General features: G+C 42.8%; 40 protein-coding genes (1 of these 40 only partly in view). 5 read left to right on the top strand and 35 right to left on the bottom strand.

Annotated elements, in window-relative coordinates; translation table 11 throughout:
* Nucleotides 1–73: 73 nt before the first annotated feature.
* The 11 genes from whiA to cdaA form a co-directional block, all read right to left on the bottom strand.
* On the bottom strand, nucleotides 74–991 hold the full coding sequence (gene whiA, locus HMPREF2893_RS01235; RefSeq protein WP_049474808.1) for a DNA-binding protein WhiA: 918 nt from the start codon (nucleotides 989–991) through the stop codon (nucleotides 74–76).
* Complete coding sequence (locus HMPREF2893_RS01230) at nucleotides 988–1,965, bottom strand: YvcK family protein (protein WP_070673851.1); 978 nt, start codon at nucleotides 1,963–1,965, stop codon at nucleotides 988–990. Before HMPREF2893_RS01230 ends, whiA begins: the two co-directional genes overlap by 4 nt.
* On the bottom strand, nucleotides 1,962–2,852 hold the full coding sequence (gene rapZ / locus HMPREF2893_RS01225) for an RNase adapter RapZ (RefSeq protein ID WP_009732574.1): 891 nt from the start codon (nucleotides 2,850–2,852) through the stop codon (nucleotides 1,962–1,964). The genes HMPREF2893_RS01230 and rapZ overlap by 4 nt, the downstream gene beginning before the upstream one ends.
* A 77-nt stretch (nucleotides 2,853–2,929) precedes the next feature.
* On the bottom strand, nucleotides 2,930–3,313 hold the full coding sequence (locus HMPREF2893_RS01220) for a RidA family protein (RefSeq protein WP_003006514.1): 384 nt from the start codon (nucleotides 3,311–3,313) through the stop codon (nucleotides 2,930–2,932).
* An 18-nt stretch (nucleotides 3,314–3,331) separates the two neighbouring features.
* Nucleotides 3,332–3,496: a hypothetical protein gene (locus tag HMPREF2893_RS10800; protein WP_003006512.1), complete on the bottom strand. Its 165-nt coding sequence runs from the start codon at nucleotides 3,494–3,496 to the stop codon at nucleotides 3,332–3,334.
* Between the two features lie 51 nt (nucleotides 3,497–3,547).
* A complete protein-coding gene (gene obgE / locus HMPREF2893_RS01215) occupies nucleotides 3,548–4,861 on the bottom strand; it encodes a GTPase ObgE (protein ID WP_023917726.1) in 1,314 nt (437 codons plus the stop codon).
* 33 nt (nucleotides 4,862–4,894) lie between these two features.
* Nucleotides 4,895–5,026 carry a DUF4044 domain-containing protein gene (locus HMPREF2893_RS01210; RefSeq protein WP_003011566.1) on the bottom strand — a complete coding sequence of 44 codons (132 nt, stop codon included), beginning with the start codon at nucleotides 5,024–5,026 and terminating at the stop codon, nucleotides 4,895–4,897.
* Nucleotides 5,027–5,143: 117 nt separating this feature from the next.
* Complete coding sequence (locus HMPREF2893_RS01205) at nucleotides 5,144–6,469, bottom strand: LPXTG cell wall anchor domain-containing protein (RefSeq protein WP_070673850.1); 1,326 nt, start codon at nucleotides 6,467–6,469, stop codon at nucleotides 5,144–5,146.
* Nucleotides 6,470–6,516: 47 nt separating this feature from the next.
* A complete protein-coding gene (glmM, locus tag HMPREF2893_RS01200) occupies nucleotides 6,517–7,866 on the bottom strand; it encodes a phosphoglucosamine mutase (RefSeq protein WP_070673849.1) in 1,350 nt (449 codons plus the stop codon).
* 22 nt (nucleotides 7,867–7,888) lie between these two features.
* Nucleotides 7,889–8,638, bottom strand: a complete 750-nt coding sequence (locus HMPREF2893_RS01195) for a CdaR family protein (RefSeq protein WP_009732570.1) — start codon at nucleotides 8,636–8,638, stop codon at nucleotides 7,889–7,891.
* Nucleotides 8,635–9,483 (bottom strand): diadenylate cyclase CdaA, encoded by an 849-nt coding sequence (gene cdaA / locus HMPREF2893_RS01190; RefSeq protein ID WP_070673848.1) that lies wholly within the window; start codon nucleotides 9,481–9,483, stop codon nucleotides 8,635–8,637. Before cdaA ends, HMPREF2893_RS01195 begins: the two co-directional genes overlap by 4 nt.
* A 103-nt stretch (nucleotides 9,484–9,586) precedes the next feature.
* Here cdaA and murT point away from each other — a divergent pair, with 103 nt between their 5' ends.
* The 3 genes from murT to HMPREF2893_RS01175 are packed head-to-tail and all read left to right on the top strand — an operon-like array spanning nucleotide 9,587 to nucleotide 12,013.
* The gene (gene murT / locus HMPREF2893_RS01185) at nucleotides 9,587–10,930 is read left to right on the top strand and encodes a lipid II isoglutaminyl synthase subunit MurT (protein ID WP_031573372.1); all 1,344 of its coding nucleotides are present in this window, start codon (nucleotides 9,587–9,589) and stop codon (nucleotides 10,928–10,930) included.
* The gene (gene gatD, locus HMPREF2893_RS01180; protein ID WP_070673847.1) at nucleotides 10,930–11,718 is read left to right on the top strand and encodes a lipid II isoglutaminyl synthase subunit GatD; all 789 of its coding nucleotides are present in this window, start codon (nucleotides 10,930–10,932) and stop codon (nucleotides 11,716–11,718) included. The genes murT and gatD overlap by 1 nt, the downstream gene beginning before the upstream one ends.
* A gap of 10 nt (nucleotides 11,719–11,728) precedes the next feature.
* Nucleotides 11,729–12,013 (top strand): lipopolysaccharide assembly protein LapA domain-containing protein, encoded by a 285-nt coding sequence (locus HMPREF2893_RS01175; RefSeq protein ID WP_024056107.1) that lies wholly within the window; start codon nucleotides 11,729–11,731, stop codon nucleotides 12,011–12,013.
* Between the two features lie 33 nt (nucleotides 12,014–12,046).
* Here HMPREF2893_RS01175 and HMPREF2893_RS01170 read toward each other — a convergent pair whose 3' ends face one another.
* The 24 genes from HMPREF2893_RS01170 to HMPREF2893_RS01055 all read right to left on the bottom strand — a co-directional run bounded on the left by HMPREF2893_RS01170 (nucleotide 12,047) and on the right by HMPREF2893_RS01055 (nucleotide 41,674).
* A complete protein-coding gene (locus HMPREF2893_RS01170) occupies nucleotides 12,047–13,225 on the bottom strand; it encodes an MFS transporter (protein WP_070673846.1) in 1,179 nt (392 codons plus the stop codon).
* 108 nt (nucleotides 13,226–13,333) lie between these two features.
* Nucleotides 13,334–14,455, bottom strand: coding sequence for an MFS transporter (locus HMPREF2893_RS01165; RefSeq protein ID WP_256318002.1), 1,122 nt, complete (start codon nucleotides 14,453–14,455; stop codon nucleotides 13,334–13,336).
* A 78-nt stretch (nucleotides 14,456–14,533) separates the two neighbouring features.
* Nucleotides 14,534–15,409, bottom strand: coding sequence for an XRE/MutR family transcriptional regulator (locus HMPREF2893_RS01160; RefSeq protein WP_070673845.1), 876 nt, complete (start codon nucleotides 15,407–15,409; stop codon nucleotides 14,534–14,536).
* Nucleotides 15,410–17,317 (bottom strand): ABC-F family ATP-binding cassette domain-containing protein, encoded by a 1,908-nt coding sequence (locus tag HMPREF2893_RS01155; protein WP_023917708.1) that lies wholly within the window; start codon nucleotides 17,315–17,317, stop codon nucleotides 15,410–15,412.
* Between the two features lie 103 nt (nucleotides 17,318–17,420).
* Nucleotides 17,421–18,143 carry a M57 family metalloprotease gene (locus HMPREF2893_RS01150; protein ID WP_070673844.1) on the bottom strand — a complete coding sequence of 241 codons (723 nt, stop codon included), beginning with the start codon at nucleotides 18,141–18,143 and terminating at the stop codon, nucleotides 17,421–17,423.
* 81 nt (nucleotides 18,144–18,224) lie between these two features.
* Nucleotides 18,225–19,064 carry a DNA/RNA non-specific endonuclease gene (locus HMPREF2893_RS01145; protein WP_049515169.1) on the bottom strand — a complete coding sequence of 280 codons (840 nt, stop codon included), beginning with the start codon at nucleotides 19,062–19,064 and terminating at the stop codon, nucleotides 18,225–18,227.
* Between the two features lie 83 nt (nucleotides 19,065–19,147).
* Nucleotides 19,148–19,336: a DNA-directed RNA polymerase subunit beta gene (locus HMPREF2893_RS01140; protein WP_003006464.1), complete on the bottom strand. Its 189-nt coding sequence runs from the start codon at nucleotides 19,334–19,336 to the stop codon at nucleotides 19,148–19,150.
* Complete coding sequence (gene murA / locus HMPREF2893_RS01135) at nucleotides 19,326–20,609, bottom strand: UDP-N-acetylglucosamine 1-carboxyvinyltransferase (protein WP_049515168.1); 1,284 nt, start codon at nucleotides 20,607–20,609, stop codon at nucleotides 19,326–19,328. The genes HMPREF2893_RS01140 and murA overlap by 11 nt, the downstream gene beginning before the upstream one ends.
* A 66-nt stretch (nucleotides 20,610–20,675) precedes the next feature.
* Nucleotides 20,676–20,906: a DUF1146 family protein gene (locus tag HMPREF2893_RS01130; RefSeq protein WP_049490545.1), complete on the bottom strand. Its 231-nt coding sequence runs from the start codon at nucleotides 20,904–20,906 to the stop codon at nucleotides 20,676–20,678.
* 96 nt (nucleotides 20,907–21,002) lie between these two features.
* Nucleotides 21,003–21,422, bottom strand: a complete 420-nt coding sequence (locus tag HMPREF2893_RS01125; protein ID WP_003002471.1) for a F0F1 ATP synthase subunit epsilon — start codon at nucleotides 21,420–21,422, stop codon at nucleotides 21,003–21,005.
* A gap of 13 nt (nucleotides 21,423–21,435) precedes the next feature.
* On the bottom strand, nucleotides 21,436–22,842 hold the full coding sequence (atpD, locus tag HMPREF2893_RS01120) for a F0F1 ATP synthase subunit beta (RefSeq protein ID WP_003011794.1): 1,407 nt from the start codon (nucleotides 22,840–22,842) through the stop codon (nucleotides 21,436–21,438).
* Between the two features lie 85 nt (nucleotides 22,843–22,927).
* Nucleotides 22,928–23,809, bottom strand: coding sequence for a F0F1 ATP synthase subunit gamma (locus tag HMPREF2893_RS01115; protein WP_070673843.1), 882 nt, complete (start codon nucleotides 23,807–23,809; stop codon nucleotides 22,928–22,930).
* Between the two features lie 15 nt (nucleotides 23,810–23,824).
* Nucleotides 23,825–25,330: a F0F1 ATP synthase subunit alpha gene (atpA, locus tag HMPREF2893_RS01110; protein WP_049496722.1), complete on the bottom strand. Its 1,506-nt coding sequence runs from the start codon at nucleotides 25,328–25,330 to the stop codon at nucleotides 23,825–23,827.
* A gap of 15 nt (nucleotides 25,331–25,345) precedes the next feature.
* Entirely contained in the window at nucleotides 25,346–25,882 is a 537-nt protein-coding gene (locus HMPREF2893_RS01105) for a F0F1 ATP synthase subunit delta (protein WP_024055549.1), read from the bottom strand.
* Nucleotides 25,882–26,376: a F0F1 ATP synthase subunit B gene (gene atpF / locus HMPREF2893_RS01100; RefSeq protein WP_004219970.1), complete on the bottom strand. Its 495-nt coding sequence runs from the start codon at nucleotides 26,374–26,376 to the stop codon at nucleotides 25,882–25,884. Before atpF ends, HMPREF2893_RS01105 begins: the two co-directional genes overlap by 1 nt.
* Before the next feature lie 19 nt (nucleotides 26,377–26,395).
* Entirely contained in the window at nucleotides 26,396–27,109 is a 714-nt protein-coding gene (gene atpB / locus HMPREF2893_RS01095; protein WP_024055550.1) for a F0F1 ATP synthase subunit A, read from the bottom strand.
* 33 nt (nucleotides 27,110–27,142) lie between these two features.
* Complete coding sequence (locus HMPREF2893_RS01090; protein ID WP_003006433.1) at nucleotides 27,143–27,343, bottom strand: F0F1 ATP synthase subunit C; 201 nt, start codon at nucleotides 27,341–27,343, stop codon at nucleotides 27,143–27,145.
* Nucleotides 27,344–27,571: 228 nt separating this feature from the next.
* Complete coding sequence (locus tag HMPREF2893_RS01085; protein WP_070673842.1) at nucleotides 27,572–33,445, bottom strand: ZmpA/ZmpB/ZmpC family metallo-endopeptidase; 5,874 nt, start codon at nucleotides 33,443–33,445, stop codon at nucleotides 27,572–27,574.
* Nucleotides 33,446–33,679: 234 nt separating this feature from the next.
* Nucleotides 33,680–35,107: a glycogen synthase GlgA gene (glgA, locus tag HMPREF2893_RS01080; protein ID WP_070589437.1), complete on the bottom strand. Its 1,428-nt coding sequence runs from the start codon at nucleotides 35,105–35,107 to the stop codon at nucleotides 33,680–33,682.
* On the bottom strand, nucleotides 35,107–36,243 hold the full coding sequence (gene glgD / locus HMPREF2893_RS01075; protein WP_031573430.1) for a glucose-1-phosphate adenylyltransferase subunit GlgD: 1,137 nt from the start codon (nucleotides 36,241–36,243) through the stop codon (nucleotides 35,107–35,109). The genes glgA and glgD overlap by 1 nt, the downstream gene beginning before the upstream one ends.
* Complete coding sequence (locus tag HMPREF2893_RS01070; protein ID WP_003002477.1) at nucleotides 36,233–37,375, bottom strand: glucose-1-phosphate adenylyltransferase; 1,143 nt, start codon at nucleotides 37,373–37,375, stop codon at nucleotides 36,233–36,235. Before HMPREF2893_RS01070 ends, glgD begins: the two co-directional genes overlap by 11 nt.
* A gap of 50 nt (nucleotides 37,376–37,425) precedes the next feature.
* Entirely contained in the window at nucleotides 37,426–39,333 is a 1,908-nt protein-coding gene (glgB, locus tag HMPREF2893_RS01065; RefSeq protein WP_070673841.1) for a 1,4-alpha-glucan branching protein GlgB, read from the bottom strand.
* Between the two features lie 339 nt (nucleotides 39,334–39,672).
* A complete protein-coding gene (gene ptsP, locus HMPREF2893_RS01060; RefSeq protein ID WP_003006414.1) occupies nucleotides 39,673–41,406 on the bottom strand; it encodes a phosphoenolpyruvate--protein phosphotransferase in 1,734 nt (577 codons plus the stop codon).
* Nucleotides 41,407–41,410: 4 nt separating this feature from the next.
* Entirely contained in the window at nucleotides 41,411–41,674 is a 264-nt protein-coding gene (locus tag HMPREF2893_RS01055) for a phosphocarrier protein HPr (protein WP_003006411.1), read from the bottom strand.
* A 475-nt stretch (nucleotides 41,675–42,149) separates the two neighbouring features.
* Between HMPREF2893_RS01055 and nrdH the strand changes: the two genes are divergently transcribed.
* Both nrdH and nrdE read left to right on the top strand, forming a co-directional pair.
* The gene (nrdH, locus tag HMPREF2893_RS01050) at nucleotides 42,150–42,368 is read left to right on the top strand and encodes a glutaredoxin-like protein NrdH (protein ID WP_003006408.1); all 219 of its coding nucleotides are present in this window, start codon (nucleotides 42,150–42,152) and stop codon (nucleotides 42,366–42,368) included.
* A gap of 114 nt (nucleotides 42,369–42,482) precedes the next feature.
* Nucleotides 42,483–44,192 carry the 5' portion of a class 1b ribonucleoside-diphosphate reductase subunit alpha gene (gene nrdE, locus HMPREF2893_RS01045; RefSeq protein WP_070673840.1) on the top strand. 450 nt of this gene lie beyond the right edge of the window, so 1,710 of the gene's 2,160 nt are visible here — the first part of the coding sequence; the start codon lies at nucleotides 42,483–42,485; the stop codon falls past the right edge of the window.

Below are 44,192 nucleotides of genomic sequence, written 5' to 3'. Positions count from 1 at the left end.
CTGACGTCCGTACTCACCTAAGGAAAGTTTTTAAAAAGACTTTAACCTCATTATGAAAGGCCTTTGGCCTTTTTTATTTGTCTAGATCGTCTGCGATCTTATTGATCTTACGCAAGCGGTGGTTAACGCCGCTTTTTGAAATAGGTTGTTGCAAGCTATCTGCGATTTGCTGGATGGAATAATCTGGATGGTTCATCCGGATATAGGCAACTTCTTGCAAGTCACTTGGTAAACTACCTAGGCCGACCGTATCCACAATTTTACTAATATTATTAATGGTTTTCATACTGGCTGTGACTGTGCGCTGGATATTGGCCATTTCGGCATTATTGGCCCGATTGAGGTCATTGCGCGTCTCTCTCATGACCTTGATAGACTCAAATTCCTGCATGGCTTGCATGGCCTCTACTACAATGAGAAAATCAATAATATCTTCCGCTCGTTGCAGATAGGTTACCACTCCTTTTTTCCGCTCGATGGTTTTCGCATCTAGTAAAAATCCTTGCATGAGAAGGGCAATTCCTTCCGCGTGGTCTGTATAAACAGAATGAATTTCCAGCTGGTACTTCCCTTTTTCAGGATCTTTTATCGAACCACTCGACAGAAAAGCTCCCCGAAGATAAGCACGGCTAGCTGCTTCATCTTCTAAAACACTAGCATCAATGCCTGTCTCAATCCCAAAAAAGGCATCTGCCAAATGCAAGTCAGCTAAAATCTCTTCTACCTTTTCATCCAAGAATACTGTGTAGACACGATTCTTTTTCAAATTGGTTTTTTGATGGTGGCGAATATCTGATTTGGCCTCATAAAAATGATGCAATAATTCATAGATATGGCGAGCGATCTTGGCATTTTCTGTCGTTACCGATAGCGTCAAGCCGCCCATTGATATGCCGAGGCTCCCAGACATCTTGATAATAGCAGCTAATTCACTCTTTTCAAATCGCTTGAGAGACAATAATTCTTCTTTGACACGAACCGTAAAACTCATTTTCTCACCTGCACGATCTGCATCAGTTCTTCGACTACTTTTTCGCCATCATGAAAGGCTCCTCCATTGACCAGCTTCAAGAAATCAGAAGAAATCACTTGGGGAACTTGCGAGTGCAGCCCTTTGAAATCGTGCTCTACCTGCACCAAGTATTCATCAAATTTATTGCTGTTCATATAAGCTGCGGGAACCTGATTGATATTGACAAGGACGGTGTCGATGAACTTTTCTCCCAAATGTTTATGGAGCACGGCAACGTGGTCACTATCTGTGAAATGCTCGGTTTCTCCTCTTTGGGTCATGATATTACAAACATAGGCTACTTGGGCCTTGGTTTCAAGGATGGCTTTCCCAATCTCATCGATCATCAAATTAGGAAGAATCGAGGTAAAGAGCGAACCAGGACCCAAGACGACCATGTCACTTTCAAGAATCGCTTCCACCACTTTCTTACTAGCCTTTGGACGCTCTTGATCAAAGGTATTGGTCACATAAACATGATCAATCATGCCAGTGTAGTTGGCAATGTGGCTTTCTCCTACTATTTCTTTTCCATCTTGAAAAACGGCATGAAGGGTCAAGGGACTATCACTGGACGGATAGATCTTGCCGGTTGTATGAAAGAACTTGGTCAACAACTGCATGGCATTATAGGTCGAGCCTTGCATCTCTGAAATCCCTGCAATAATCAAGTTTCCCAAAGGGTGCCCAGCCAAAGGCCCATCATCGTCCGCAAAGCGGTATTGAAAGACTTTCTCATAAAAACGAGGCATATCTGACATAGCAACCAAGACATTTCGAAGATCCCCAGGTGGTGTCAATTTTTGGATGTTCTTCCGCAATTCACCTGAGCTACCGCCATCATCTGCAACAGTTACAATGGCAGTGATCTCGACCGGTTTCTTTCTTAGACTATCGAGAATAACAGAAATCCCTGTCCCTCCTCCAATAACGGTTACTTTCGGTTTTCTCATGAGCGATTCACCGTTTCTTTCCGTCTGTCCTTGTCTCTATGACTGCAATTGACCTGCCAATTTTTTTCTAAATCATGCGCTAAGCGCTCTGCAAAGGCTACTGAACGGTGTTGACCTCCAGTACAGCCCATGGCGATGGTGAGAACGGATTTACCCTCCCGTTTATAGGACGGTAAAATAGGAACGATTAAGTCATGGAGATGACGGTAAAAGTCCTCTGATTCAGGGTGATCCATGACATAATCATAGACAGCTGGATCTTGACCGGTTAAATTCCGAAGTTCCAATTTGTAGTAGGGGTTTGGAAGGAAACGCACGTCAAAGACAAGGTCAGCATCGATCGGAAGGCCATATTTAAACCCAAATGACATGACCTCAACCCGAAAATCTGGCTGATTATCTTGACTGGCAAATTGTTCTGCGATCGTTTTTCTCAAATTACGAGGTGTCAACTCAGTCGTATCCACCACATTTTGACTGATATTTTTTAAAGGGGACAAGAGTTCGCGCTCTAGGGTAATCCCATCTAAGACACGGCCATCTGCCGCTAATGGATGGCTACGACGGGTTTCCTTGTATCGTGCTACCAACTCACTGTCAGTGGCATCCAAGAACAAGACCTTGAAATCCAGGTCTTCTTGATTGTCCAATTCATCCAAAATGGTGCGAATTTCATTGAAAAAAGAACGGCTCCGCATATCCACAACAACGGCTAATTTATTGTTATCGGGACTGTGGCGCATGAGCTCAATAAATTTCAGCAAGAGCGCCGGTGGCATATTATCGATGGTAAAGTAACCCAAATCCTCAAACGATTGGATGGCGACGGTCTTACCCGCACCGCTCATCCCTGTTACCATGACCAGTTGAATCTTACTTTCTGTCATTTTCTCCTCCCATAAATAAAACAGAGTGGCCTACAGTTTCCTGCTCTCCACTCTGTCTTTTTGTCTTTGAATGGTTATTAGGCCTTAATTTCCGCAATAACTTCAATTTCAACCTTCACATCACGTGGCAGGCGTGCTACTTCAACAGCAGATCGAGCTGGAAACTCTGTAGTAAAGACTGTTTTATAGACCTCATTAAAAGGTACAAAGTCATTCATATCACTTAAGAAACAAGTGGTTTTCACCACATGGTCGAAGTCTGTCCCAGCTTCTTCCAAAATAGCCCCAATGTTCTTTAAGACTTGTTCTGTTTGTTCTTGGATGGTTTCGCCAATGATTTCGCCAGTTTCAGGTGACAAGGGAACTTGTCCACTTGCAAAGAGAAGATTGCCTACGATTTTCCCTTGAACATAAGGTCCAATTGCTGCGGGTGCTTTATCTGTATGAATTGTTTTTGCCATAGTATTCTCCAAGTCTATTTACTTCTGCTGGTTTTCTTTTGCTAATTTTTCCCTTTGTAAGCGCAATTTCCGCTTAGGATTTAGCGTATTAAAAAGTTCTTCTAGTTTTTCAGCATTCCAAACATCGGCTGCTGAAACAAAATTTCCATTTTCATCTCGAAAAGATATTGGTTTATCTCCCACTGAAAAAGCCTCACTTCTTATTTGGAATCCTTGATCCTCTGGGGATCTATCCTAATCTACAAACTCAAATTCAAATTTACCGATCCGGACAATATCGCCATCTTTTGCCCCACGCGCACGGAGAGCTTCATCAACACCCATGCCACGCAATTGACGAGCAAATTTCATGACCGCTTCATCCCGATCGAAATTCGTCATATTAAAGAGTTTTTCAAGTTTTTCACCAGACAAGACCCAAGCGGCATCGTCATCCCGACTGATGTCAAAGGCTGGCTGGTCTTCATCAAAGCCATAGTAGACTTCTTCTTGAGCCATTTCGTCTTCTGAATACAAGAGGAATTCTGGCGTTTTATCTAACAATTCTGCCGTTGCTTCTAACAAGTTATCCAAACCTTGATGCGCCAAACTAGAGATCGGGAAGATCTGTGGCAGTTCATCAAACTCATCGTAATTGGCTGCCAATTTCTTCTTGAACTCTTTCAAGTTTTCTTGACTTTCTGGCATATCCATTTTATTTGCCACGATAATCTGAGGTCGCTCCATCAAACGAAGATTATAAGTTTCAAGCTCTTTATTGATTTGAACATAATCTTCGTAAGGATCGCGTCCTTCACTGGCTGACATATCAATAACATGCAAGATAACTCGTGTGCGCTCGATGTGGCGAAGGAACTGGGTTCCTAGTCCGACTCCTTGGCTAGCTCCTTCAATCAATCCAGGAAGGTCTGCGACTGCAAAGGATTCACCTGACGGCGTCCGAACCATTCCCAAATTTGGAACGATGGTAGTGAAATGATAAGCTCCAATCTTTGGTTTGGCTGAAGTGATGACACTAAGAAGGGTAGATTTCCCAACAGAAGGGAAGCCAACCAAACCAACGTCTGCCAAGACTTTGAGTTCTAATTCGAGTTCGCGCTCCTGGCCAGGTTCCCCGTTCTCAGAAATCTCTGGAGCTGGATTCTTTGGAGTAGCAAAACGAATATTTCCACGTCCGCCACGGCCACCGTGGGCGACAATGTACTCTTGTCCATTTTCAACTAGGTCTGTAATGACCTTGCCAGTCTCAGCATCTCGGACGGTCGTTCCTTGAGGGACTCGTACATAGAGATCTTCTGCTCCCCGTCCGTGCATCCCTTTGGTCATTCCTTTTTCCCCATTTTGGGCTTTGAAATGCCGATTATAACGGAAGTCCATCAAGGTGCGCAAGCCTTCGTCTACTACGAAGATGACATTGCCACCACGACCTCCATCACCACCCCAAGGTCCGCCATTAGGGACATATTTTTCGCGGCGAAAAGCCACCATGCCATCGCCGCCATTTCCAGCCTTGACCTTAATCTTGGCTGTATCTAAAAACATACTCATAAATAGATGATTTCCTTTATTTCTGTGTGCGTCTTAGTAAGAAAGAGCACCAATTGCGGTTGCAAAGATTGCACCAACCGTTACAATCAACATAATCACAATGACCACCATCGTGATCATTTCAAATGGTGTTTTTTTACGTTTTCCGTTATCTCCAAAAGCCACTTCTAATACCTCGATTACTATAAATTCATTAGCCCTATTTTACCACGAAATAGGGGATTTTTCAAATCGAGCCTACACAAAAAGACCAGACAGAAGTCTGATCTTTCATTGATCATATTAAGAATCTTTTCTTACACGTAAAACACCAACCGATAGAATTGCTAGGAAGACACCCATGATAAGAACCACCGGTGTCATCTTTTCACCTGTACTTGGAAGAACTTTTTTCTTACCAGGTTTTGGGGCTTCTTCTTTAACAGAAGATGAAGATGATTTCAATGAAGAACTTGATGTGGATGTTGAGTTCGATGTAGAACTGGAACTCGTTGAAGATGATGAACTTGATGAAGAACTAGAACTCGTTGAAGATGATGAGCTTGATGAAGAACTAGAACTTGATGAGGAGGTTGAGCTAGGTTTCGGTGGCGTTTGATCTTTCTCACCTAATCCTTCGCCAGATCCTGTTTCCAATCGCACTTCACGGGTTAAACTACGCGGTGCTGGGAAATTGGTTGCCGTCCATGTTAACGTATTATGGACAATATCGCCTACTTTCGTTCCAGGTGCCACTTTTGTAGAATATTCAATATACATTGGCCAATTGTAGTTATCACCAAATTCAATTGTAAAACCAGTGGTCTTTCCATCTGCATTCTTATTGAAAACAGCTTTTTTAGTAAAGTTATCTAGAACTGGGAGACTTAATATCTGAGCTTCGTTCTTAATCCCACCTTGTACAGGAGCATAACGAACAGCGCGTAAGCTACCTTCAACCAATGTTAAGCCATCTCCGAATTGGTCTTTAATGACCATTCCACGAAGCATATCTTGGCGAGCATTTAAGAGAATCCGCCATTTGATAATGGTTGGATCAGACTTATCTTGGTAGCCATATTTCATCTCATAGTCTCCAGCTTCCCCATCTGTCTTTTCATAATTCAATGAAAAATCCGTATTTCCAAGTTTAAATTGGATTGGGGAGGTTTTAGTGACCGCTTCGGAATCTACTTTTACATCAAAATGCAAGGCAACTCGTTTGTTGAGTGGATGAGATGCGAAATAATCATTAAAGGTAACGGTCACTGTTTTCTTAGCTGTATCAACGACAGCTTTCCCAACCGTCTGACCATTTGATTGACCTTCCTCAAGAACATTGAATTCCAATGCTGTGTAGAGGGCTAATTCTTTTGGCAAACTAAGAGTTAAGGTATCCCCAGCTTGAATAGTTTGCGAATCTGGAAAGGCAAAATAAATACTTGCTGACAATTTTTCATTTGTCAACACCTTGCTCCCATTTGTTAGCGTGTTACCATCTTTCGTTAGACGTGCTGTCTGTGTATATGATGAGACTTCTGCAGCATGAATTGTTTTAGTCAAACCAACTGTGAATAGAATCGTTAGCACTAAGGCAAGTGCCCATACAATTTGACGAACCTGTTTCATATATACCTCCTCTGCTCGCCTATTTGCGAGCCATGTTTTTTACAAGGTTAAAGTCCGATTTCTGCTTGGACAACTGTAGCAATGGTATCCACATAGTAGTCCACTTCTTCATGGGTTGGTGCTTCTGCCATCACACGAAGGAGGGGTTCCGTTCCACTTGGGCGCACGAGGATGCGACCATTTCCTGCCATTTCTGCCTCCATTTTTTCAATGATTTCACGAATGGCAGGCACTTCCATCGCCTTGTCTTTCATGCTATTTTCAACCCGGATATTGACGAGTTTTTGTGGATAAATGGTTACTTCAGCAGCCAATTCAGATAATTTCTTGCCAGTTTCTTGCATAATTTTAGTCAATTGAACGCCTGTTAATTGACCATCACCAGTTGTGTTGTAATCCATGATGACTACGTGACCAGATTGTTCACCACCAAGATTGTAACCAGACTTGCGCATTTCTTCGACCACATAACGGTCTCCAACAGCTGTGATTTCTTTTTGAATTCCCTTCGCATCTAATGCCTTGTGGAAGCCGAGATTGGACATGACGGTTGTGACGATCGTATTTTTTTCGAGCAAGCCCTTGCTTGAAAGATAAGAACCGATGATGTACATGATCTTATCGCCGTCTACGATCTCTCCATTTTCATCCACAGCAATCAAGCGATCGCTGTCTCCGTCAAAGGCAAGACCAATCGCTGCACCTACTTCTTTGACTTTCTCTTGCAAATGCTCTGGGTGAGTAGAACCAACCCCATCATTGATGTTCAAACCATCTGGGTTTTCACCGATGACAGTCAATTGAGCTCCCAAATCTGCAAAGATTTGGCGGGCACTAGTAGAGGCTGCACCATTTGCTGTATCTAAGACTACGTGCATGCCCTCGAGTTGAATGCCTGTCGATACAAGGAATTCTTGATACTTACGCAAGCCTTCTGGATATTCCATGACCGTTCCTAAACCTTGGGCACTTGGACGTGGAAGGGTATCTTCAGCAGCATCAAGCAAGGCTTCAATTTCAAGCTCGCGATCGTCATCCAATTTGAAGCCATCACCACCAAAGAATTTGATGCCATTGTCCAAGGCTGGATTGTGGCTAGCAGAAATCATAACGCCGGCGCTGGCTTTTCCCGTACGAACTAGATAAGCAACACCTGGCGTTGCAATCACACCCAACTTGTAGACGCGAATTCCAACAGATAAGAGCCCAGCAATTAAGGCATGCTCTAACATTTCACCAGAAATACGCGTATCACGTCCAACAAATACCAAGGGTGTTTCTTCTTCATGTTGGCTCAACACATAGCCACCGAAACGGCCTAGTTTAAAAGCCAATTCTGGCGTTAATTCTACATTTGCTTCTCCACGGACACCGTCCGTTCCAAAATATTTACCCATTCTTCATTACCTTTTTTACTTTCTAATTACTTGAACTGGAAGAGGTCGACGACGAACTGCTAGAGCTTGACGTAGACGAGCTAGTCTTTGTGGTTACTTTAATCCGTGTTTCACTCGGATTTACCAGACCTGGTAGAACATTTCCTTGGGCATCTACTGCATTTAAGGAAATGGTTCCGCTATAATTTCCACTAATGATTTCACTGGATGGGAAGACAGCTTCGACATGATCAATGCGACTCAAGGTTTCTTGATCGCTGGTCACTTCTACCTTGGTGGTTTCAAGAGTAATATCCGATACCGTTATTCCATCTACAATTTGATTGTCCGGGATCGTGGCCCTGACCGCAAACGATTTTTTGGCTTTCTTCCCGATTTTTACAGAAACTTTTTGAGGCTCTACGGTTGCGGTCAAACCAGCCGGAAGATCTTCCACAATCAACGGCACTTCAACGGTACCTTCCTTGGCCTTACGAAGATCTGCTACCACACGAAACTTCCGAGTGCCCGGTTGCATCTCACTAGCAAGAGCAACCCGGTTTGAACCTTTCAGAAAGACCGTTAGCTCTGATGTCAACCCACTGACAAAGTATGTCTTGTCATTATACTTGGCATCAATTGGAATATTGGTCAAGGTATTGGTGTAGGTCTCTGAGCTGACTTGTCTAGCGCTACTATTATTTTGAAAATTAAAGGAAGACGCATTGATAAACAAGATAAAGGACAATAAGACGGAGGCGAAAACATAAAGAAATTCTTTTTTCGATCTCATTTTGTCACCCTCCCAAATAGACGCTCTTTCCAACTAATCGTTTTATTCTCTTCAGGAACCAAGAAGGCTCTCAATTCTGATTCGAACTCTTCTAAAGTTAAATCGTGTCGGAAGGTTCCATTGTAGGTCACAGAGACCCCACCCGTTTCTTCTGATACCACAAAGGTAAAGGCATCCGAAACTTCAGATAAACCAATGGCTGCGCGGTGACGCGTTCCGAACTCTTTTGAAATTCCAGTATTTTCGGTCAAGGGCAGGTAGGCACAAGAAACAGCGATTTTATCATTGCGGACAATGACGGCTCCATCATGCAAGGGAGTATTAGGAATGAAGATATTAATCAGCAATTCTCCTGAAATTTCTGCATCTAGAGGAATCCCTGTGGAAATATATTCCTGAAGGGTTCTGGCTCCTTGAATGGCTACCAAGGCACCAATCTTACGTGGGCTCATATAAGCTACTGCCTTGACATAGGCCTGCACCATCTTCTCTTCCTGACTGACTTCACTCGTCGTAAAGAATTCTGTCGCTCGACCCAGACGTTCTAAACCAATCCGAATCTCAGGGGAGAAAATCACAACCAGGGCAATAACCCCATAGGTAATGACTTGATTGATCAGCCATGAAATAGTCGTGAGACCTAAGAAATTGGCTAAAAACTGCATCAAGAAAAAGATAATAACTCCACGAACCAAAATCATGATCTTGGTCCCAACGATGGCCTTGATCAAAAAATACAACAACCAAGCCACCAGGGCAATATCGATGATATTGATAATAATACTCCACCAATTCGGGAACAAACTGGTCCAAAATTGTGGATTTGTAAACTGTTGAATATTCATATTCTCATACCTACCACTTCTCTAAAAGACATCATCCTATTATAACACGTTTCAACAGATTTTTCTGTAACCTTCTGACGCTTTTTATGATAAAATATGATTTATGAAGATAAATACAACCTTGGGCCTTCTGGCAGGAAAGCTTTCCGGCTCTATTCTAGAAAAAATGGGGCGGGGATCAACCCTACCAGGTAAAGTAGCCCTCAAATTTGATAAAGATATTCTCAGTCAACTGGCAAAAAACTATGAGATTGTTGTGATTACAGGGACAAATGGGAAAACCCTGACCACTGCGCTGACCGTAGGTATTCTCCAAGAAGCTTTCGGACCGATTTTAACCAATCCAAGCGGGGCCAATATGATCTCTGGGATTACAACGACCTTCTTACGGGCTAAGCGTTCGAAATCAAATCGACCGATCGCGGTACTTGAAATTGACGAGGCCAGCCTCTCTCGGATTTGTGATTATATCCAGCCCAGCCTTTTTGTGGTCACCAATATTTTCCGGGATCAGATGGACCGCTATGGAGAGATCTATACGACCTACCAAATGATTTTGGATGCCATTCACAAGGTCCCAACTGCGACGGTTCTGTTAAATGGAGATAGTCCGCTATTTAATAGTCAGACCTTATCCAATCCGATCCAATATTATGGATTTGATACAGAAAAATCAGAGCCACAACTAGCCCATTACAATACGGAAGGAATCCTGTGCCCGCATTGCCACAACATCCTCAAGTACAAGCTCAATACCTATGCTAACCTGGGAGATTATATCTGTGAACACTGTGGTTTCCACCGGCCACCACTGACCTATGCCGTATCGGATCTCCTCTCTTTAACCCATCGATCTTCCAACTTCCGGATCCAAGGGCAAGACTACCACATCAATATCGGTGGTCTCTACAACATCTACAATGCCTTAGCAGCTGTCTCTGTTGCCGGATTCTTTGGAGTGCAACCTGAAGTCATTAAGCAAGGATTTGATCGCAGTCGCGCTGTCTTTGGTCGTCAGGAAACCTTTAAGATTGGGGATAAGGAATGTACCTTGGTCCTGATCAAAAATCCGGTTGGTGCGACCCAAGCCATTGAAATGATCAAACTAGCCCCTTATTCCTTTAGCTTGTCGGTCCTCCTCAATGCCAATTATGCAGACGGAATCGATACGAGCTGGATTTGGGATGCAGATTTCGAGCAAATCACCCAAATGGACATTCCAGAGATCAACGCTGGCGGAGTGCGCCACTCTGAGATTGCTCGACGACTTCGGGTCACTGGCTATCCTGCAGAAAAGATCACAGAAATGGCTGATTTAAAAGAGGTCTTCCAACGCATCAAGCAACAGGAAACCCCTCACGCTTACATTTTAGCTACCTATACAGCCATGCTTGAATTCCGTGAACTCTTGGCCCAAGAACACCTGATTGAAAAGGAGATGCACTAATGACTTATACTTCTCTAGAATCTTCTGATCAGGCACAGTATCCATACAGCCTGCGCATTGCCCATCTCTACGGCAACTTAATGAATACCTACGGAGACAATGGAAATATCCTCATGCTCAAGTACGTTGCTGAAAAACTTGGAGCCCATGTCACAGTGGATATCGTCTCTCTCAAAGACCGGTTCGACCCTGATGCCTATGATATCGCCTTTTTCGGTGGCGGCCAAGACTACGAACAGACCATTGTATCAGAAGATCTACCAGATAAAAAAGAAGATCTTGAACGCTTCATTCATGACGATGGTGTGGTCCTTGCTATCTGTGGTGGCTTTCAGCTTCTGGGTCAGTACTACATTGAAGCTTCTGGCAAACGCATTGAAGGGCTCGGTATTATGGGCCACTATACGCTCAACCAAGTCAACAACCGCTATATCGGTGATATCAAGATCCATAACGAAGAATTTAACGAAACCTATTATGGTTTTGAAAACCACCAAGGTCGGACCTTCTTGGCAGAGGATGAAAAACCGCTGGGCAAGGTTGTCTATGGAAATGGGAACAACAAAGAAGATGGGTGCGAAGGGGTTCATTACAAGAACGTCTTTGGAAGCTACTTCCACGGTCCTATCTTGTCCCGAAATGCCAATTTGGCCTATCGTCTAGTGAGCACTGCTTTAAAAAATAAATATGGCAAGGACCTTTCCCTACCGGCTTATGAGGATATTCTAAGCCTAGAGCAACCGGAAGAGTACGCTGATGTGAAAAGCAAGGCCCCTGCTGAACAATAAGGAGATAATGATGAACAAAAATAATCTACACTACATTGCTTTATTACTTTTAATTTTATTGATTGCTGGTATTTCCCTTGCAAACATGCAATCAGTCACTGTGAATTTCCTCTTGGTCCAATTTAAATTGCCCTTGATCATTCTGATCTTGCTCTGTGTCCTCTTGGGTGCATTTGTCATGACCTTGGTTAATTTTTCAAAGGGCTTCTCCCTAAAAAAAGAACTCAAGAGCACTCAAAAGCAACTGGAGGAAGAAAAGAAAGAAGTTAAAATAGAAGAAAAAAATAACAACTAAAAAAGCACCATTCGGTGCTTTTTTCATGTTGTTCTAATGATTTTTTGCTTGTAGGTGCTTGGCGACTACTTGAGCTATGAGTGAAAAGAGAATGACACCAGCTCCGATCAGGAGAAAGGATTCTACTCGGACGCTTGGTAACCAGGTCATCAAGCCTTTAGCCACAGGCATAAAGAGAATGGCCAAGGTAAAAATGGTGCTTAAGACCCTGCCCAGGTAGTCTCCTTCTACCTTGGTTTGCACTTGGGTAAAAAAGTGAATATTAAAAATCGTCATAAAGAGTTCACAGACTAAATTTCCAGAAAAGGAAAGAAGGTGAGGAAGAGGCAAGCCCATCATGAAGACTCCTACTCCTGTTAAAATCAATAAGAAGAGAAGCATCTCCATGCTTGATTTAAATTTATTAGCAATCAAGGCTCCGATGATGGAGCCAATAGCCCCCAAGGTTAAGATGGTTGCATAAGCGCCCTTGACCCCGTAAAGGCGATTGGAAAAGGGAAGTAAAAACTCAAAAGCTGCAAAAAAGAAATTGACGCTGGAAGCCACCAATAGAAGGAAGAAAATCTCTTTCTGATGCCAGATATAGTGCAGTCCATCCTTGATATCCGAAAAAATATCTTTTCCCGTAAACCGTTTCTTTTCTTGAACTTTGGCTTCTTCTTTGGGAAGGAATGCCACTAGGACAAAGGCGATGAAAAAGGTCAGTGCATCCAGTAAGAGGGTCGCATGGAGACTGGCAAATTGTAAAACAAGGAAAGAGAACACAGGTGAGCTAACACCAACAACCTGTAAGACCAGCTCCAAGCTGGCATTATAGGTCACAATCTCGTCCTTCTCTACGACCTCAGTGATAATGGCTTTGTTGGCCGTACGAGAAAATGCAAAGGCAATGGCCTGAACAATATTGGCAACAATCAGGGCTGCAATCATCCAACGATCGTTCCTGATAAAAGAAATGCCCAAACAAAGGAGACCACAAACCAAGTCGGTTGTCATCAAAATCTTGCGTCGGGAAAAACGGTCTGAGATCACGCCACCAAATGGATTGACTAGAATGGAGGTGACAAGTTCAGAAATCTGATAAATCCCTAATACCGTCTTTCCCACCGTCCCCATCGAGGCCAGCCAAACACTATTCCCATAATCATAGAGCATATTTCCCATTCGATTGATTGCCCCACGAGCAATCAGCTGGATAGCATGTCGATTCATAAAAAACCTCCTTCATTTTCTGAAACTATTGTATCAGTTCATGAAAGAGGTTTTCATTTTGTCCCCTATTTGGGAAAATTAATGCTTTACAAATTTATCGAAGGATGCCTACTGTTCTTTTGATTGAAGCTGCTTAGCTACTAGCTGAGCCAAGAGTGAAAAGAGAATAACCCCAGCTCCAATCAAGAGAAATGATTCCATACGGACGCTTGGCAACCAAGTCATCAACCCTTTGGCGATGGGCATAAAGAGAACAGCCAAGGTATAAATTGTGCTCAATACTCTCCCTAGATAATCATCTTCCACCTTGGTTTGTACTTGGGAAAAAACGTGGATGTCGAAAATGGTCACAAAAAATTCACAGACCAGATTTCCTGAAAAGGAAAGATAAGGTGGAAGGGGCAAGCCCATTATGAACACTCCTATCCCTGCCAAAAGCAGTAAAAACAGGAGAATTCTCATACTTGATTTCATTTTATTGGCAACAAGTGCTCCTAGAATAGATCCAATAGCTCCCAGCGTTAAAATGGTCGCATAAGCTCCTTTAACCCCGTATAGACGATTCGAGAAGGGAAGTAAAAACTCAAAAGCCGCAAAAAAGAAATTGACGCTAGAAGCCACTAATAAGAGAAAGAAAATCTCTTTCTGATGCCAGATATAGTCTAACCCATCCTTGATATCAGAAAAAATATCTTTCCCGGTAAACTGTTTCCTCTCTTGCACCTTAGCTTCTTCTTTCGGAAGGAAAGCCACTAGAACAAAGGCAATGAAAAAGGTCAGCGCATCCAGTAAGAGGGTCGCATGAAGACTGGCAAATTGTAGAACTAGGAAAGAAAAAACAGGTGAACTGACACTAACAACCTGTAAGACCAACTCCAAGTGAGCATTATAGGTCACAATCTCATCTTTCTCAACAACCTCTGTGATAATAGCTTTATTGGCAGGTCGAGAAAAACCAAAGGCAATGGCCTGAACAATATTGGCAAAAATAAGAGCCGCAATCATCAAGCTATCATTTGTGATAAAAGAAATCGCCAAACAAAGGAGTCCACAAACCAGGTCGGTCGTCATCAAAATCTTGCGACGAGAAAAACGGTCTGAAATCACTCCTCCAAAAGGATTCACGAGAATCCCTGTCACTAACTCAGAAATTTGATAGATCCCTAATACCGTCTTTCCTATAGTCCCCATCGAGGCTAGCCAGACACTATTTCCATAGTCATAGAGCATATTTCCAATTTTGTTAATAGCTCCACGACTAATTAATTAGACCGCATGTCGGTTCATAAAATCTCCTTTATCACTGTCCTATTTAGAACATTCATTTTTTACAAATTTATCAAAGTGTTCTTGATAATAGGCCACCTGCTCTGGCAGTCCCAGCACATCAAAAATGTGCATGGCTTCCTGCATTTGCTGCCGGCCTTCTTCTGTTTGCCCCTTTTGGTACCGAGCAAATCCCTTAAGATAATGAAAAACATTGCGTTCGTAGAGTTTGATGCTCTTCCCGATAATCTTTTCTACATAGGCTTCAAAATAGCTGGCATTTTCAAAAGAATAGTGTTCTAAACAATGCTGGTAGCAATTCAGGGCCAGAATTAAGACCAGTTTTCGATGGCGACCAATTTCTTTGTAGAAATCTTCACGCTCCATCACTTCTCTCCCAAGCCGTGTGACATAGTCCACATCATAAAAGCTGTAGAGATTGCCAAAGAGGATCAATTCATACATGGTCCACTCTTCCGTTTGAAAGAGGTAATCCGCCACCTTGTTTAGATCACGCTGCTTCATGGTATAACTAGCATCTCTCTGGCAAATCAGGCCTTGTAGCAGGATCCAGTTCAGCTCAAAATAGAGAGGATTGGTGGAATGTTTGGCTTTTTCAAGTTCCTCTTCTTGAAGCTTTTGAAAACCTGCAATATCATTTGAGTAGTAAAGCGGAATAATCTGAGCCATCAAAGCGACATGCTCATGGTGTTGAAAATTTCTGGCCTTATCCATAAAATTCTCAATCGTCACATGGATATTGTCCAAAATGTCAAAGAAGCGCGAAGCAGCCAAATCCGACTCCCCCAATTCAAAACGGGATAATTGGGAGGTCGAGCAAGCTTCTCCTGCAGCTTCTTTCAATGAATAATTTTTACTGATTCGAAATTCACGAAAAACTTTTCCAAGATCTTCCATCTATTCCACCTGCTCTGACAGTTCTGCCCATTCTTCCATAACCGCTTCCTGCTGGACAGTTAGTTGGTCCAGCTCGCTCTGGAGTTGTACCAAGTCAGCTGCATCGTTGGTGCTATGCATGGTTTCGGTGATGGCTTGGATTTTTTGATCCAGCTCTTCCATCTCTGCTTCCAATTGCTCAATGCGACGGGTGATTTTACGGAGTTCCTTCTGGTTTTGTTTCTGCAAGTGATAATCATTGCTGGTGACTTCTTCGGTCGAAGAAACAGGCATAGCTTCTGCTTGCGCTGCAGCAAGGGCTTCTAACTCAGCTTTTTTCTCCAGATAATAGTCATAGTCGCCTAGGTAAAGAGTTGAGCCCTCTTCTGACAGTTCCAAAACTTGTGTGGCCACCCGATTGATAAAGTAACGGTCGTGGCTGACAAAGAGCAGGGTGCCGTCAAAATCAATCAAGGCATTTTCTAGCACTTCCTTGCTATCGATGTCCAAGTGGTTGGTCGGCTCGTCGAGAATCAAAAAATTGTTATTTTCCATGGACAGCTTAGCTAGAAGCAAGCGGGCCCGCTCTCCACCCGACAGCATGCCGACGGTTTTCTTGACATCATCCCCAGAGAAAAGAAAGGCTCCCAGGCGATTGCGAATTTCCACTTCTGGCGTCAGTTTAAAATCATTCCAGAGCTCATCCAAGACACTGTTGTGAGGCGTTAGTTTACTTTGGGTCTGGTCATAGTAGCCCACCTCGACATTGGCTCCAAAACGAGCTTCACCCTTGATAAAAGGAATCTGCCCGACGATGGACTTGATAAGAGTAGATTTCCCGATCCCATTTGGTCCCACAATGGCGACTGCATTCATCTTGCGGATATCCAAATTAATAGGCTCTGAGAGGATTTGATCGTCATAGCCGACGGCTGCCTCTTCTACTGTCAGGACGACATTCCCAGATGTCTTATCGGAATGGAAGGTCATATGGGCAGACTTGGTCCCAGCTTCCGGCTTGTCTAGACGCTCCATTTTTTCCAACTGCTTACGCCGAGACTGAGCCCGCTTGGTAGTCGAAGCCCGCACCAAATTGCGATTAACAAAGTCTTCCAGAGCTGCTATTTCTTTTTGTTGCTTCTCGTAGTTTTTGGCTTCGGTCAGCAATTTTTGTTCTTTTTGCTCGACAAAGCTGGAGTAATTGCCGACATAGCGATCCAAGGAATGCTTGGTCAAGTCCAGTGTAATGGTGGCGACCTTGTCTAGGAAATACCGGTCGTGGCTGACAATGAGAAGAGCTCCGCTATAATTAACCAAGTAATTTTCCAACCAGGCGATGGTCTCAATATCCAAGTGGTTGGTTGGCTCGTCCAGTACCAAGAGATTTGGTTTTTCTAAGAGCATCTTGGCCAGAGCTAGACGGGTATTTTGCCCACCAGACAGCTCTTCAATCTTCATCTGCCACATGGACTCATCGAACTTGAAGCCGTTTAAAATCGCGCGGATATCTGCTTCATAGGTGAAGCCACCTGCCTGACGGAATTCTTCCGATAGACGGTCATAGTCCTGCATGAGTTTTTCTAGGTCAGCCCCAGTTTTTTCCCCCATCTCAAGCTCCATCTGCCGCAAAGTTTTCTCCGTTTTACGGAGGTCTTCAAAGACATGGAGCATCTCATCGTAGATGGTATTGGACGACTCAAATCGACTATCCTGGGCCAGATAGGAGAGAGAAAGATCCCGCTTTTTATTGATTTCACCTGAAGTTGGTTCTTCTTCCCCCACCAAGATTTTTAAGAGTGTTGACTTGCCGGCTCCGTTCTTTCCAACCAGGGCAATCCGGTCCCGTTCATCCACTTGCAGGCTGATATTATCAAAAAGAACCTCCCCTGCAAAAGAGCGTTCAATTTTGTTGGCTTGTAAAATAATCATGTCCCTATTTTACTATCTTTTTCCAGATTAAACAAGGAAAGACGAGCCATCAAAAAAATCCTGAGCCCCTTGAGGCTCAGAACTTTTGAAAGTATTTTAAAACTTATTCTTCTTTGTACAATTGCCGGACTGCTTCCACATCTGTATCCTGAATACTGTAAAAGGAACCAGCCGGTTGCATGACCGATTCTCCATCAGTGTGGTCCAGCCCTATCGCATGGCCTAGCTCATGCTCAGCTGTATTGACAATCCGATCATAACTATAGTTATAGACATAGTTTAAAAGATAATGGCGATTGAGACGAACTGTGATGTGGGTGAAGCGGTTGGTTAAGAGGTTGGTCTGAGAGGCAGTCTCTCCTGCAGCAGAAACCGATGCGTTATCCATTTCCGTCAAGACCACATTAGCCTCTTTTTCATTTGTAACCAGCTTGAAGGTAAAGGCGCCTGTTTGGTTCCAAGCCTCAATAGCATCCCGATAAGCTTTTATAAAGGTTTGATTGATATTGGGATCCAAATAGACCGTAGCTTCCGCTTTTTCCCAGCGAGCGCCACTATGCTCATGATTGTCCGTCTGCGTGGTCTGTGAGCTAGGTGTCATCCCGAAGCGCGATGCAAAACCCTGATCACCAAATAAATTGCCGACTTGATAGACAACCTTTTGGGCAGCTCGTCCAAACCCATCCATACCAGAACTAGGAGAATCTGTAAAATAGATGATCCCCACTAGGATGAGAAAACTGATGGCAATGGTCCAGAAAAATCCCCAAAAAAGACTCCAAGCCATACGAAGGATTCCTCTGAAAAATCGAAAAATGGTTCTCATACATTCTCCTTTCGCTTAAAGAAGGTATGCAATTGTAACACCCTATTCTTAAAAATAACTTAAATAACTACGCTTTCCAGCTTATTGATGAACGGTTACTTTTCCTGTCTGGTAATCCAGGCTAATCCCACTTTGAACATTGGGAACAAAGACATTGAACTCAAGGCTCCCATCACTCGATTTGGCTTCGATCTGTGATCCTAATGGAATCAGATCTTCTGGATGGTTGTAGATCAAGGTCACCCGATAGCGGATCCGCTTGTTCTTATCCAGTGCTTTTCGAACCAGGGTCTCATAGTAGTTTTGACCGGTGGAATGAGGATCATTGGCTTGATTGGACCAAGCCGTTTGCACAGCGATATTTTTGGGATTGCTAGTCGAGGCATCAAAACCTTTGAGATTGCCGATCAAGGCGTAGCCCAATAGGTGGCCCCGATCCACAGCATGGTCATACTCGCCTGACAGATTATGGACCTGATGCCAACCTGCTGGTTTCCAATCGGTTAGGCCACTACCTGTTGCATCCCGATCTCTGTACTGGCGAGTCGCCTTGGTCATAATAGCGTTCGCAACCGTCGGTACGGTCTTTCCATTCACTTCTTTTGTCTTGTTATCCGCATAGGGTTGACTAGCCACGCTGGCATCCAGATCTGTGCGATTTCCCTTAACTACAAAGGCTCCAGCACCGTTCCATTCCAAGTCATTCCCTAATTGTGAACGGGCAGATTTCGTTAGTACAGAGCTAGCTAACTCTTTACTAGGTGTTTCTTGTTGGCTACTAGTCACCACCGAAACAACCTGATCCGTCGCTTCTTTCACCGTCGGTTGATTAAAATAATAGCCCCCGATAGCTAGGGCCGTTGCGACCACAAAGCCCGCTAGGGTTTGTTTGGTTCGTTTGCTTACTGTTTGTTTTGCCATATCTCTCTCCAAAAAAGAGCAGCGCTAGATGGGTCATTGACTCGATTCGCTGCTCTCCTTTTTACTCAATTTTAGTTAAAAGCTTATTTGCCTGTTAGCTTTCCAATGATCTCTGACCAAGTGTCCGGAGAGAGAATGGACCATGGATTTTTCCCATCGCCAATCACTCCATAGCCAATGACCAAACCAACTGCAAAAATGATGATTCCAATCACAGCCAACAGGAGGACAATTCCTAGCTGTTTTCCAACATAGCGAAGATTAGTTTTCATCGTCTTCTTCCTCTACACGTTTCACGTCTGCACCTAGCGCCACCAATTTCTCATGGAATTGATAATAACCACGATCTAAGTGACTTAATTTGCTGACCTTTGTTTCTCCTTCTGCTACCAAGCCCATCAAGACCAAGGTTGCACTTGCTCGTAAATCGGTCGACATAACCTCTGCACCTTGGAAGCTTTCCCCTCCAACGATACGAGCTGTATCCCGCATAATATCCGAGTGAACGCCCATCCGACGCATTTCTTCCAAATGCTGGAAGCGATTCTCAAAGACCGTTTCAATCATGGTAGACTCACCTTTAGCCATGGCCATCAAGGCTGTGAATTGAGCCTGCATATCGGTTGGAAATCCTGGGTAGGGAAGAGTTTTAACGGTCACTGGACGGAGCTTACTGATATCCGATTGAATCCGAATTCCATTTTCTTCTTCGGTTACCGTTACACCCATCTCCTGCATCTTAGATAGAAGCGGACGGTTGTGTTCCCAAATGGCATCTTCGATTAAGACATCTCCACCAGTCATGGCTGCCCCAATCATAAAGGTTCCAGCCTCGATGCGGTCTTGCACAACATTGTGGTTTGCACCGTGCAAGCTCTCCACACCAACGATGGTCAAGGTCTCAGTTCCTGCTCCCTTAACATTAGCCCCCATTTTATTCAGCAAGAGAGCTAGGTCAACAATTTCAGGTTCCCGAGCTGCATTTTCAATCACAGTGACTCCATCTGCCAAGGTTGCGGCCATCATAATATTTTGTGTCGCACCTACTGATGGGAAGTCCATATAGACGTGTGCACCTTTGAGACGATCTGCTTTTGCTTCAATATAGCCGGCTGTTTGGGTAATTTCAGCTCCCATGGCTTCCAGACCTTTCAAGTGGAGGTCAATCGGACGACTACCGATCGTACATCCTCCAGGCATGGAAACTTTGGCATGGCCATTGCGTGCCAAGACAGGACCTAAGACAACGATAGAAGCCCGCATCTTACTCACATATTTATAAGGCGCTTCCTCTGATAATTTTGCTTGCGCATCTACGACAACTGTATTGTCTTCTTCATTGAAGGTTACTTGTGCATTCAACCCACGAACAACATTGTTCATTGTAAAGACATCTGATAAAACAGGTACATTTTTCAAGGTTGTCACGCCCTCGCTTGCTAGAACTGTTGCAGCAAGAAGAGGAAGGACAGCATTTTTTGCTCCTTCGATTTTGACGGTTCCAACCAGTCGATTATGACCACCATTAACGATTATTTTTTCCATACGGGATTGTTCTCCAATTTCTTAAAGTCACGCTTTCTATCATACCATATTTTTTATAAAATGTGGCTAGAATTGGCCAATAAAAATCTGCCGACTCATCTCATAGACACTAATAAAAAATGAGCTGGCTAGATAGCCGATTCCAACGCTGATCATCAAGATCAAAAAACGGATTTTAACCGCATTTTCAGCACTTACTTTTAAAAACTTTTCCCATTGAACCAGGTTTATCAATAGGTAATAGGCAAAAAAGATAAACAATAGATGGCTTGAAAGATTAAAAATCATTTGAATCATACAGCTATTATACCATATTTGGTCCGTACTTTCTTCTTTTGATTCTCTCCCAACAAAAATAAGGTGAGGACAAAACCTCCACCTTATTTGAATATCTTATAAACGATTTCCGACATTAATCCGGTTAATGGCGCGTTGAAGAGCAATTTTAGCACGACGTTCCATATCAACCGAATGCTGATCTTTGGCTTCTTCAATCGCTTTTTCAGCTCGCAGTTTGGCACGTTCTGCACGACTAATGTCGATATCTCGAGCACGTTCGGCAGAATCGGCAACAATGGTAATGACATTATCAGCTACTTCGATAATCCCCCCATTGACTGCAATCCAATCAATATGTTTGTCATCGTCGACACGACGAACCTTTACTTGGTCTACAGCCAAAACCGCAATGGTATTGATATGATGAGGTAAAATCCCTAATTCACCATCAATTGTCTTGACAGATACAAATGCGGCATGATGATCATAAACCAGTCCATCCGGTGTAACGATTTGGACGTTCATTTGACTCATCTTTCACCTCTTCTTAGAATCCCATTTTTTCAGCTTTGGCGATCACATCTTCGATCGATCCAACACCACGGAAGGCATCTTCAGGAAGATGGTCATATTTCCCATCCAAAATTTCTTTAAAGCCACGAACAGTTTCTCCAACTGGTACATAAGAACCAGGTTGACCTGTAAATTGTTCTGCAACGTTGAAGTTTTGTGACAAGAAGAATTGGATCCGGCGAGCACGAGCAACCAAGGTCTTTTCTTCGTCAGACAATTCATCCATCCCCAAGATAGCAATGATATCTTGCAATTCATGGTAACGTTGAAGGACGCGTTTGACCTCAGAAGCGACTGCATAGTGTTCTTCTCCTACGATTTCTGGAGAAAGGGCACGTGAGCTAGATGCCAATGGGTCCACCGCAGGGTAGATCCCCAATTGTACCAATTTACGTTCCAAGTTGGTGGTTGAATCCAAGTGGGCAAAAGCGGTTGCTGGCGCTGGGTCTGTGTAGTCATCGGCTGGCACATAGATGGCTTGGATGGATGTAACAGAACCTTTCTTCGTTGACGTAATCCGTTCTTGCAATTGCCCCATTTCTGTTGCCAAAGTAGGTTGGTAACCAACGGCTGATGGCATCCGTCCCAAAAGGGCTGATACTTCAGATCCGGCTTGGGTGAAACGGAAGATATTGTCGATAAACAAGAGAACGTCCTGACCTTCGACATCACGGAAGTATTCCGCAATGGTCAAACCAGTCAAAGCAACACGCATCCGTGCTCCAGGTGGCTCATTCATTTGTCCAAAGACCATGGCTGTTTTTTCAATAACGCCAGATTCTTTCATTTCCCAGTAAAGGTCATTCCCTTCACGTGTCCGTTCCCCAACACCGGTAAATACAGAAATCCCACCGTGTTCTTGGGCAATATTATGGATTAATTCTTGAATCAAGACGGTCTTCCCAACTCCGGCACCACCGAAGAGTCCGACCTTCCCACCTTTCAAATAAGGGGCTAAGAGGTCAATAACCTTGATCCCTGTTTCAAGAATTTCTTCTGAAGTAGAGAGCTCGTCAAAGGATGGAGCTTTTTTGTGGATGGAGTCACGAGGAGCATCCTCAGGAAAAGGTTGATCCAAGTCAATGGTATCTCCAAGAACATTGAAGACACGTCCCAAGGTTTCTTTTCCGACTGGAACAGAGATTGGACGACCTGTGTCCAAGACTTCCATTCCACGTGTTAAACCATCAGTTGATTCCATGGCGATGGTCCGTACGACCCCATCACCAAGTTCCAAAGCTACTTCAAGAACGACTTTCGATTTTTGTTGGTCATTTTTATAGACTACAAGCGCATTATTGATCTCAGGAAGTTTATCTCCAACGGAAAAGGCAACGTCTACGACGGGACCTACGACCTGAGAAATTTTGCCTAAACTCATGTCATTCTCCTATTCTAAGTAATTTCTACTGCTCAAAAGTTCTCTTTCAAGCATCTGTTTTTGTATTTAAAATTGTATCCGACAACTATTCAAGGGCGCTAGCACCCGCAACGATTTCGGTAATTTCTTGTGTAATCGCTGCTTGACGAGCACGGTTGTATTGAATCGTTAATTCATCAATTACTTTCTTGGCATTGTCTGTAGCAGTTTGCATGGCCATCATCCCAGCAGCATTTTCAGCTGTTTTAGCATCAATAATGGCACCATAGATCATGCTTTCAGCAAATTGAGGAAGCAATTGATCCAAAATGGCATCTCGACTAGATTCCAATTCTAGATTCAATACATAGTCCTCATCCGCTTCATTGGGGTCCAAATCAATAATTGGAAGCATTTGTTCCACCCGCATTTGACTCGTCAAACTGTTGACGTGGTGGTTGTAACAGACGTACAACTCATCAAACAAGCCTTCCTGATACATTTGGACTGTTTTCGAAATGATCTTGCGAACTTCCTTAAAGCTAGGCTGATCAGGCAAACCACGCAATTCATAAACCGGCTGAATCCCACGGGCACGGAAGAAATCCGCCCCGACACTTCCAATACAGATCACTTCAAAGTCATCTCCACTTGGATGGTATTCTGCCTTCATTTCCATCATGGTTTTAAGGATGGAGGCATTGTAGCCTCCGACCAAACCACGATCGGATGTAATGACGATATAAGCTGTCTTTTTCACCGGCCGACTCACCAACATAGGATGGGACTTGGCATTTTCTGTTTCATGTCCATGGAGCAAGTCTGTTAGTAACTTACGTACCTTAGCGGCATAAACCTGAAAATCCTTGGCTGCTTGCTCCGATTTTCCGAGTTTAGCAGCAGACACCATCTGCATGGCATTGGTAATTTGACTGGTATTTTTAGTGGATGCAATTTTATTTTTTATATCATTTAATGAAACTGCCATCTTCCACTCCTATTTCTATTTGAAATTTGACTGGTTGACAAATTCTGTAAGGGCTGCATCCAGTTCTTCTTCTGCTGGAAGATCATGTGTTGAACGAATCGTCTCAAAGATTTGATGATAATGTGCTTCAAAATAATCAAACAACTCTTCTTGGAAACGAAGAATGTCGTCTACTGGAACACTATCTAAGAAACCATGAGTCAAGGCGTACAAGATCACGACTTGTTTTTCAACTGTCAATGGTTCATGAACGGGTTGTTTCAAGACTTCAACTGTTCGGCGACCACGGTTCAATTTCGCTTGAGTCGCAGCATCCAAGTCACTACCAAATTTCGTGAAGGCTTCCAATTCACGATATGAAGCAAGGTCGATACGAAGGGTACCCGCAACTTTCTTCATAGCCTTGATTTGGGCAGCTCCCCCTACACGGGATACAGAAGAACCTGCATCAATGGCTGGACGAATACCAGCATTGAACAAACTATCTTGCAAGAAGATTTGTCCGTCTGTGATCGAAATCACGTTGGTTGCGATATAAGCAGAAATATCTCCTGCTTGGGTTTCAATAATTGGAAGGGCTGTAATAGAGCCACCACCCAATTCATCTGAAACTTTAGCTGAACGTTCCAACAAACGGCTGTGGAGATAGAAGACATCCCCTGGGAAGGCTTCACGTCCTGGTGGACGACGAAGAAGAAGGGACAATTCACGGTAAGCTACGGCTTGTTTTGACAAATCATCATAGACGATCAAAACGTGTTTACCGTTATACATGAACTCTTCAGCCATGGCAACCCCGGCATAAGGTGCCAAGTAGAGCAATGGAGACGGTTGGGAAGCCGAAGCGGTTACCACAATCGTATAATCCATGGCTCCGTATTTACGAAGAGTTTCTACCTGCGTACGAACTGTTGATTCTTTTTGACCAATCGCCACATAGATACAGATCATGTCTTGACCCTTTTGGTTCAAGATGGTATCAATGGCAATCGAAGTTTTCCCTGTTTGACGGTCCCCGATAATCAATTCCCGTTGGCCACGTCCGATTGGAACGAGGGCATCAATGGCTTTCAAACCAGTTTGTAGGGGTTCTGAGACAGATTTCCGTTGCATAACACCAGGAGCTGGTGTTTCGACTGGACGGAATTTATCTGTCACAATCTCACCCAAACCATCTACTGGTTGGCCAAGTGGGTTGACAACCCGACCAATCAAGGCATCCCCTGCAGGGACTTCCATGATTTTACCTGTACGACGGACAGAGTCTCCTTCACGAATATCCGTGAAATCACCCAAGATGATGATACCGACATCCGTTGTCTCTAAGTTTTGGGCCATCCCGTATGAGCCATTTTCAAAAATCAACAACTCACCACTCATGGCATTTTCAAGACCATGAGCACGGGCAATCCCGTCACCAATGTAGGTTACAACACCTGTCTCAGTGACGTCAAAGTTTGGCTTGAAATTTTCAATTTGTTGCTTAATTAAAGCGCTGATTTCTTGTGCGTTAATCGCCAAAATTCACACCACTTTCTATTTCAATTTAGATTTTATAACTTGCAATTGGTGTTTGAGACTGGTATCCAACGTTTTATGATTGGCTGTCACGACAAAGCCACCAATTAAATCTGGATCGATCTTTTGTTGGATCGAGCGAACTTGAATCCCAAATTTTCTTTCGATAATGGGGATTAGCTTTTGCTCTTGAACAGGATCCAAACCAGCAACCGTCGTAACAGTGACGACAAAAGCGTTGCTCAACAGTTGAATCTGATCCAAACAAATCGTTACAATGTCATAAAATAAGGCTTCACGATGATTGAGAATAACCACTTCAATCAAATGGTCGAGTAATTGTGAATCCGAGGGTTGAAAAAGTCTGAGACTTTTTGCTTTCTCTTCATCCTCTACACCGATATGAGCTAAGAAGTTAGCAAGTCCAGTCTCTTCAAAAATACCCTTGATTTGAGTCAATTTTTCAAAGACTAGGTCTTGTTCTCCTTTTTCAAAGACCAATTGAACAAAAGGCTGGGTATATTTCTCAATCACCATCAGTTGCTTTTTGTCCATTAGGCTTCTCCTAATTCATCAAGATAGCGATCGATCAGTTGGCGTTGACCTTCAGCATCCAGCTGTTGGCTCAACAATTTGCTGGCAAGATTGACAGTGAGATCTGCCACATCACCTTTGATACTGTTCAATGCTTCTTCTTTGTTATGCGCAATTTCTTGTTGCGCTTTTTCTTTCAAACGTACTGCTTCTTGAGTGGCTTCTGAAAGGATCTGAGATTTATTCTTTTCTGCAGTTTCCTTTGCATTTTCGACGATAGACGCAGCTTCTTTGCGGCTACCTGCCAACTCTTCTTCACGTTTACTTGCTAGTTCCTCAGCTTTTTGACGAGCTGATTCTGCTCCATCAATATCATCTGTAATCTTTTTGGCACGCGCTTCTAAAATTCCATTGATATTGTTCCATGCAAATTTCTTTATTAAAAAGATTAATAATAGGAAGGAACCAGCAATGAGAATAAAGTTACCAATAATTTCACTCATTGATACATGCATTCTTCTACTCCTCCTCTACTTACTCTTCGCCATTAATTTTCTTACCAATATAAATTGATGACAACATGGTAAACACATAGGCTTGGATACATGAAATGAAAATCGAAAACGCTGTCCACGCCATGCTTCCAATAAAGGCAAATGGATACCAATAAACAGCTTGATGCGACAAAGTCACAAGCAAGCTTGCTAGTACCTCACCCGCAAAGATATTTCCGAAGATCCGAAGTGCCAAGGAGGCAAAGTTCGTTAATTCTTCCAAAATATTCATGGGGGTCATAAATCCGGGTGTCACAAAAGCCTTTAAATATTCCTTCACACCACGTCTGCGAATTCCTTCTACATGGGCGATTAAGGTGATCAAAAATGAAAAGGCAAAGTCATAACCCAGGTTAGCGGTTGGTGATGTCCACAAATTGTAACCATTGGTCGTTTCGATTTTAGCCATCAATCCAATGTTATTGGCTACTAAAAGAAAGAGGAAAAGAACAAACAAGAACAAGGAATAGTCCTTTATGTAATGTTCCCCAATATTTCCTTTTGTAAAGCCTACGACAAAGTCATATGCGTATTCCAGCACATTTTGTTTGCCTTTTGGTCGGATCGACATTTTTCGACTGGCCCAATAAATGAAGCCAAAAACGGCGAAAACAGAAATCAGGGTCATAGCAAGTAGGGTCAAATTAAAAGATACAGGTCCAAGAGTAATCGTTGGATTGATACTTTCTTCCAAGGTTTGACACCTCCTTTTCTAAAATAGAAGCGTCTATTTGATAATAAAGGCCATAACCAAGGTTACGAAGAAAGTACCTTCGACAAAGGCAACACCAAGAATCAAGAGGCTACGCAATTGACCAATAATTTCTGGTTGACGAGACGCAGATTTCAATAGGCTGCTCATCATCAAACCTTCTGCCAGTGATACACCAAAGCAGGCTAAACAAAGACCTAAAAATGTTAAATTCATGATGAATTCTCCTTTTATAAATTTTACCTCCTTAGTTTACTCCTAAAAGATATAATAGTCAAATATTTCCTAGAAAAGAAAGCGTTTTTGTTAAATTACGTTATTTTTTTAATATGATAATTTTACCGATCTACGATTGATTACTTTTAATTTTTAGACACTTTGTCCACCTCTATTCATTTTTTCTTCTAAAAAACTCTCACCTGCTCAGCAGATGAGAGAATTCGATTATTTAAAGATAGACGTTTTGAAACTGTCTGTTTGTTGCAGCAATTTCTTAAAGACTTTTTCTTTCAGTGCAACCGTATTGTCAAATTTGACAGAACCGTTACTTAGAGTAGCCTTATCTTTATCCACTGCTTCAGCAAATGCACGTTTCAAGTCTTCATAGCTATTGTAGGTCTTCCCATCGATGTCAATAGCCTGCATTCCATTTTTGGCACTGGTTACCACTTCATTGAAGTAAGCTTTCTTCCAATCTTCAAGGGTACTGAATCTTCCATCAGAAATCTTCTGAATGACGAAGTCATCTCCTAGAGTGGCAAGTCCAGCTTGTTTAGACTCTTGTTTATACTTGTTTGAAGCATAACCCAGGAATCCTTTTTCATAGCCATAATAGCCCCAAATTCTGAAGGTATTGTGTTTGAAGGACATGGCTCCAGGAGCCCCTTCACTAGTGTTCCCACCATAGATACCTGTCATCATCGGCACAGTCACATAGGCTGAACCAAAGTCAGACGGATTATAGACGCCATTTCCAGGACCACGATTGGTCATGAAGTTGTTGGTGATGAGGTCATCTACTGTGTTTAAAGCAATCGCTTTTTCCTCATCACTCAAAGCTCGAACCTTATCGAATTGATTCTTGGTGTTAGCTCCTCGGTATTGTTTATCAACCTTCTTGAACCAAGCATTGTTTAAGTCCTTACTATGTTTGTCCAATACAGCTTCTCCTTCAAGATAATCCAGAAGCATGAGCGTATCGTTATAACCTTTCATGTAGCGATCAATCTCATCACGTGATCGAAGATCGTTTGGATTGGTATTGTACCATTGGTTGCCATCGTTAGGACGTTCATAGGCCATGTTGAGACCTAAGGCCTTGTATTCCCCATTTGGATTAGATACAGATGGTGTTTGGAGCATTCCTTGGGCAAAGGCTTCAATATCTGTTCCTTCGCGGTGTCTCCACCCACCTAAGTAAACCATACGGTCATTGACGTGCGTTGTTTCGTGGGTAAAGGCAGACACCCCAAAGTCACTGATCATATCCGTCACCATGAAGAAGACAGAATCGTCTTTATATGGATTTCCGTAAATTCGAGCTACAGCCCCCATGCGCCAATCTGTCGCATGGTAACGATCGGTAGGCCCGTATAATTCACGGATTGGAGCGACATCTTTGCCACTGTTGGTATGGCCATAGCGATCTGTACTAATACCCTTGTAGTTTTGATTATCAAGGACAGGGGTCGGCACCATATTATTGCTCTTCAAGAGTCGATTGCGAACCTTATCCGTTGCGAGACGTGACCAGAAATCTAGGTAATTCTGTTGCCCTTTAGCCACCTTGTCAATTTCCGCTTTAAAAGCAGTTCGTTCCGCTTCCGTGTTCTTACCATATTTCTCAAAGGAACTATAAGCCATGGTGTTGTAGGTTGAAATCAAGAACATATGGGCATCTTTTAAGTTCAAGAGTGGCAAGATCATTTTACCATGCACATCGTTATTTAAGCCTTCGTATGCTCGATGTTTCTTATCGGCAAACTCAGGAGTTGTTGTTTTTGGCTCCACAATATAGACATTGTCCTTGGTTGCTTTGATAAACCAATCATTCAAGTCTGTATCGCTTGTAAAGAGTTCCATATTGTACTTCAGGAAGTCATTTAGGTTGCCAGAAAGAGTCGATTTAGCCACGACTTCACGGAAGGCATCGTGGGTACGTGTTCCTTTGATGTAGTCTTCTTTTGAGCCAATTTCAATCAAGCGGTCTAAAACATCGACATTCTTCCCATAGAAGTCTGGCTTGAACAACATGAGCTGTTTGAGATGGACATCATCAAATTTCACTCCGTAATAGCGGTTGAGGTAAGAGAGCCCCAAAAGAACTGCCGCCTTGTTATCTTCAATTTTCTTGATGAGTGCCCGTTTGGCAGCCTCATCTATATTTAATTGATGGTCTTGGTTTTCAACCAGTTGTTTCACAAAGTGAGTCAGATTGTCCTTGACTGCTTGGAAACTTTCTTCAAGGTAAAGGTTCTTAATGGCATTGACTTTGTTAGGTCCTGTTCGACCTAAGTGAGTGTAGATTGGATCTGATTGTAATTCGACAGGGCTTAATTTTTCAACGATCGCACCAATGAGATCGCTCCGGTCTTTGTCCACCATATTTGGCGTATAGACCACTTCACCGAGCTCCGATACACTGTACTCTTTGATTTGTTTAACTTTAGAGTCTTTCGGCGTCATGCTAAAGATATCTTTTGTCTTATCGGCATAATGGATCAGGATGTGATCCGCATCCGCTAGTTCCGTGACAAAATCATTGCCCTTCATAGCGGTCACAGACAAGACTTCCTTGGTCAAGAGAGGACTCGTTGCAGCCAATTTATTCCCTTGGTCGACAATCCATTCTTTGTTGTAGAATGGTTGCAATTTAGCAATATTGCGGTAAGCTAACTCACGAGTCGCATCGTAAGCAGTGATGGCCTTGTATTGATCGTCTTTGCTAACAAGGTGATTGAGCGTATCTTCAATCGGTTTCGTGCTTTCAAATTTATCAGCAGTGATTCCCATTGCTTCGATCTTCTGTTCAGCTTCTGCCAGCGAGATGCTAGGGATTTTACGGGAGTTGTTAAAGGTTTTCTTCCCTTCACTCACGCCTTCCACACTGTAATTGCGCTTGGTTCTTGAATAGGTGAAATAATCATCTGCGTCAATATCTGAGTGACCAAAGACCATCTCACCAGTTTTGACTTTCATCATGGTGATGTTGTCTTCAATAGTCCCCAAGGCCCAGTTGGTCCCGAGTAATCCACCAGACTGAACAGCTTCTTTGAGTTCAATCGAACCTTTAGCAACTGAATTTCTGAGAACCCCTTCTTTACCTACTGTGTGGTTATTTCCACCATTTTGAGAGGAATAAACGAGACCTGCAGCTTTGGCTTTGTTCCCAGTGATTTCAGCATCAACGTAAGCTTTTTCAACGACACCTTTCCAGTTCTCACCAACAACACCCGCTAGATAGCCACCTTTGTTGCCCGCAGCATGCAGTTTACCGATAAAGGCAACATTGCTGACCTTCCCGCTACCATCAATTTTATTGACAATTCCTGCTACGTCATTGTTCCCGACAACACTTCCTGTTACTTTAACGTTCTCAACAGTTGCATTGTTTTTGATGACACCTGCGATTGGTGCTACTCGATCTGTCCCAGGTAGGTCAATATTGACATTTTCAAGCAAGAGATTCTTAATCGAGCCACCTTCGATGTTCCCAAACAGTGGTCGCGTGATATTATGGATGGCAAATGTATTTCCATCCGTACTTTCCAAAATTCCCTTGAAGGCATTGGTTACATAAGATTTTCCTGCTGGTTGGACATTGGCCGCATTCATATTGCTACCCAGTTTAAAGGTACCATTCGGATTGGCTTGCATGGCTTTTATAAGTTCGTTGAAATTGTAGTAGACATCACCTTCATGTGCTTTGGGTTTCGCAATATAGTGGACATAGTCCTCACTGAACTGGTTGTCCGCAGTCCGTTGAATGAGATCAGGAGCTTTGGCTGTTACTTTGTATAGGGTCACGCCATCTACCGTTACTTCTTCAATTTTATCAACGGCTAGTTTTGTAACCTTATTATCATGGGTGGTGACCTTTAAGTAGTAAGGCTTAACATTCGATGGTTTTTCAGACAAGAGACTACTATCGGTCTCATTTCCTTGGTCATCCACACTGATTAAGCTTGTTTCCTTAATATTTTTGACTTCGACTTTTTTAAGGTCGATTCTCAGTGGTTCTTCGTTAAGAACTTCTTCTTCGTCCCCATTTCCACGGTCATACACCATGGTCGTTGCGAGCGTATAATCCTTGTAGTAGTCCAAGTCCGCTAAAGCAGCTGCCAAGTCCGTCTCTGAAAGGGTCAGGGTTTTCACCACTTGATCACCCTTCTTCAATACAGCCTGGATGGACTTGATGGTCACACCGTCTGGTTTGTCCAAACGATAAGTAGCTTTAGCACTGCGCTTCAATTCTTCCTTATCGACCTGGGTCAAGGTCAAGGTTGGCTTGTCAAGTTCTTTGGCCCCTTGTTGAATGATCTGATCTTGCGCCTGTTCAACTACTTCTTCAGAAATCGTAGGAGCATCCGCCGTTTTACCCCCCTTGATGGTCTTGTAAACCTTGGTGATTTTCTTCTTCCCATTTTTACCGGCTTGAGAAACCCTTTCTGATCCTTTTAGCAAGGTGGCATCTTGTTCGGTTACCGTCTTAAATGGAATTTCCTCATACGAAACATCCTCTGTTTGGCCTTCAATCGCCTTAGTCCCACGACTAATTTTTTCTGTCACAGGAGCTTTTACCGTTTCAGTTGTCGTGCTCACGGGCTCGCCAATCTTCTCACCATTGACCGTCTTATAAACACGACGAATCTCCTGACTACCAGCCTCGCCTTTCTGAAGAAGGCTTTCTTCATCGGTGTAACGATTGGCATCCGTTACATACTCTGTTTCATATGGAAGGATTACCGTTTCTGTCTCTGTTACCGTCCCTTCCGTAACTTGATAGGTTGGATTATCCGGTTGAACGGGAGCTTCTCCCACATGGCCTTCTTCTTGTGTCCCTTTTGCTTCCACCACACCTGTATAGGCTGGAGTCTCCGGTTGAATAGGAGCTTCTCCGACATGGCCTTCTTCCTGCGTTCCCTTAGCTTCCACCACACCTGTATAGGCTGGAGTCTCTGGTTGAACAGGAGCTTCACCGACATGGCCTTCTTCCTGTGTTCCCTTGGCTTCTACCACGCCTGTATAGAATGGGTTCTCCGGTTGAACTGGGGCTTCGCCGACATGGCCTTCTTCTTGTGTCCCCTTAGCCGTTACAACTGGAGAAGGGCTGGGTTGAGGGGTTGGTTGGGCATCTTCTTTTGTCCCAACAGCAAGAATTTGTGAAACTGGTTCTTTAGTGACCTTGCTTTCAACTACTCTGCGAACTTCTTGTCCATCTACCACACTCACTTCCGTCAATAGGGTCCGCTCCCCATTTTGACCAGCAGTCAGCACCTTGGTTTGCCCTTTAGGTAATGTAGGATCAACTTGGTTGACAGTTTCAAATGGCACAGGCTCAGTATAGACTTCCAGGCTTGGTTTTTCAACTTGAGGAAAGGCTGGAGCGACTTCTGGGGTCACACGCGCTTGTGGTTCCACTTGTGGAATCCCTGTACTTGTTTTGATCGTTCCTTCTACAGAAGGTTTCGTTTCCTGCATAGCCTTTGGCTCTCGTAAGCTCGTCTTTTGGACTGACGGGTAGCGCAGATAACCAATATAGTCATAGCCGTCAATTTGAATCACGCCATTTGCAAGATCTTTGCTCGATGCGATCGCAAGATCCTGATTATAGGCGCGCAAGACTTGATTTTGTAGGGCTGCGACTTCAACTGGAAGTAGAAGACTTTGTCCCATGGCTCCAATCAAAAGGACGCCCATGATCTTCTTCCGGTGCTTTTTAGAGAGTAAGAGGACCGCAAAGGAAGCAGTGGCTAGACTTAGCCCAAAAAGGGCGATTTCCTGACTTCCTGTTTGAGGAAGAACCGACTGAGTTGCTTCCTTCTTCTTATAGACGAGATAGAAAGTATCTTCATTTTGATATGCTTCAGGGATTGCATGAATCACCTGTACTTTTTCTTCAGCAGTCAGCTCTTCTTCTGTCACATATCCTAAGTGCACATGAGCAGGTAGGGTCACCTGATCTGCTTGGACAGGACGAGCCCCTAACAGGCTTCCTCCTAATAAAAAGGCTCCAATGGCCACCGGACCAACACCGACAGATAATTTCCGAATCGAATATTTGGTCATTTTTTCAAACGTTTGTTTCGCTTTTTTCATCCTAAAATTCCTATATAGTAATATTTAACCCTCGAGCAGGGACCTGATTATTTTTAGAGAGGATGGGATCCTTTCCAGAAATAAGAACCTTCCCGGGATTTTTTACCTTTACCTATCTTATCTTTTTTCTTCTATTTTAGCAAGCTCTAAAACTCAAAAATATAAACCGTTTTCTTTATAGGAAGAAAGCAACACAAAAAAACGCCTCGAAAGGCGTTTGTATCATAGATCTATTTATAAGGATTGGTACAAATCATTGTATCGTTGACTAGCCGTATCCCATGAGAAGTCACGCGTCATAGCTTGCTCTTGGAGACCATACCAAGCCTGTTTGTCATTGTAGTAGACAGCCAAGGCTTCATCAACTGCCCAGTTAAACCAATAGCCAGACAAATTATTGAAACTAAAGCCTGTTCCACTTCCATCAACAGCATTATACGGTTGGACCGTATCTCGAAGTCCGCCGACTTCATGCACCAGAGGAAGGGTTCCATAACGCATGGCCATCATTTGAGAAAGGCCACATGGTTCAAAGCGGCTTGGCATCAAGAAGACATCCGACGCTGCATAGATTTCTTGGGCCAATTGGACATCAAATGTGATATTCGCTGAAAGTTTATCTGGGTAGGCTTGACCAAACCAAGCAAAGGCATTTTCAAATCCAGGGTCTCCTGTCCCCAGCAAAACAATCTGAATATCCTTTTGCAAGAGTTGATGCAACTCTTCTACCACCACATCAAAACCTTTTTGACGTGTCAAACGAGAGACGATCCCAAACAAAGGAACATCATCGCGAACAGGTAGACCAACACGTTCTTGAAGAGCTCGTTTGCTAGCTGCTTTACCTGAAAGATCTGAGAGACTGAAGTGATACGTCAAGAGTGGATCCGTTTCAGGATTATACAGATCTGCATCAATCCCGTTAACAATTCCGGTCACCTTGCCAGACTCCATCCGAAGGATCTGATCCAAGCCACAACCATATTCAGCAGTCATAATCTCATGCGCATAGCTAGGAGAAACCGTTGTTACACGGTCAGCATATAGAATGCCGGCTTTCATCCAGTTCAGGCAATCATTCCACCGAAGCGTTCCATCTGCATAGCGTTCAAATCCAACTCCGAATAGGTCCCACAACATTCCTGGGTCGAACTGACCTTGGAATTCCAAATTATGGATAGTCAATACTGTTTTAATTTCATGATAAGCTTGAATCCAACGGTATTTTTCCTTCAGCAAGAAAGGAATCATCGCCGTATGGTAATCATGGGCATGAAGAACATCTGGAATGAAGTCAACCCGTTCCATCGTTTCTAAAGCCGCGAGCTGGAAGAAGGCGAAGCGTTCTCCATCATCAAAGTCACCATAGACATGACCTCTAAAGAAATAATGTTGGTTATCAATAAAGTAAAAGGTGACTCCATCACGCACAATACGTTTCACACCAACATATTGACTTCTCCAGCCAACCTTGGTCTCAAAATGCAAAACATCTTCGATTTGATCTCCAAACTTAGTCTCTACCATATCATAGTAAGGGAGGATCACGCGCACATCATGACCACTTTTCGCTAAGGATTTAGGAAGAGCGCCAATAACGTCTCCCAATCCGCCTGTTTTAGAAAATGGTGCACCTTCAGCTGCAACAAATAATAGTTTCATTAGACAATATCCTCTGTAACAATCGTTCCTTTTTTAACCACGACAGGTGCTTCTTCTGTCCCACGAATCGTCACACCAGCAGCCACTTCGACACCCTTATCCAGGATGGCATATTCGACGATTGCATTTTCATGAATCACAACACCAGGGAAGAGAAGACTACTGCGGACTTCTGAACCTTCATGAAGGTGTACCCGCCGTGAAACAACGGAGCGTTCAACGGTTCCTTCTACAATACTACCCGAAGCAAATTGAGACGTTTTAATATGTGAAGTCTTGGAATAATACGTTGGTTCTTCATTCTTCACTTTCGTATACACCTTTTGGTTTGGTGAAAAGAGCTTCATGAATTTTTGGTTTTCCAACATATCCAAGTTTGCATGGTAGTAGGATTCAACTGAATGAATATTGGCTAGGTAACCTGTATATTCAAAAGCAAAAGCATTGTATTCCACCGCCAAATCACGCAAGATATAGCGCAATTTTTGTGGGTATTCTTTCTTGGCTTCTTCTTCAATTTTTTCAATCAACCAAGGAGTATCCACAATAAAGACATCTGTCGACATGTTGTAGACTTCGTCAGGATCCTTGCCATCGAAAAGTCTTTGCTCTGTAACATGGTCTGTTTCATCAATTTCCAAGATAGCATTGACTTCAGAGATATTTTGAAGATGCAACTTCTTATAAACCACTGTAATCGGACGGTCAACGCTATTATGCAAGTGGAAAACTTGATTGAGGTCAATATTCATCAAGACATCACAGTTCAAAGCAACTGTTTGGTTGGAACCAGACCGTTTCAAATAGGTCAATAATTGTTGGTAGTATTCTGGCCCTACATTTGTATTTTCAACAGGAGTGTTATAGATTCCGAGGTAATAGTGGCTCAATAAAGTAGACAAGCCCCACTCACGACCTGAACGAATATGGTCAAAGACCGAACTAATATTTTCTTGTTGGAAAATCCCAAAAACACTACGAATACCAGCATTCGCAAGACTAGACAATGGGAAGTCGATTAAGCGGTATTTCCCATCAAACGGTAGGGAGGCTACCGGACGATGGCTGGTCAAAGTGGACATATCATGATACCCAACTGTATTTCCTAAAATGGCTGAATATTTATCAATCTTCATCTGTTGCTACCCCCACTTTTTCATTGTAACCGACAACTTGTACTTCCTCTGTTCCATCAATCACGACACCTTCTGCAATGATTGCACCTTCTCCGATAATCGCGCGTTTCACGACAGCTCCTTTACCGATAATGGCATTGCTCATCACGACAGCATCTTCAACAACTGCTCCTTCACGAACTTGAGCTTCTGTTGATAAGATGGAGTGTTTGACTGTACCGTCTACCGAACAACCGTCGACGACAAGAGAATCTTCGATGTGACCATGTTCTCCAAAGAAGTTTGGTGGTGAAATAAGGTTGCGTGAATAGATTTTCCAGTGACGATCGCGACTATCCAAGGCATTATTTGGATCGATATATTCCATATTGGCTTCCCAAAGAGACTCAATCGTACCAACGTCTTTCCAATAACCATTGAATTCATAAGCATAAACACTTTCGCCTGATTCTAGATACGTTGGAATGACATTTTTACCGAAGTCTGACATATCGATATCACTCTTTTCAGCAGCAACCAACATATTGCGCAGACGAGCCCAGTCAAAGATGTAAATCCCCATGGAAGCCTTAGTTGATTTTGGTTCAGCTGGTTTTTCTTCAAATTCGACAATCCGATTATTGGCATCTGTATTCATGATTCCAAAACGGCTTGCTTCCTTCAAAGGTACATCTAGGACTGCAACGGTCAAACTTGCGTTATTATCCTTGTGCGCTTGAAGCATGTCATCGTAATCCATCTTGTAAATGTGGTCCCCAGATAGAATCAAGACATATTCCGGATTGATGCTATCGATATAGTCGATGTTTTGAAGAATAGCATGGCTAGTTCCTTCAAACCAACGATTTCCTTCACTAGCTGAATAAGGTTGGAGAATAGACACACCCGTATTGATTCCATCTAAACCCCAGCTGGAACCATTCCCAATATGGCTGTTAAGGGCAAGTGGTTGATACTGTGTAATCACACCAACATTGTGAATTCCTGAGTTGGCACAGTTTGAGAGAGCAAAATCGATAATCCGATAGCGCCCACCAAATTGAACCGCAGGTTTCGCGATGTTTTTGGTTAATTTTCCAAGACGTGTTCCTTGCCCACCGGCAAGAATTAAAGCGAGCATTTCATTCTTCATTGACTACTTCCTCTTTTTAAAGCTTGGACTCCCTTAGAGTCAACCGATCATCATTTTTTATCTGATGTTTTAGATTTCGTTTTGCGAACCTTCCGTTTCACCTTCCAAATGCTAGCCCCTAAAGCCGGCAAAGTAAAGGTCAAAGTTTGTTCATAATCCTTCCACAGTCCATCTTGAGACTGAACTGTCGGATTGTGCTCTTTCCAGACACCTCCCCATTCTTCTAATTCTGTATTCCAAATTTCTTCATAGATCGCTGATACAGGAACACCGATCGTAAAGTCCTTGCGTTCCACTGGCGCCATATTGAAGACACACACCAGAAGATCGCCTTTTCGATTTTTCCGGATCATGGACAAGACGCTCTGATCACGGTTATCCGCATCAATAATCTCTAAGCCATCAAAGCTATCATCAATCTCCCACAATTCTTTATGTTCTTTGTAGAAATGATTAAGCTGAGCTGTGAAACGACGCATCTTAGCATTCATTTCATCCTCTAGATTGCCCCATTCCAGTTGCTCTTCTGACTTCCATTCCAAAAATTGACCAAATTCTGAACCCATAAAGAGCAATTTCTTTCCTGGATGGCAGATCTGATAGGTTAAGAGATTGCGAAGACCAGCAAATTGATTGTAGCGATCTCCCCACATCTTGTGCATCAAACTCTTCTTACCGTGCACCACTTCATCGTGTGAAAATGGTAGTAAGAAATTTTCGGAAAATGCATACATGAAACTAAAGGTTACCAGATTGAAATCATATTTCCGATAGACGGGATCTTCCTCATAAAAGCGTAGAATATCATTCATCCAACCCATATTCCATTTATAGTCAAAGCCTAGGCCGCCTTCTTCTTCAGGACCTGTGATCTTTTGACCAGCAGAACTTTCTTCAGCAATCATCATGACATCTGGATGATCGTTTTTTATAATAGCATTCAAACGTCTAAGGAAATGAACGCCCTCATAATTGAGGTTTCCTCCATCAATATTCGGAGTCCATGGACCACTATCGTAATCAAGATAGAGCATATTGCTCACAGCATCGACCCGAATTCCATCTAAATGATAGGTTTCAATCCAAAACTTCAAACTAGAAATCAAGAATGACTGTACTTGATTCTTTCCTAAATCGAAGTTCAAGGCTCCCCATCCGTAGTTATGGGCCCGATGTTCATCCTGGTATTCAAAGGTTGGTGTTCCATCATAATACGCCAAGGCATCATCATTGATAATGAAATGTCCTGGTACCCAATCCACGATCACTCCGATATTGTTGAGGTGGCATTCTTCCACGAAGTCTTGAAACTCTTCTGGGCTACCATAAGTCTGCTCGAGTGCAAAATATCCCATAAGCTGATAGCCCCAACTCAAGCCCAATGGATGGGCCATCACCGGCATAAATTCCACGTGGGTGTAGTTCATCTCTACCAGATACGGAATGAGTTCATCTTTTAGTTGTTTGAAGGTGTAGGAACTGTGATCCTCATTTCGTTTCCAAGATCCTGCATGAACCTCGTAAATATTAACAGGTCGTTCCTTAAAACCAAGTTTTTTACGGCGTGCTCTCCAGAGACCATCTTTCCAGTTTTTCTCTGGAATGGTCTTAATAATAGATCCTGTATTGGGTCTCTTTTCCATCCATAACGCTAGAGGATCGATTTTTTGCACCTGATGACCATTTTGTCGAGTCACCAAATACTTGTATATATCTCCCTCTTTTGCATCGGAACAGAAGACTTCCCAGACGCCTCCTTCATTACGAACCATTGGAATCTTACGAGCTTCCCAATCAGTGAAATCACCAATCAGATCCACCGCCTGAGCATTGGGAGCCCAAACACGGAAGGTAAAGCCTTCTTGTTCTCCCCTTGTTTCCTTGTGAGCTCCTAAGTACTCTTGAAGATGGAAATTATCCCCTCTTCCAAATGTCCATAAGTCTGTGCTTCTATCCATATACTCACCTCTTTGCTTTTGAAAGCGTTTTCTATTTGATATTATTTTACTATAAAATCACTTAATTTTCAAGTTGATTCCTGTAAAATCATGTAAAAATATCAGGAAAAGTTTTTCCATTTTCTTTCCCGAACCTTTTCTATCCTTCCTTGGTCATCCCCCTTTTCTTACTTACGATTATACTATATATACGAGGAAATTTAAACAAAAAACCGAACATTTTAGTCAATGTTTTTATTACTAACTAGTTTATTACGAATGAAATGGACATTTTTATAAAAAAAGTAAAAAAATCAAAAAAAATACTAAGACAGATGTGTCTTAGTATTTGATTCATTCTTAGTCTACGTTCACGTATTCTTTAGAAAGTTCAAGCACTTCTTCCATGGTTGAACATTCAGTCAGAGCACGGTTAGCGTATTCTTGCATTTTAGCTGTGTCGAGTTTCTTCATCAAGCTACGTGTACGAAGGACAGATGTCGCTGACATAGAGAACTCATCCAAGCCCATTCCGACAAGAAGTGGAACAGCAGTTTGGTCACCGGCCATTTCACCACACATACCTGCCCATTTGCCTTCAGCGTGAGCTGCTTTGATCACGTTGTTGATCAAACGAAGGATTGATGGGTTATATGGTTGGTAAAGGTATGAAACTTGTTCGTTCATACGGTCAGCAGCCATTGTGTATTGGATCAAGTCATTTGTACCGATTGAGAAGAAATCAACTTCTTTAGCAAATTGGTCCGCAAGCATTGCAGCAGCTGGGATTTCAATCATGATCCCTACTTGGATATCATCTGCCACAGCAACACCTTCAGCAAGCAATTTAGCTTTTTCTTCTTCAAGAATACCTTTAGCCGTACGGAACTCTGTCAACAAAGCAACCATTGGGAACATGATCCGCAATTTACCGTGAACAGATGCACGAAGCAAGGCACGCAATTGTGTACGGAACATTTGGTTACCTGTCTCAGAGATAGAGATACGCAAAGCACGGAAACCTAAGAATGGGTTCATTTCTTTAGGAAGATCAAAGTAAGGGAGTTCTTTATCCCCACCGATATCCATTGTACGAACAACCACAGGTTTACCATTCATACCTTCAAGAACAGCTTTGTAAGCTTCGTATTGGTCATCTTCCGTTGGGAAGTCTTGAGAATCCATGTACAAGAATTCTGTACGATAGAGACCAACAGCTTCTGCACCGTTATCGTTCACACCTTCAACATCTTTAGGTGTACCGATGTTAGCAGCCAACTCGAAGTGTTTTCCATCAGCAGTCACTGTTTTCGCATCTTTAAGGAGAGCCCATTCAGCTTTTTGTTTAGCATAAGCTTCACCAGCTGCTTTGAACTCTGCGATTTGTTCTTCAGTAGGGTTGATCACCACTTCACCAGTGATCCCTGAAACAGCCAAAACATCGCCATCTTTGACAAGTTCTGTAATGTTATTTGTACCAAGAACAGCTGCGATTTCAAGTGTACGAGCCATGATAGCTGAGTGACTGGTACGTCCACCGATATTCGTGACAAAAGCTTTTACATACTTTTTGTTCAACTGTGCTGTATCAGATGGAGTCAAGTCATGCGCAACCACGATTGCTTCTTCATTGATAGAAGCAGGGTTTGGCAATTTCTTCCCAAGCAAGTTGGCAAGGACACGTTTGGTAACGTCACGAATATCTGCTGCACGTTCTTGCATGTAAGGATTGTCTTCCATTCCTTCAAAGATCGCAATGAACATGTCAGTGACTTCTTTCAAGCCAGCTTCTGCATTGATTTTTTTCGTACGAATCGTTTCTTTGATCTGACCAATCATTTCAGGGTCAGCAAGAACCATCATATGCGCATCAAAAACTTGCGCTGCTTCTTCACCAAGGCTTGCTACTGCATTCTCCCGAATAAGAGAAAGCTCGTTTTGTGAAGCTTCAAGAGCTGCATCCAAACGAGCTTCTTCTGCACTTGTATCTTCGACTGAAACAGTCTCAAATGATAAGTCTGGTTGAATGAGCAAATATGCCTTAGCAACGGCAACACCGTCAGATGCTGCAATTCCTTTTAGCATTTTTGTCATATTTTTAAGCCAATCCTTCTTTAGTCATTGTTTCTGAAATAGCTGCGATCGCATCATCAGCGTCAGCACCTTCTGCAGAGATTACAACGTCTGCTCCTTGACCAACACCAAGGCTCATAACACCCATGATTGATTTCAAGTTAACTGATTTACCTTTGTATTCAAGAGTAATATCTGAAGCAAATTTGCTAGCAGTTTGAACCAACAAAGTTGCTGGACGTGCGTGGATACCTGTTTCTGCCACGATGTGGAAATCTTTAGAAGCCATAGTTTGACTCTCCTTTTTAAAAATAGTTTTTGAGTTACCTTTTGATAACCCTTACAATTTGGTATTATATCATCTTTTGAAATTTTTTTCAAGATTTTTATCACTGACTTACAGAAAAAGACTGCGAAAAATCCCAATTTAGATACATTTTAAGAAGCAACTGAAGAACAGAGAAAATATCTTTTCAATTTTCTACTATATTATAAGTAACATTTTCCTCCGCTTTCAATGAAAAGAAGCTGTTTAACCACAGGATATTGATTCACCAAAAAATTATAACTAATTAAAGATGCTTTAAAGCCTATTCCTATCCCATTTCTTCGATTTTCACACTTTTCACTCACCACAATATATTGTGCTTTGAAAACTCCATTTCATCTCTTTGCACAATATTTAGTTTTATTTTGTTGACAAGTTGCTGGATTTTGTTTATACTGTTTACAGATTTATATTTCGATAGGAGAACGGAAAAGAAATGGTAACCATTTATTCAAAAAATAATTGTGTTCAATGCAAAATGACCAAGCGATTCCTCGATAGCAATCATGTGGAATACCGCGAAATTAACTTAGACGAACAGCCAGAATTTGTAGAGCATGTTAAGAACCTTGGCTTCAATGCTGCTCCAGTTATTCAAACACCGGATGAAGTATTTTCTGGTTTTCAACCAGCTAAGTTGAAGAAACTTTCATAATAAACACAGTATTTTGCTTAAATAGGGTCTAGCGTTAGCAACCTAACACTAGACTTTTTACTTGGGAAGAGAGGACTTCTCCTCTTCATTTTTTTGAACTAGAAAAGGATTATTATGGGATTAAAATCTCTTGAAGATGTGACGTATTTTCGTCTTAACAATGAAATCAACCGTCCAGTAAACGGCCAAATCATGCTTCATAAGGATAAAGAAGCTTTGGATGCATTCTTTAAAGAAAATGTTGTACCAAATACTAAAGCCTTTGACTCGATTACAGACAAGATTCAGTACCTTCTCGAGCACAATTACATTGAGAGAGCTTTTATCGAGAAATACCGTCCTGAATTTTTAGAGGAATTGGCCCAATTTATCAAAGACCAAAACTTCCAATTCAAGTCCTTCATGGCGGCCTACAAATTCTATAACCAATACGCTTTGAAAACAAATGATGGAGAATACTATCTTGAAAGCATGGAAGACCGTGTCTTCTTCAATGCTCTCTATTTTGCAGATGGAAATGAAGCTATCGCGCGAGACATCGCAAACGAAATTATCCACCAACGCTACCAACCAGCGACTCCTTCTTTCTTAAACGCTGGACGTGCCCGCCGTGGAGAATTGGTTTCATGTTTCTTGATCCAGGTAACCGATGATATGAACGCGATCGGACGTTCCATCAACTCTGCCCTTCAACTTTCACGTATCGGTGGTGGGGTTGGGATTTCCCTCAGCAACCTTCGTGAAGCTGGAGCACCGATCAAGGGGTATGAAGGAGCCGCTTCTGGGGTCGTACCTGTTATGAAACTCTTTGAAGATAGCTTCTCTTACTCTAACCAATTGGGACAACGCCAAGGGGCTGGGGTGGTTTACCTCAATGTCTTTCACCCAGACATCATCGCCTTCCTTTCTACTAAGAAAGAAAATGCTGATGAAAAAGTTCGGGTTAAGACTCTCTCACTTGGCGTCGTCGTACCAGACAAGTTCTATGAGTTGGCTCGTAAAAATGAAGAAATGTACCTCTTCAGCCCATACTCTGTGGAACGTGAATACGGAGTACCATTCAATTACATCGACATCACTGAAAAATACGATGAGTTGGTTGCTAATCCAAACATCCGCAAGACAAAAATTAAAGCACGTGATTTGGAAACTGAAATTTCTAAATTGCAACAAGAATCTGGCTATCCATATGTAGTCAACATCGATACTGCTAACCGGGCAAACCCTGTTGATGGGAAAATCATCATGAGTAACTTGTGTTCAGAAATCCTCCAGGTTCAAGAACCAAGCTTGATCAACGATGCCCAAGAATTTGTCCAAATGGGAACTGACGTCTCATGTAACCTTGGTTCAACCAACGTGGTTAACATGATGACTTCACCTGATTTTGGACGTTCGATTCGTGCCATGGTCCGTGCTTTGACCTTCGTTACCGATAGTTCTCATATCGTGGCCGTTCCAACTATCGACCACGGAAATAAACTGGCGCATTCGTTCGGACTTGGAGCTATGGGACTTCACAGCTACCTTGCGCAACAATTGATTGAATACGGATCCCCTGAGTCTGTTGAGTTCACAAGTATCTACTTCATGCTCATGAACTACTGGACTCTCGTAGAATCAAACAACATCGCGCGTGAACGTGGTGTTACATTCCACAACTTCGAAAAATCTGATTATGCCAACGGTAGATACTTTGATAAGTACACGACTGGAGAATTTGTACCAAAATCTGATCGCGTCAAAGAACTCTTTAAAGATATCTTTATCCCAAGTGCTGAGGATTGGGCAGAACTGCGTGCTAAAGTTCAAGCAGATGGTCTT

The sequence above is a fragment of the Streptococcus sp. HMSC072C09 genome (genome assembly GCF_001813105.1).
GTDB lineage: Bacteria > Bacillota > Bacilli > Lactobacillales > Streptococcaceae > Streptococcus.
This window is presented reverse-complemented; position numbering and strand designations above follow the sequence as displayed.

Bases quoted from the DNA above. Each gene is read 5' to 3' on its own strand.
- HMPREF2893_RS01140 (WP_003006464.1), bottom strand. From the start codon at position 19,336: ATGAAAACTAATCTTCGCTATGTTGGAAAACAGCTAGGAATTGTCCTC.
- HMPREF2893_RS01090 (WP_003006433.1), bottom strand. From the start codon at position 27,343: ATGAATTTAACATTTTTAGGTCTTTGTTTAGCCTGCTTTGGTGTATCA.
- HMPREF2893_RS01085 (WP_070673842.1), bottom strand. From the start codon at position 33,445: ATGAAAAAAGCGAAACAAACGTTTGAAAAAATGACCAAATATTCGATT.
- HMPREF2893_RS01195 (WP_009732570.1), bottom strand. From the start codon at position 8,638: ATGAGATCGAAAAAAGAATTTCTTTATGTTTTCGCCTCCGTCTTATTG.
- HMPREF2893_RS01175 (WP_024056107.1), top strand. From the start codon at position 11,729: ATGAACAAAAATAATCTACACTACATTGCTTTATTACTTTTAATTTTA.
- HMPREF2893_RS01070 (WP_003002477.1), bottom strand. From the start codon at position 37,375: ATGAAGAATGAAATGCTCGCTTTAATTCTTGCCGGTGGGCAAGGAACA.
- nrdH (WP_003006408.1), top strand. From the start codon at position 42,150: ATGGTAACCATTTATTCAAAAAATAATTGTGTTCAATGCAAAATGACC.
- glgD (WP_031573430.1), bottom strand. From the start codon at position 36,243: ATGAAGATTGATAAATATTCAGCCATTTTAGGAAATACAGTTGGGTAT.
- murA (WP_049515168.1), bottom strand. From the start codon at position 20,609: ATGGAAAAAATAATCGTTAATGGTGGTCATAATCGACTGGTTGGAACC.
- rapZ (WP_009732574.1), bottom strand. From the start codon at position 2,852: ATGACAGAAAGTAAGATTCAACTGGTCATGGTAACAGGGATGAGCGGT.
- HMPREF2893_RS01205 (WP_070673850.1), bottom strand. From the start codon at position 6,469: ATGAAACAGGTTCGTCAAATTGTATGGGCACTTGCCTTAGTGCTAACG.
- HMPREF2893_RS01125 (WP_003002471.1), bottom strand. From the start codon at position 21,422: ATGAGTCAAATGAACGTCCAAATCGTTACACCGGATGGACTGGTTTAT.
- HMPREF2893_RS01130 (WP_049490545.1), bottom strand. From the start codon at position 20,906: ATGATTCAAATGATTTTTAATCTTTCAAGCCATCTATTGTTTATCTTT.
- atpD (WP_003011794.1), bottom strand. From the start codon at position 22,842: ATGAGTTTAGGCAAAATTTCTCAGGTCGTAGGTCCCGTCGTAGACGTT.
- HMPREF2893_RS01105 (WP_024055549.1), bottom strand. From the start codon at position 25,882: ATGGACAAAAAGCAACTGATGGTGATTGAGAAATATACCCAGCCTTTT.
- HMPREF2893_RS01165 (WP_256318002.1), bottom strand. From the start codon at position 14,455: ATGCTCTATGACTATGGAAATAGTGTCTGGCTAGCCTCGATGGGGACT.
- HMPREF2893_RS01170 (WP_070673846.1), bottom strand. From the start codon at position 13,225: ATGAATCGACATGCTATCCAGCTGATTGCTCGTGGGGCAATCAATCGA.
- HMPREF2893_RS01150 (WP_070673844.1), bottom strand. From the start codon at position 18,143: ATGAGAACCATTTTTCGATTTTTCAGAGGAATCCTTCGTATGGCTTGG.
- HMPREF2893_RS01160 (WP_070673845.1), bottom strand. From the start codon at position 15,409: ATGGAAGATCTTGGAAAAGTTTTTCGTGAATTTCGAATCAGTAAAAAT.
- glgB (WP_070673841.1), bottom strand. From the start codon at position 39,333: ATGGATAGAAGCACAGACTTATGGACATTTGGAAGAGGGGATAATTTC.
- glgA (WP_070589437.1), bottom strand. From the start codon at position 35,107: ATGAAACTATTATTTGTTGCAGCTGAAGGTGCACCATTTTCTAAAACA.
- atpF (WP_004219970.1), bottom strand. From the start codon at position 26,376: ATGCATGTATCAATGAGTGAAATTATTGGTAACTTTATTCTCATTGCT.
- gatD (WP_070673847.1), top strand. From the start codon at position 10,930: ATGACTTATACTTCTCTAGAATCTTCTGATCAGGCACAGTATCCATAC.
- HMPREF2893_RS01055 (WP_003006411.1), bottom strand. From the start codon at position 41,674: ATGGCTTCTAAAGATTTCCACATCGTGGCAGAAACAGGTATCCACGCA.
- obgE (WP_023917726.1), bottom strand. From the start codon at position 4,861: ATGAGTATGTTTTTAGATACAGCCAAGATTAAGGTCAAGGCTGGAAAT.
- HMPREF2893_RS01230 (WP_070673851.1), bottom strand. From the start codon at position 1,965: ATGAGAAAACCGAAAGTAACCGTTATTGGAGGAGGGACAGGGATTTCT.
- ptsP (WP_003006414.1), bottom strand. From the start codon at position 41,406: ATGACAAAAATGCTAAAAGGAATTGCAGCATCTGACGGTGTTGCCGTT.
- whiA (WP_049474808.1), bottom strand. From the start codon at position 991: ATGAGTTTTACGGTTCGTGTCAAAGAAGAATTATTGTCTCTCAAGCGA.
- HMPREF2893_RS01220 (WP_003006514.1), bottom strand. From the start codon at position 3,313: ATGGCAAAAACAATTCATACAGATAAAGCACCCGCAGCAATTGGACCT.
- cdaA (WP_070673848.1), bottom strand. From the start codon at position 9,483: ATGAATATTCAACAGTTTACAAATCCACAATTTTGGACCAGTTTGTTC.
- HMPREF2893_RS01115 (WP_070673843.1), bottom strand. From the start codon at position 23,809: ATGGCAGTTTCATTAAATGATATAAAAAATAAAATTGCATCCACTAAA.
- HMPREF2893_RS01155 (WP_023917708.1), bottom strand. From the start codon at position 17,317: ATGATTATTTTACAAGCCAACAAAATTGAACGCTCTTTTGCAGGGGAG.
- HMPREF2893_RS01145 (WP_049515169.1), bottom strand. From the start codon at position 19,064: ATGGCAAAACAAACAGTAAGCAAACGAACCAAACAAACCCTAGCGGGC.
- glmM (WP_070673849.1), bottom strand. From the start codon at position 7,866: ATGGGTAAATATTTTGGAACGGACGGTGTCCGTGGAGAAGCAAATGTA.
- murT (WP_031573372.1), top strand. From the start codon at position 9,587: ATGAAGATAAATACAACCTTGGGCCTTCTGGCAGGAAAGCTTTCCGGC.